The 57,671-nt window shown below is 56.2% G+C and carries 54 protein-coding genes; 25 read left to right on the forward strand and 29 right to left on the reverse strand.

The window, feature by feature from the left end; genetic code table 11:
- Positions 1-106: 106 nt before the first annotated feature.
- The 13 genes from ENN40_03780 to mce all read right to left on the reverse strand — a co-directional run bounded on the left by ENN40_03780 (position 107) and on the right by mce (position 13,186).
- The gene (locus ENN40_03780; GenBank protein HDP94464.1) at positions 107-520 is read right to left on the reverse strand and encodes an ExbD/TolR family protein; all 414 of its coding nucleotides are present in this window, start codon (positions 518-520) and stop codon (positions 107-109) included.
- Positions 520-1,206 carry a hypothetical protein gene (locus ENN40_03785; protein HDP94465.1) on the reverse strand — a complete coding sequence of 229 codons (687 nt, stop codon included), beginning with the start codon at positions 1,204-1,206 and terminating at the stop codon, positions 520-522. Before ENN40_03785 ends, ENN40_03780 begins: the two co-directional genes overlap by 1 nt.
- Positions 1,207-1,249: 43 nt before the next feature.
- The gene (locus tag ENN40_03790) at positions 1,250-1,594 is read right to left on the reverse strand and encodes an anti-sigma factor antagonist (protein HDP94466.1); all 345 of its coding nucleotides are present in this window, start codon (positions 1,592-1,594) and stop codon (positions 1,250-1,252) included.
- Positions 1,591-3,090 carry a UDP-N-acetylmuramate:L-alanyl-gamma-D-glutamyl-meso-diaminopimelate ligase gene (locus ENN40_03795; GenBank protein ID HDP94467.1) on the reverse strand — a complete coding sequence of 500 codons (1,500 nt, stop codon included), beginning with the start codon at positions 3,088-3,090 and terminating at the stop codon, positions 1,591-1,593. The genes ENN40_03790 and ENN40_03795 overlap by 4 nt, the downstream gene beginning before the upstream one ends.
- Before the next feature lie 74 nt (positions 3,091-3,164).
- Entirely contained in the window at positions 3,165-4,100 is a 936-nt protein-coding gene (locus tag ENN40_03800; protein ID HDP94468.1) for an LD-carboxypeptidase, read from the reverse strand.
- Positions 4,101-4,104: 4 nt separating this feature from the next.
- Positions 4,105-7,626 carry a HAMP domain-containing histidine kinase gene (locus ENN40_03805; protein HDP94469.1) on the reverse strand — a complete coding sequence of 1,174 codons (3,522 nt, stop codon included), beginning with the start codon at positions 7,624-7,626 and terminating at the stop codon, positions 4,105-4,107.
- Positions 7,590-7,976 (reverse strand): hypothetical protein, encoded by a 387-nt coding sequence (locus tag ENN40_03810; GenBank protein ID HDP94470.1) that lies wholly within the window; start codon positions 7,974-7,976, stop codon positions 7,590-7,592. The genes ENN40_03805 and ENN40_03810 overlap by 37 nt, the downstream gene beginning before the upstream one ends.
- A gap of 20 nt (positions 7,977-7,996) precedes the next feature.
- On the reverse strand, positions 7,997-8,509 hold the full coding sequence (locus tag ENN40_03815; protein ID HDP94471.1) for an adenine phosphoribosyltransferase: 513 nt from the start codon (positions 8,507-8,509) through the stop codon (positions 7,997-7,999).
- Between the two features lie 77 nt (positions 8,510-8,586).
- Positions 8,587-9,345 carry an ABC transporter ATP-binding protein gene (locus ENN40_03820; protein HDP94472.1) on the reverse strand — a complete coding sequence of 253 codons (759 nt, stop codon included), beginning with the start codon at positions 9,343-9,345 and terminating at the stop codon, positions 8,587-8,589.
- A complete protein-coding gene (locus ENN40_03825; GenBank protein ID HDP94473.1) occupies positions 9,342-10,046 on the reverse strand; it encodes a hypothetical protein in 705 nt (234 codons plus the stop codon). The genes ENN40_03820 and ENN40_03825 overlap by 4 nt, the downstream gene beginning before the upstream one ends.
- A 7-nt stretch (positions 10,047-10,053) precedes the next feature.
- Positions 10,054-10,611, reverse strand: coding sequence for an ECF transporter S component (locus ENN40_03830; GenBank protein HDP94474.1), 558 nt, complete (start codon positions 10,609-10,611; stop codon positions 10,054-10,056).
- A 75-nt stretch (positions 10,612-10,686) separates the two neighbouring features.
- The gene (locus ENN40_03835) at positions 10,687-12,858 is read right to left on the reverse strand and encodes a hypothetical protein (protein HDP94475.1); all 2,172 of its coding nucleotides are present in this window, start codon (positions 12,856-12,858) and stop codon (positions 10,687-10,689) included.
- Entirely contained in the window at positions 12,782-13,186 is a 405-nt protein-coding gene (gene mce, locus ENN40_03840) for a methylmalonyl-CoA epimerase (protein HDP94476.1), read from the reverse strand. Before mce ends, ENN40_03835 begins: the two co-directional genes overlap by 77 nt.
- 152 nt (positions 13,187-13,338) lie before the next feature.
- On the opposite strand from mce, the gene ENN40_03845 reads away from it, so the two are divergent.
- Positions 13,339-13,854 (forward strand): CAP domain-containing protein, encoded by a 516-nt coding sequence (locus ENN40_03845; GenBank protein HDP94477.1) that lies wholly within the window; start codon positions 13,339-13,341, stop codon positions 13,852-13,854.
- An 11-nt stretch (positions 13,855-13,865) separates the two neighbouring features.
- Here the strand turns inward: ENN40_03845 and ENN40_03850 are convergent, their stop codons facing one another.
- Positions 13,866-14,138, reverse strand: coding sequence for an exodeoxyribonuclease VII small subunit (locus tag ENN40_03850; protein ID HDP94478.1), 273 nt, complete (start codon positions 14,136-14,138; stop codon positions 13,866-13,868).
- Positions 14,138-15,952: a hypothetical protein gene (locus ENN40_03855; protein ID HDP94479.1), complete on the reverse strand. Its 1,815-nt coding sequence runs from the start codon at positions 15,950-15,952 to the stop codon at positions 14,138-14,140. The genes ENN40_03850 and ENN40_03855 overlap by 1 nt, the downstream gene beginning before the upstream one ends.
- A gap of 458 nt (positions 15,953-16,410) precedes the next feature.
- Here ENN40_03855 and rimO point away from each other — a divergent pair, with 458 nt between their 5' ends.
- The 11 genes from rimO to ENN40_03910 all read left to right on the forward strand — a co-directional run bounded on the left by rimO (position 16,411) and on the right by ENN40_03910 (position 25,675).
- Entirely contained in the window at positions 16,411-17,745 is a 1,335-nt protein-coding gene (rimO, locus tag ENN40_03860; GenBank protein ID HDP94480.1) for a 30S ribosomal protein S12 methylthiotransferase RimO, read from the forward strand.
- Positions 17,742-18,215 carry a phosphatidylglycerophosphatase A gene (locus ENN40_03865; protein HDP94481.1) on the forward strand — a complete coding sequence of 158 codons (474 nt, stop codon included), beginning with the start codon at positions 17,742-17,744 and terminating at the stop codon, positions 18,213-18,215. Before rimO ends, ENN40_03865 begins: the two co-directional genes overlap by 4 nt.
- 75 nt (positions 18,216-18,290) lie before the next feature.
- Complete coding sequence (locus ENN40_03870; GenBank protein HDP94482.1) at positions 18,291-19,574, forward strand: peptidase C1; 1,284 nt, start codon at positions 18,291-18,293, stop codon at positions 19,572-19,574.
- 117 nt (positions 19,575-19,691) lie between these two features.
- Entirely contained in the window at positions 19,692-19,883 is a 192-nt protein-coding gene (gene rpmB, locus ENN40_03875; GenBank protein HDP94483.1) for a 50S ribosomal protein L28, read from the forward strand.
- A 35-nt stretch (positions 19,884-19,918) separates the two neighbouring features.
- Entirely contained in the window at positions 19,919-20,425 is a 507-nt protein-coding gene (locus tag ENN40_03880) for a TIGR00725 family protein (protein HDP94484.1), read from the forward strand.
- Positions 20,415-21,155: a tRNA pseudouridine(38-40) synthase TruA gene (gene truA / locus ENN40_03885; GenBank protein HDP94485.1), complete on the forward strand. Its 741-nt coding sequence runs from the start codon at positions 20,415-20,417 to the stop codon at positions 21,153-21,155. The genes ENN40_03880 and truA overlap by 11 nt, the downstream gene beginning before the upstream one ends.
- A gap of 41 nt (positions 21,156-21,196) precedes the next feature.
- Positions 21,197-21,754 carry an RNA 2',3'-cyclic phosphodiesterase gene (gene thpR, locus ENN40_03890; protein ID HDP94486.1) on the forward strand — a complete coding sequence of 186 codons (558 nt, stop codon included), beginning with the start codon at positions 21,197-21,199 and terminating at the stop codon, positions 21,752-21,754.
- Positions 21,741-22,346, forward strand: coding sequence for a glycerol-3-phosphate 1-O-acyltransferase (gene plsY, locus ENN40_03895; GenBank protein HDP94487.1), 606 nt, complete (start codon positions 21,741-21,743; stop codon positions 22,344-22,346). The genes thpR and plsY overlap by 14 nt, the downstream gene beginning before the upstream one ends.
- Positions 22,288-23,334 carry an NAD(P)-dependent glycerol-3-phosphate dehydrogenase gene (locus ENN40_03900; GenBank protein ID HDP94488.1) on the forward strand — a complete coding sequence of 349 codons (1,047 nt, stop codon included), beginning with the start codon at positions 22,288-22,290 and terminating at the stop codon, positions 23,332-23,334. The genes plsY and ENN40_03900 overlap by 59 nt, the downstream gene beginning before the upstream one ends.
- A complete protein-coding gene (locus tag ENN40_03905) occupies positions 23,331-24,887 on the forward strand; it encodes an FHA domain-containing protein (GenBank protein HDP94489.1) in 1,557 nt (518 codons plus the stop codon). The genes ENN40_03900 and ENN40_03905 overlap by 4 nt, the downstream gene beginning before the upstream one ends.
- Positions 24,884-25,675, forward strand: coding sequence for a tetratricopeptide repeat protein (locus ENN40_03910; GenBank protein ID HDP94490.1), 792 nt, complete (start codon positions 24,884-24,886; stop codon positions 25,673-25,675). Before ENN40_03905 ends, ENN40_03910 begins: the two co-directional genes overlap by 4 nt.
- Here ENN40_03910 and ENN40_03915 read toward each other — a convergent pair.
- The 5 genes from ENN40_03915 to ENN40_03935 all read right to left on the reverse strand — a co-directional run bounded on the left by ENN40_03915 (position 25,672) and on the right by ENN40_03935 (position 32,545).
- Entirely contained in the window at positions 25,672-27,918 is a 2,247-nt protein-coding gene (locus tag ENN40_03915; protein ID HDP94491.1) for a hypothetical protein, read from the reverse strand. The two genes, ENN40_03910 and ENN40_03915, sit on opposite strands and share 4 nt — an antisense overlap.
- A 138-nt stretch (positions 27,919-28,056) precedes the next feature.
- Positions 28,057-30,021, reverse strand: a complete 1,965-nt coding sequence (locus ENN40_03920; protein HDP94492.1) for a (Fe-S)-binding protein — start codon at positions 30,019-30,021, stop codon at positions 28,057-28,059.
- A 34-nt stretch (positions 30,022-30,055) separates the two neighbouring features.
- Entirely contained in the window at positions 30,056-30,850 is a 795-nt protein-coding gene (locus tag ENN40_03925) for a glutamate racemase (protein ID HDP94493.1), read from the reverse strand.
- On the reverse strand, positions 30,843-31,421 hold the full coding sequence (locus ENN40_03930) for a hypothetical protein (GenBank protein ID HDP94494.1): 579 nt from the start codon (positions 31,419-31,421) through the stop codon (positions 30,843-30,845). The genes ENN40_03925 and ENN40_03930 overlap by 8 nt, the downstream gene beginning before the upstream one ends.
- The gene (locus ENN40_03935) at positions 31,418-32,545 is read right to left on the reverse strand and encodes an N-acetylmuramoyl-L-alanine amidase (protein ID HDP94495.1); all 1,128 of its coding nucleotides are present in this window, start codon (positions 32,543-32,545) and stop codon (positions 31,418-31,420) included. Before ENN40_03935 ends, ENN40_03930 begins: the two co-directional genes overlap by 4 nt.
- Before the next feature lie 282 nt (positions 32,546-32,827).
- On the opposite strand from ENN40_03935, the gene ENN40_03940 reads away from it, so the two are divergent.
- Positions 32,828-33,037, forward strand: coding sequence for a dodecin domain-containing protein (locus ENN40_03940; GenBank protein ID HDP94496.1), 210 nt, complete (start codon positions 32,828-32,830; stop codon positions 33,035-33,037).
- Between the two features lie 75 nt (positions 33,038-33,112).
- Here the strand turns inward: ENN40_03940 and ENN40_03945 are convergent, their stop codons facing one another.
- Together ENN40_03945 and ENN40_03950 are read right to left on the reverse strand one after the other, a co-directional pair.
- The gene (locus ENN40_03945) at positions 33,113-34,054 is read right to left on the reverse strand and encodes an RluA family pseudouridine synthase (GenBank protein HDP94497.1); all 942 of its coding nucleotides are present in this window, start codon (positions 34,052-34,054) and stop codon (positions 33,113-33,115) included.
- Between the two features lie 88 nt (positions 34,055-34,142).
- The gene (locus tag ENN40_03950) at positions 34,143-35,117 is read right to left on the reverse strand and encodes a calcium/sodium antiporter (protein HDP94498.1); all 975 of its coding nucleotides are present in this window, start codon (positions 35,115-35,117) and stop codon (positions 34,143-34,145) included.
- Between the two features lie 243 nt (positions 35,118-35,360).
- Between ENN40_03950 and ENN40_03955 the strand changes: the two genes are divergently transcribed.
- Positions 35,361-37,130 (forward strand): DEAD/DEAH box helicase, encoded by a 1,770-nt coding sequence (locus tag ENN40_03955; protein HDP94499.1) that lies wholly within the window; start codon positions 35,361-35,363, stop codon positions 37,128-37,130.
- Positions 37,131-37,199: 69 nt separating this feature from the next.
- Here the strand turns inward: ENN40_03955 and ENN40_03960 are convergent, their stop codons facing one another.
- The gene (locus ENN40_03960) at positions 37,200-37,862 is read right to left on the reverse strand and encodes a hypothetical protein (protein ID HDP94500.1); all 663 of its coding nucleotides are present in this window, start codon (positions 37,860-37,862) and stop codon (positions 37,200-37,202) included.
- Between the two features lie 109 nt (positions 37,863-37,971).
- Here ENN40_03960 and lysW point away from each other — a divergent pair, with 109 nt between their 5' ends.
- The 9 genes from lysW (at position 37,972) to ENN40_04005 (ending at position 47,107) form a co-directional block, all read left to right on the forward strand.
- The gene (gene lysW, locus ENN40_03965; protein HDP94501.1) at positions 37,972-38,145 is read left to right on the forward strand and encodes a lysine biosynthesis protein LysW; all 174 of its coding nucleotides are present in this window, start codon (positions 37,972-37,974) and stop codon (positions 38,143-38,145) included.
- Complete coding sequence (locus ENN40_03970) at positions 38,142-39,356, forward strand: 2-isopropylmalate synthase (GenBank protein ID HDP94502.1); 1,215 nt, start codon at positions 38,142-38,144, stop codon at positions 39,354-39,356. The genes lysW and ENN40_03970 overlap by 4 nt, the downstream gene beginning before the upstream one ends.
- Complete coding sequence (gene lysX, locus ENN40_03975; GenBank protein HDP94503.1) at positions 39,313-40,158, forward strand: lysine biosynthesis protein LysX; 846 nt, start codon at positions 39,313-39,315, stop codon at positions 40,156-40,158. Before ENN40_03970 ends, lysX begins: the two co-directional genes overlap by 44 nt.
- Complete coding sequence (locus ENN40_03980; GenBank protein ID HDP94504.1) at positions 40,159-41,193, forward strand: N-acetyl-gamma-glutamyl-phosphate reductase; 1,035 nt, start codon at positions 40,159-40,161, stop codon at positions 41,191-41,193. It begins immediately after the preceding gene.
- A 10-nt stretch (positions 41,194-41,203) separates the two neighbouring features.
- Positions 41,204-41,845: a hypothetical protein gene (locus ENN40_03985; GenBank protein ID HDP94505.1), complete on the forward strand. Its 642-nt coding sequence runs from the start codon at positions 41,204-41,206 to the stop codon at positions 41,843-41,845.
- The gene (locus ENN40_03990) at positions 41,842-42,636 is read left to right on the forward strand and encodes an acetylglutamate kinase (GenBank protein HDP94506.1); all 795 of its coding nucleotides are present in this window, start codon (positions 41,842-41,844) and stop codon (positions 42,634-42,636) included. Before ENN40_03985 ends, ENN40_03990 begins: the two co-directional genes overlap by 4 nt.
- A complete protein-coding gene (locus ENN40_03995; GenBank protein HDP94507.1) occupies positions 42,621-43,805 on the forward strand; it encodes an aspartate aminotransferase family protein in 1,185 nt (394 codons plus the stop codon). Before ENN40_03990 ends, ENN40_03995 begins: the two co-directional genes overlap by 16 nt.
- Positions 43,796-46,186 carry a hypothetical protein gene (locus ENN40_04000; GenBank protein HDP94508.1) on the forward strand — a complete coding sequence of 797 codons (2,391 nt, stop codon included), beginning with the start codon at positions 43,796-43,798 and terminating at the stop codon, positions 46,184-46,186. The genes ENN40_03995 and ENN40_04000 overlap by 10 nt, the downstream gene beginning before the upstream one ends.
- Before the next feature lie 318 nt (positions 46,187-46,504).
- Complete coding sequence (locus tag ENN40_04005) at positions 46,505-47,107, forward strand: hypothetical protein (protein HDP94509.1); 603 nt, start codon at positions 46,505-46,507, stop codon at positions 47,105-47,107.
- A gap of 197 nt (positions 47,108-47,304) precedes the next feature.
- Here the strand turns inward: ENN40_04005 and ENN40_04010 are convergent, their stop codons facing one another.
- From ENN40_04010 to ENN40_04020, 3 genes are all read right to left on the reverse strand, one after another.
- A complete protein-coding gene (locus ENN40_04010; protein HDP94510.1) occupies positions 47,305-48,156 on the reverse strand; it encodes a metalloprotease in 852 nt (283 codons plus the stop codon).
- 137 nt (positions 48,157-48,293) lie between these two features.
- Positions 48,294-48,911: a hypothetical protein gene (locus ENN40_04015; protein ID HDP94511.1), complete on the reverse strand. Its 618-nt coding sequence runs from the start codon at positions 48,909-48,911 to the stop codon at positions 48,294-48,296.
- Between the two features lie 65 nt (positions 48,912-48,976).
- Positions 48,977-50,563 carry a M28 family peptidase gene (locus ENN40_04020; GenBank protein ID HDP94512.1) on the reverse strand — a complete coding sequence of 529 codons (1,587 nt, stop codon included), beginning with the start codon at positions 50,561-50,563 and terminating at the stop codon, positions 48,977-48,979.
- A 323-nt stretch (positions 50,564-50,886) separates the two neighbouring features.
- Here ENN40_04020 and ENN40_04025 point away from each other — a divergent pair, with 323 nt between their 5' ends.
- Positions 50,887-51,495, forward strand: a complete 609-nt coding sequence (locus ENN40_04025; GenBank protein HDP94513.1) for a hypothetical protein — start codon at positions 50,887-50,889, stop codon at positions 51,493-51,495.
- A 15-nt stretch (positions 51,496-51,510) separates the two neighbouring features.
- On the opposite strand, the gene ENN40_04030 is transcribed toward ENN40_04025, so the two are convergent.
- Positions 51,511-53,922, reverse strand: coding sequence for a carboxypeptidase regulatory-like domain-containing protein (locus ENN40_04030; protein HDP94514.1), 2,412 nt, complete (start codon positions 53,920-53,922; stop codon positions 51,511-51,513).
- Between the two features lie 292 nt (positions 53,923-54,214).
- On the opposite strand from ENN40_04030, the gene ENN40_04035 reads away from it, so the two are divergent.
- Positions 54,215-54,994, forward strand: a complete 780-nt coding sequence (locus ENN40_04035; GenBank protein ID HDP94515.1) for a hypothetical protein — start codon at positions 54,215-54,217, stop codon at positions 54,992-54,994.
- 70 nt (positions 54,995-55,064) lie between these two features.
- On the opposite strand, the gene ENN40_04040 is transcribed toward ENN40_04035, so the two are convergent.
- Positions 55,065-57,224 carry an aldehyde:ferredoxin oxidoreductase gene (locus ENN40_04040; protein ID HDP94516.1) on the reverse strand — a complete coding sequence of 720 codons (2,160 nt, stop codon included), beginning with the start codon at positions 57,222-57,224 and terminating at the stop codon, positions 55,065-55,067.
- A gap of 1 nt (position 57,225) precedes the next feature.
- On the reverse strand, positions 57,226-57,615 hold the full coding sequence (locus ENN40_04045; protein HDP94517.1) for a 4Fe-4S dicluster domain-containing protein: 390 nt from the start codon (positions 57,613-57,615) through the stop codon (positions 57,226-57,228).
- Between the last annotated feature and the right edge of the window lie 56 nt (positions 57,616-57,671).

A 57,671-nucleotide genomic window follows, 5' to 3' on the forward strand; every position in this document is an offset into this window, starting at 1 on the left:
ACATAATACGTGGTTCCGTTGGATGCATCCATCTCGGGCACCACCATGATCATGGCAAACAAAGACAGGTGCAACACAACTGAAATGACCAAAGCCGCGCGAAACTTCATTTTTCGTCTTTTTGATCGACGATCATCCCGACGGTTTCCACTCCCGCGCGCTTGATTACGTCCAGTACGGAGATGACATATCCATAGGGTACATCCTTATCCGCACGGATAAACACGACCTTTTTTTCATTTGCGGCAAAGTAACTGCGGATCCGGGATTCCAGCAGGTAAAGGTTGACGTTACTATTCTCCATGTAGATATAACGTTCTTTGGTCACCGTGAGCACAAGTCCGCCGGAACTGGGGCTGGTGCGTGTCTCTACCGCGGGCAGGTTGACATTAATGCCGGAATTCATCATGGGCGCGGTTATCATGAAGATGATCAACAGCACCAGCATCACATCCACCAGGGGGGTCACATTGATTTCCGACAGGTTGGATCGCAGTTTTCCGTTGGTGCTCAGCTGCATTATTTGATTTTCCTGCTGGCGTTGAGAAACTCCATGCTGAACTCCTCCATGGTAGAGATCAGCACTTTAAGCCGGCTCAACAGCCAGTTATAAAAGATGACCGCCGGGATGGCGGCGAATAATCCCATGGCGGTGGCGATCAGCGCTTCGGCGATCCCCGGCGCCACGGTGGCCAGGTTGGCGTTCATCTGCAAGCCGATCTCATGGAACGCGGTCACGATTCCCCAAACTGTTCCCAGCAGGCCGATAAAGGGCGTGACCGCCGCCGTGGTGGCCAGAAAACCGTTCATGCGTTCCAGGCGGGTGATCTGAGCAGAGGATGAACGCAGCAGCGAACGTTGGATGCTTTCAATGTCGATTGCGTCGGAACTTTTCCCCGGAGAAAGCTGCAGCGAAAGTTCACGGTATCCACTGCGGAATATTTCCGACAAGGGATTTCTGGGGACCGCTCCGGCGTATTTGTGGATCTCCGAAAAGTTCTTGGTGCGGCGGAAATGCTCCATGAAACGCTCGGACAGGCGCCGCGCCTTGCCATATTCAAGCATTTTAAAGATGATCACGGCCCAGGAAATCACCGAGAACCCCACCAGAAGAATCAGAATGAACTTACCGAAAGGCGAAGCCTTGAACACCAGTCGCAACAGGTTGTTCTGCTGAGGAGCCGCCTGAAGTAGAAGGGCAAACATTGTCATGTGCATGGATTCACCTTATCACAAGCGGCCCGGTCTTTCAACCGCTCACATCCTTGTCTTTACTCTCCTGATCAAGGTTTTGCAGGATCCAGCACGGGGTTCCGCCCAGGCAACCCAGGGCCGATGCCAATGTGCCGGATACATTCAACAGCGTCATGCTCCCGCCGCGTTGCCGCAGCGACAAACACAACTCCTGCAGGGTCGCGATCGCTGACAAACCGATAAAGTCCACGGTTGCCAGGTCCAGTTCCAGGCGGGTGAAAGCGCGCTGATCCCGGTGCAACAGGAAACGGCTCAGTTTACGGGCTCCGTCGCGGTCCAGGGAAGCTTTGATGGCCATCACCAGGCGGGGCTCCTCACGTATACGCACATCGATCTTCATGTGGATAATGCCTCGTTTTGCGGATCCAGATCAGCCAGCCAGCTGGGAAGGCCGTCGAACGCGCCGTTGGATGCGGCAACCACCGCCACCGGCCTGGATAAATCCAGTGCGCGCACAGCGCAACGCACGGCTTCACCGTCCTGAGCAACCGTTGCCCTCCGTCCCATGTGTCGCAGGGCGGCCGCCACTTCCGATTCGTTTATTTCCGTGCCATCCGCCGCCCTTCGCGCTTGAGCAACGCGGCGAATTACCACCTCATCCGCCCCGGATAAGCTTTCAACCAAACGTTCCTGAAAATCTCTGCGCCTGAGGCTGCGGCTGCGGGGTTCAACCAGGCAAACCAGCTGGTGTTGCGGGTACATCTGTCTGAGGCTGTCCAACATCCGGGCCAGGGAAGTGGGGTGATGGGCGAAATCTTCGTAAAAATGGCTGTCGCCGATTGAACGCAGCAGCTTGAGGCGCCGCGCCACTCCCCGAAAGCAAGCCACAGCATCACGGATAACGGATACGGAAATCTCCAGGTAGAGTCCCACCGCGATCCCAGCCGCCAGGTTTCCCGCGTTGTAGATTCCCGAAAGGGGTGATTGCAGCCGCAGCTCCTGCTCTTTGGTTAACAGGGTAAAAGAGAACCCTGCACCGGGAGCACAAACAACGTCCTTTATCCTGATTTCATTGCGTTCGCCGGAGCCGTAACCGGTAACCGCGGTAAATGCCCCGGCCGCGACCTCCCGGTTCATGGGGTAATCCGTACAATTGATGATCCTTCCCGCGGACGGCACCTGGTTGACCAGATTTAGAAAAGCCGCGCGATAAGATGCCTCATCGGGGAAAAAGTCGATATGATCGTATTCCATGGGATTCAGGACCAGAATTTCCGGGTGGTACTTTAAAAACTTCGATGAGCGATCAAAGAAAGCGGTTTCATATTCATCTCCTTCACTGACGAAATCATTGCCACTGCCCGGACTGTATCCGCACGGCAGATCCAGCGGTTGCCCGCCGATAAAATAACCGGGTTTCCGCCCCGCACGGTTCAACAGAAAAGCAATGAAAGCCGAAGTCGTGGTTTTTCCGTGGGTACCCGCGACCACGATCGAACGATTGCCGTGGATAAAGTATTCGTACAACGCCTCGGGCATGGATGCGTATGGGATATGCCGGTTCAACACAAATTCGGCTTCCGGGTTGCCACGGGAAACGATGTTTCCCACTACACACAGATCGACTCCTCTCGGAATGTGGTTCTCTGAAAAACCCTTGTGCAGGCGGACGGGCAATGCGGCCAGCACTTCCCCCGCCGGAGGATAAAACCCCGTATCGGATCCGGAAACCCGGTCTCCCCGGGCAGAGAACAATCCGGCCAGCGAACTCATGCCCGCGCCGGCAATCCCCATCAGGTGGACCTTCATGGGGGGTCGCGTGTCCATGGATGCGCCTGCTGGTGGATTCCCCTGTTTTTCAAACAATGCTTCCGCTTTTCCGGGTGTTTTGATCATAACGGGTTACAATCAAGCCTCGGCTTCATTGCAAAAGACATTGTATCACCCTCGCCGGGATCGGGCAAGAAAGATCAATTCCGTGAACCCGGGGCGGTTCCGGGCTCCAGGGGTTGCATGCAGGCGGTTGTGTCTACCTCCATACCGACCTGGACCCCGAGTGGAATCATCCGCGCCCGCGCGGCATGCCCCAGGGGAAGGTCCGTCATCACGGGAATCCCCAGGGGGGCAAAAAGTTCAACCAGCCGCCGCCACAGGGCTTCACGTTCCGCGGGATTTTTAAAACACCCGGGAAATTCACCCAGCGCGATTCCGCGCACTCCCCGCAACCGATGGCTTTGGCACAGGTGCCAGAACAGGCGATGCAGGCTGTACGGCCGTTCCGCCACGTCCTCCAACAAAAGGATCCGGTCCCGCAATCGCGGAAACCAGGGAGTGCCGATCAGGGAAACCAGGTTGGTTAAGCAGCCCCCGGTCAGTCGCCCGCTTGCGCGTCCCTGGATCAGGGGCTCGCCGGAGTAAACCGGAGTGGGGCGGCTGCCGTCCAACATGGCTCGGCATTGATCCACGGCGGCCGCATTGTCCGCCATGGAGGCAAAAGCCATGGGGCCGAAAAAGACGACCATGTTGCGCTTCTCCATCAACCACCATAACAGGATGGACACGTCGGACGAACCAATCACCAACTTCGGTTCCGGAATTACCAGGGCGTCCAGGTAAGGCAACAGCAGGTTGGCCCCGTATCCCCCCCGGGCCGCCCACAAAGCGCGGATATCCTTTGCGTTGAACAGGGCTTGTAAATCCGCCACTACCGCCTGGGGCGGCTTGGCCACAAAATCACCGCGATCCATGATGTTTGGAACTTCAACGGGGATCCAATCCATGCGTTTCAATTCCGCCAACCCTTTGCCGCGATAGGGCTCACGCACGGGTGACGAAGGCACGAACAGGCCGACCCGGTCTCCTGGACGCAATGGCGGAGGCTTAAATAAAGCTTTGCGGGGATTCATGGCTTTACTCCCTTAAGCCCGCAACCAGGGGCAGGATCACCCGCACCCGGGTGCCTTCCCGGTGCCGCGATTCCACGCGTAGGTTCCCTCCGTGCAGGTCGACGATGCGATGAATGATAAACATGCCCAGCCCGGTTCCGCTGTCCTTGGTTGAGTAATCCATTTCAAACATACGTTCCACTTCGGCTGCATCCATCCCGGTCCCGTTGTCCTCAAAGATCAACTCCACGCTTGATTCCCGCTTTTGAAGAGCGATTTTGACTTCCCCCGGCCCTTCTCCCATGGCTTCAACGGCATTGGAAAGGATGTTTTTAACCATCTGGCGGATCTTTACGGTATCCATGCGCACCATGAGACTGCGAGGCTTCAGGTTTAACTGAAACGTGATACCCGGATAAACCTGGCGAAAGTGGTTCACTTCTTCTCTAAGCAGTTGCTCCAGTTGAAAATCCTCGGCTTCAATGGTGTCGAGGCGGGACAGGTCGAGAAAACCGTAAGAGACCTTTTTCAAGTGTTCGGTTTCATCCACAATAAAGTCGACCGATTTGCGAATTGTCTCCTCATAACCCACGCGCTTGTCCTCGAGTGATCGCCGGATCTGCTCCGCGGACAACTTGATGGGAGTCAAGGGATTCTTGACCTCATGGGCCACCCTGCGACCCAGATCAACCAGGGTTTTCATGCGTGAAATTTCAGAAATATTTCGTTTCTGTGCGGCAATGCCGCGGATCATTTTGTTGAAGCCGTTGTACAACGCCTCCAGCTCATGTTCCCTGGGCAAAGGCTTCAGTATGGGAAGCCCGCCTGTTTCCACCTTTGCCATGCCCTGGTTGAGTGTACGTATGGGATCAAGAATACGGTCACGGAAAAAAACGGCCACGGCCACCCCGATCAGGCCCATGAAAAAAATCATTACAATGATAAAGTCCGCGTAAGAATCTCCACCGCCGTACAGGCCGGGCCAAACGTCATTGAAATCTATGCGGAACACCAGGTCGCCGTTGCGAAAATAAATCGTTTGTCCCTCTTCACGGCTGCGAAATACATATTTCTGGTTGCGCTGGTTGAGCAATTCCAGGACCCGGGAATCCACATACCCGGGAATGCGCCCGCGCAGGATCTGCCGGATATCCGAGGTGAACTCGCGTTCTCCGCTACGGAAAACCGTTACATCCGCATTGATCATGCGCGACAGGAAAAAGACCTGATTGCGGGATAATCCCTCTCTAACACCCATCATGCTGTTGACGATGTTCTGGGCCGTGCGTCCCTGGTCAAACGTATGGCGCATGCGCTCCCGCTGCAGCGAATTGCGATGAAAGTTCAACGAGAACAGGGAGAAAATTACCCCGGTGAACAGGACGATCAGCACGAGAATGGCAAAAACCCGCACGGAAAAAGAATGGGTCAGCCGCTTCCAGGGAATCACCGGCAACGACTTTAAAGCCGGCAGCATGGACAGGGCCAGAAAAAACAGCAGCAGGCGAATCCACACCGCCAGGCGACCCAGCAGGGATGGCAGGCGATAGTAGATCATGATGGGGTCCGCCCCTCCGGTAAACACGTATCCGGCAAACAAGGCATTCTCATGCTTGAAACGCACCCAGCGCCCGTCATGGCGAAACAGATCACTGACGTCCTGAAGGTTGACCTGCCCGGGGTTTTCCAGCACCTCCCGGTCCCGATTCAACTTTATGTAGTTCATGGGCGTCGGTCCCAGGCGCGGATCCAGAGCGAAAATATTTCGTTCATCTTGCTGGCGCAGGATCAGTTCAGGTGAATTGAGTACCTGGATCACGATAAAACCCAAGTGGCGCCCCCGTTGAGATACGGAAATCGAGGCCCTTGCCATGGCGATCTCACGACCGTAGAGGCGCGCCCGCGCGTCTTCAACCGCCCAGACCGGGAAAAAACGTGGGGATTCATCCGGGACGTAGGGGATCTGGTGAGAGAACTGCCTGGCTACCTGCATATCGGGAGACAGGATGGTAATGCTGGAAGGAATGCTTTCCCTGGCCGCAAGCGTGTTGCGCCAGAGGTCACGCAGCGCGGTATCCCCCTCCATAGCGAAGAACAGGGAAAGGTCGGGTCCGGCCATATTCATTTCATGTACGATCTCACGGGCGATCAACTTGGCATAGTTCCCCTGGTTCAGAAAAATATGCCGCAGGTTGTTGGTGATAAACTCCCGCTTATTGGCTTCATCCCGGGTGGTGGTCAGCGAAAAGATCGACAATGCCAGCAAACCCATCACCAATACGCGCCGCAATATTCCCGGTCGTATAAGCAGCATGGCCGGAACCATGGCGGCGGTCAGGGCGAAAGGAACCAGCAGCGGAGGCCAAAGCCAGGACACTACCGCCACGACAGCCACCTGGAAAACCAACAGTCCCGCCCGGGCGGAAAACCGTGAAGGGAAACGCACCCGGTGGAGTCGCGGCAATGGAAAAACCTGCCACAAAAACAGGGTGATTACCAAGGCCAGAAACTCTGGTTGCAGGCTAAAGGTGCCAAGATAAAAAGAGACGCGCTGTACCAAAGCATATCCGCCCCACACCGCGGCGATCAACGCCCCGTCGGTCAGAATCACCGCCGGCTTGAACGGAATGGGTCGCCCCACCCGCGCAAAGGCCGGGAACAGCAGCCACAAACTCAGGGCCAGAACCTGGAACACCGACACCAGCGAAAGTCCGTCGACCTGGATCAGCACGGAGCCCCGGCTCCAGAAAGAAACCAGTAAAGCCGCGCCCAGCGTCAGCAACAGCGAGATCAAAGCGCTCAGCCAAAGGGTATACGAGCTCCTGCGGCGGGAAAGTCCCAGCAGCATCAGAATCAGGGCAAAAGCAGCGGGAAAGGCGGCCTTAAACAAATAGCGTTGCCGCAAATGCTGCAGCACCTGGTTGTGAACGACTTTGATATTCAGGACCAGGCGACCCTGCGCGGCACGCAGCGGCACACTGATAATATACACACCGGATAAGTCGTCGTAATCGTATTGATCCCGCGCTTGAGGAGGCGGGTTGCGCAGAATCAACAATTCGTACTGGGCCAGGGGCAAGTCAAAGCGACCCGGGATAAAATCGGGCGTCTCCTGGAGCAGCGGTGCAATGTAACGCAAATTGCCGCCGGCCTCCACCATCATGAAGATGCAATCGCCACGCCGTTCCAATCCCCAATCGCTTTTACCGCCGCTGAAAACCACTGGAGAGACAAAGACACTGCCGAAATACCATTGAATTCGTCCCTCCACCAGGCGGACCAGGGCCTCCCGGGGAAGCGGGTCCGGAAAATCCTTCCCGTCACGGAAAAGCGCGGCCAATTTGCGCGACCGCTCACGGATGGCCTGCATGCGCTCCTGCAGTAAGGCGTCACTTTCCGTTATCTGCGTGCGGATGCGGGCAACGACTTTTTCCTGAGATACGGAGGGAGCGAACGCAAAAACCCATACACCCGCCAGCAACAACAGGACCGCGGCCGGTAGCAGCCAGGCTACAAGCGGACGCCTTTTAGATAGTAGAGTTTCCATTCCGGATCGCGACGGATAAAAAAGATGAATTTGTACATCACCGTGCGTTGAATACGGCGGTGGGTCAAATTCACGTTAAGAGACTGGATGGCATAGTTTTCCTCAATGTAGTTGGACGACCATTCCAGTTGCTCTACTTCGTAATCGCTCAACCGTGCAGAGAACTCGCGCACGAAACGAGGTGAACGCAAAAAACCGTTCAGGGTGAAGGGTTCCTCCATCTTAACCGACACCCGGGCGGCACAGATGGAATGCAGGCGGGAAAAATCATGGGCGTCGAATGCTTCCTGGACGGGTTGGAGTAAGAGGAATTGCTGCACCGCCACCGCCAGTGCAATCCAGATGCGCATCGCTGCTTCTCCCTCCCCGGTCAATAATGAAGCTGGGAGTTAACGGGATACCGACTGATCCGTTCCCGCCCCTTTAGAAAATCCAGCTCGATCAGGAACTCCACCCCAACCACCTTTCCTTTCAAGCGTTCCACCAGACGGATGGACGCCAGCGCCGTACCGCCTGTGGCCAGAAGGTCGTCAACAATTACCACGTGATCGTTCTCGATGATGCTGTCGCTGTGGATCTCCAGGGCATTGGTTCCGTATTCGAGCGTGTACTCTTCGCGAATCGTATCCGCCGGCAGTTTATCGGCTTTGCGGGCCAGGACCAAACCGCAACCCAGGCGGCGGGCCATGGCTCCACCGAAAATGAAACCCCGGGATTCAATGGCCACTATTTTATCGACGGAACCGTTCGCATAGGGGCGGGTCATCTGTTCCAAGGTCAAGTCAAATGCCCCTGCATCCATCAGCAGGGGGGTGATGTCTTTAAAAATGATCCCCGGTTTGGGAAAATCTGGAATATCCCGGATAAATGATTCAAGTTGCATTTGCACCTCCTGAAAGCCGGATCGATCTCGATTCACTGCATTCGTGCGCATTCATCTTACTCTAAACCGGCCGGAAATCAAATATCAGTGTTTTTCGGATATGTGTGTTGATCAATGCAAAACGGCACTTCCAGGTCATTGGCTTCCAGCAGCTCCTTGCGGGCGAACAGCTCCCGGGGCGTTCCCGCGCTGATCACCATGCCGCGGTTCATCAGCACAACCCGGTTACAGATCCGCATCACCATCTCCAGGTCGTGGGTGGCGATAACCCGGGTGGCGTCAAGATCACCGATGCGTTGCAGAAGGCGCCTGCGGCTGCCCGGATCCAGACTGACCATGGGCTCATCCAGGACAACGATAGCGGGACGCATGACCAGAACCGTCGCCAACGCCGCTTTCTTTTTCTCGCCGAGGCTCAGGTGAAGCGGTGAGCGCTCCCGCAATTCCCACAGGCCCATCTCACGCAATACGGCTTCCGCCCGCTCCCCAGCCTCTGCTTCCGCCAATCCGAAATTCAGGGGACCGAACAGCACATCATCCATCAGCGTGGGCATGAAGAGTTGATGATCGGGATTCTGAAAAACCATCCCCACTTGGCGGCGCACGGCTTCCAGTCGGCCCCGCTCCACGACCATGCCGGCTACGCAAACCTCTCCCTGTCCGCGCAACACTCCATTGATGTGCCGCAGCAGGGTGGATTTGCCGGCACCGTTTGGCCCCACTATGCCCAGACAATCCCCTTCCTGAACCCGCAATGACACGGAATTCAGACCGGGGGTCCCGTCAGGGTAATTAAAGGAGATATCCCGGATATCAATAATCGCCTGGCTGTTCATAACGCGGCCACCACCACTATCGCCATTGCATATACGGGAAGAAACAGCCACGCCTGACCCGGTATACGGGAACGCGACATTCGCAGCGGTCCCCCGCTATAGCCCCGGGAGACCAGGGCGGCGTGCTGATGAAAATGGAACTCGATTACTCCCAGCAGGAAGTGCCGCGTCAAGGGCGCCACCAGCGCCACGCGGCGTCGTCGGGAAAGGCGTCTGCCACTACGGGAACGCACGGCGTCCAGTGTGTCCCGGGCTTCGCGGCCCAGGCGGATCACCGACTGCAATGCCAGGGTGACAACCGAAACCACGATCGCCGGGGCCCGCAACTGGCCCAATGCAGCCAGGAATTCCCGCATACCCGCACCGCCCCAAACCAGGGCGGCGGCGCTGATGGTGACCACCGTTCGCATCATCAAATCGGCAAACACCTTGCCGCGTGCGGCCCCGCCCAGGGTTCCGAACAACCAGATCATCAACCCGAGTGCCACCATGAACGGCAGGGCACAAAGCAACATGCGCCCTGCCCTTTTCCAGGCCCGCTTTCCATGCGGAACCAGGACGGCCGCCAGGACAAAAACAAAGAGAAAGCGCGGCCACTCATCGCGGGGGATCCACAACAGGGCCGCATACAGCATCAGGAACGAAAGCAAGCGCATGCCGGGCCCCGGATAATCACCCGTAGTTGATCCCTGCCGGCTCATCTTGAGGCTACTCCGGTTGGGGAATAAACTGCAGCCGGGACTCCACAATGCGGATCAGGGGCGGCAGGGTAACGATCATGATCACGATCCCCGGAGCGCCCCGCACCACGGACACCAACCCCAGCACGCCCCGGGGAAGGTCCAGCCAGGTGGCCACTGCCAGCACCGCTCCCAACAGCACCAGGCGGTCCGCCAGCAATACCAGGATCACCGTGGCCCGTATGCTGAAACGCGAAAGCAGGTAGAGTCGGCGGGCCAGCAGTACCATAACGGCCCCTTCCAGGGCCATGATCCAGGCCACGGGTGGAAAGAACGGCGGCATCCCGGTCAAAACCGCGGAAACCAGGGGAGAAAGTATGCCCACCGTCAGGCCCACGGGCCAGGCAGTCAGGCACCCGGCCATGATGATGGGTGGAAACATGGGCAGGAACTGGCTGCCCATACCCACGGCATGAAACACGATGGGAAGGACAAGGGCCACGGCCATAAAGAGCCCGCCCAGCAGCATGTCACGCCCCGAATAGCGGTATGTGTTGCGAACCGGATGATTCTGTAATGAGTCCATGATGCTCCTGATTATACACTTACGGAAAAAAAGTTGGAACCCAACTTTTCAGCTTTTCAACCTTTCAACTCTTATCTACGCCCGCCAATAGGTCGCGTAATCTTTGGGACCGGGCACATCAATGGCAAAAAAGCCGTCCTGGGGCAGGATTTGCAGCACACGACCGTCACGCCGCCACTCCAGGTTCAATTCAAACCGATCCCCCACAGCCAGGTTGAGCGCATCCAACGCCAGCTCACATTCGATAACGGAACCGACCGCACCATTTCCAAAGCCGGGCTCGGGCGGAAGCACCAATTTGCGTACGGCCCCTCCGGGCAGGCGCAATCCCAACCGCAACTGTTCTTTGCGATGCAAACGCTCCTTTGCCTGATCGCGGGTGTCCACGCGAAGAAAGAAACGCCCGTCACCAAATCCGTAATACACTGCAACCAGTACCGATTCACCGGTATTCATGACGCCTTGTCCGGCATGGATGTTCAAACGCCCGGCATCCCGCCACTCGAAAAAGTGGGTCACTTCCCCATCCAGAACCGGGTTCAACGGACGAATGGGGGGACGCGCCTTTATCAGGGACTCATCCATTGCCGACGAAATCGGCATAATCAACTCCGTGGGTGGTTCAGTGCCGGTCAACTCGTATACCCGGCGTAGGTTGAGGCGAAATAAGCGATCAAACACCTCCAGATCCCCGGTATGGTGCTCCGGACCAAACCACCAGAACCAGTCGCTGCCCTGGGCCACGTCCAGACAGTACTGCGCCTCTGCCGTTTCATGCTCGGAAAGTTGGTCTTTGTTGCGGATAAAATGATCCCTTGTGCGCTGGAGTTGTTTCCAGGCACGACGATCACTCTCGTCACCGATCCAGATATCAAAGTTCCCGTTGATCCACGAACCCGGGGACAGACTCCGCAGGCGTTCCGCCTTCATGGAAACCGCTTCACTCAGGGTCACGGCTTCCACCTGTTCATCCCGCTGAAGACGCGCCAGCAGATTGCGAAGGAAGGCCCGGCCGTTGTCGGGGTAGTGTTCCCAGGGATTCTCCCCGTCCAGGAACACACCCACCACCGCATCCTTGACCTGTTGACCAATTTCCCGCAAACGCAACATGAAATCCTCAACCGCTTCCTGAGGGTTCATTTTCTGGTAATGGAATCCAATCCGGTCGGAAAGATCGTGGTCGCGAAACAGGATGCGCAGTTCCCGTTTCCCCGCGATCCAGGGACGGTAGAGATGCTTATCACGCAAACCACTCCAATCCGCGTCTTTCCCGGGATTCAAAGACCGCGCCAGGTTGATTTCGTCACTGGCCGTCCAGGTCACGCCGAGATCCTGAAAAAGATCCAGTACTTTCTCACTGAGACTCCCCTCGGAAGGCCATATTCCACGGGGCCGAACCCCGAAATGATGCTGCATGAAATCCAGCGCGTCCTGCACATGACGGCGGGCGTCGCCCTCCCAGTTAAAATCCAGATCATAAAGCGGCAGTGTCGGATTGGCCACCCGGCCCACACGGGGATCCAGCAGCAGCGGCAGGATGGCATGGGTCATGGGCGAAGTCGACACCTCAACCAGGCCCTTTGACTCTAAATCGCGCCAGGCGGGGATCACGCCGGCCAGATGGTCGTGCTGCGCCTCGAAAAGCATGATCTTATCGGCCTCGGAAAAGCCGCGCCCCTTTTCGCGCAGACCCTGCACACGTTCGTCCGCCCGGGCGCGATCCGCATCAAACCAGGCCAGAGTCGACCAGACCTGCAGATCCCGCCAATCAGCGCTGGTTCCATTGCCTTGAGCCAATTCGCTTCGACGCGAATACAGCTCCTGGTAACGCGGAAATGGCTGGATCATGTGGACGGGATGCAATGAAAAAAAATGGCGCGCCATTAAAGTCTTTTCAACAGCATCCAGATCCGCCGCCGGTTTCTGCGCCACTTCCTGGAAGCGATCAATCTCTCCCGCCAGGTGTTTTTTTAACTGCAGCAACAGGCTGGGTACCAGGTTGACAGTGGAACGGACTCCGGGAAATTCGCCCAGCACCCCGGCCATACCACTGTAGTCTTTGATTCCGTGCAAACGCACCCAAGGCAGTTCCGCTCTTCCGGAGAAGGGATTTACATACACCGGCTGGTGCATGTGCCACAACAAGGCAACGCGGATCATAATAAAACAGTCAGCCGCTCTTCTGACAAAACTCCACCAGAACGCCGCCCAGACTCTTGGGATGGGCGAACGCAATGCGGGAACCATGCGCGCCCGGACGGGGTTCACTGTTCAGCATGCGCACGCCCTTTTGCTCCATTTCCTTAATCTGAGCGGCGGCGTCATCCACGCCAAAAGCGATGTGGTGGATGCCGCCGCCTTTTTTCTCCAGGAATTGGGAAATGGGTGATTCCGGATTGAGGGGCTCCAGCAACTCAATGTGCACACCATCGACACTGAACATGGCCACTTTTACTCTCTGGTCAGGGACTTCTTCCGTTCCCAGAAAGGTCAACCCCAGAACATCCCGGTAATGAGAAACAGCGCTTTCCAGGTCTTTAACGGCGATGGCGATATGATCGATTTTCTGAATCATCCGAACCTCCATAAAAACAGTTCCCCATCATATGCAAAACCCGTTTCGAAATCAACCTTAGCGGATCAACCAAACCTGCGCATCATTCAACCTGGATTTGTTAAATTGAACACGTATTGGACAAACATGCCCAAATTGGTTATAGTTACACCATGTCTCTTCCGCTTCAATCTCATAATCGGGTTCTTAAGTGGAAAGCGGTCATACCGGCTGCCCTCATGATTGCAATCGGCGCCCATGGCTGCCGATCCGTGGATACCTCCGGTTTTTCGATATCGGGAATGGAGCAGTTGGTGTTTCAAAAAGTCAACGAGCATCGCACCTCCCAGGGTCTTTCGGATTTGGAATGGAAATCGGATGTGGCTGACCTGGCCCGCAGCCACAGCCGGGACATGGCCGAAGGCACGGTTCCGTTCGGCCACGCCGGATTCAATGACCGCGTTTCACAACTGTCCAGGTTGTTCAGAGTCAGTGCCGCCGCCGAAAATGTGGGCCTGACATCCAACCTCGACTCACCGGCCCAGGTGGTGGTGGACGCCTGGATCGCCAATCCCACCCACAAGGAAAATATCGAAGACGATTTCAATACAACCGGGGTGGGCGTTGCCCGCAACGCCTCCAGTGATACCTGGTACTTCACCCAAATCTACGTCAAACTCCGGCCTTGAGGGCCACCGAGTCATTCTGCTTTATCTTCCCCATCTTCGTTTTTCGATGTTTGAGACTCAGAATCTTGAATCAACCGGGCGAATTCATTTTCCAGCTTGCGGAATTCCCCCCGCTGCCGGTTGAGGATCTCCATGCAGCGCCGGGCGGCTTCCAGGGCCTCCCGGGTCTTTTCCAGCAGGTCATCAATACCGATTTCGTCCTTGTTCAGTGCATCGGTAATGCGCTCCAGGACGGCAAAATTATGCTCGTAATTATCCACCTGATCCTTGCGGTTTGCCACCATTATTCCTCCTTGCGTTCCACTCGTTCCGTACCATCAAAAAAACGCAGACGGGCCCATGGCAGAGCACGAAAGGCTTTAGCCGTGGCGACCAATCTTTCATCCGGGCCGAATGTCATGGTAAACCCCTTTTCCAGAATGCGGTCCGGGTGGTTGGCCTGGGCGAGGTTTGCCCTGGCCTGCACGCCGTCTGTGGCTTTGCTCATGAAACGTTCCGCCCCGGATTCCGTTTCCTTGACCAGGTCCAGAAGTTTTGCGCCGGCATTATCCTGAAGGCGCTCAAGGCGACGGAAGTCCACCCGGGCCGCCGCCCTTTGAAGGCTCTCCCTTTCCCTCACCATAAAGGTGCCGACGCGCAATTGAAAAGAGCGCTGCAGCTCTTTCAAACGATACGCGTTTTCCCGGTTCATGCGCATGCCGCTGCGCATGAAATCATGCATTCGATTCCGCAGCGCAGAACTCTCCCATTGCAGGCGTTTGCTACCCTGACGCGGCAATAGTTGCGCCCGGGCGCCGACTCGCTCCTTTTGCAGGCGATGCGCTTCAGAAAACCGCTCCACCAGCTTGCGCACCGATTCCCCCAGTCGGTTCTGCAAATCCAGGAACCTCTCCCGCAGAAAGCGTCCCACTCCGGAGGGTGTGGAAGGAGTGGGTGTAAAATGGGAACATATCTCTGCAGCGGAAAGATCCTTTTCATGACCAATGGCGGTCAAAACCGGGATACGGCAACGACAGATCCGGGCGCACAAACGGTAATCGTTAAATACCCCCAGGGATTGTTCACTGCCCCCACCACGCGCTATCACCACCGCGTGCGCACGCCAGGTTGGGTTGGACTCCATGAAATCCAATGCCGCGATCAACCCGTCCACGGCCCCGCTTCCCTCCATGCGCGTATCCAGAAATCCGATCCGGTAGCGATTCTCCAGCGGGCTCAACCCCGCCATGATATCGCGCACCGAAGTTCCCAGGGCTGAAGTCAACAATCCCACGCGGTTGATCAGCATGGGAAGCCTCAACTCTTTCTGCAGCTCCAGCAAGCCCTCACGACGCAAACGCTCCACGGTGAGATCCCTCTGGCTGCGCAGCCTTTCCCGGGTGAACTCAGGCATGATGTCCAACGCCCGCAAGCGCACATTGATGGTGTACTTGTGCGACAAGCCCGCCTCCACCTGCAGAAAAACCGGCAGGTCCTTTTCCAGCCCGGCAGCCACACCCGTAACGGACAAACGCTGCTCAATTCGTTGCCTTTCAGCCTGGCGCATCTCACAGGAAAACACCATGTCCTGTGTATCATCCTCGTCGCGAAGATCAAAATAGGTTGCCCAACGGTAGGCCTTCGGTTCAGACGCGACTACGCCCCTGATCCAAAGGGCGGCCGGCAGAGCGGACCGTAGTATGGAATCGATGCGCTCCCGCAACTGGGAAACAGTGACCGACTCGGGAAGTCCATCCGCCGGGGGCTCCGCCACAGCGGGTGCGGGATCCGTGACGGCATCATCAGCCCCGAGCCGGGCCAACTCCACCTCCACGTTACCATCGTAAAAATCCCAGCTCTTCTCCAACGCATTCCAGCGGTAGCCCCTGGATTTAAGGCGATCCTTTACCGGAAAGGCGTTGAACACGTGGATGCTGTTCTCGTCAAACGCCACTGTGACGGGATGTCCGTCAATAAGCAGTTGCACCCGTTTCATGCTTTCCACTATACCGCTTCCCCAAATCAGTGGCAACCATATAACATATGTAGAAGGTAGAGGAATCGCCACAAGCGGCTCAACTCTCCACTTCAGACTTTTGACTTTCAACTTGGTGCTCATGCCACCTGATACCTGCCTGCCCGCCGTAGCCTTGGCAAAGGCGGGTCACCTTCTTTTGCTGTGATGGGAACTTGGGAGAATTTGTGATGAAGATCTTGAGGTCCTGGTGATGAGAACTCATGAGGGCTTGTGATGAAAACCCATCACAGTGCCTATTAGCGCTTCATCACAGTTCGGCCGGCGATTCAGGGCTGCCCGGCCGGTTTCTTCATCACTATGACTCCCTCGTGGTATCACCGTGCTTTAACTTTTCACTTTCAACTTTCGACTTCTTCCCCCCTCAACTCCCTCAACTGATTTTTCCGGGCTGGTATGAAATTCGCCCCATTGTCTTTCTACCTTCTACATTCTACCTTCTACGGATTTGAGCGCGGCAGAGCAGTGCCACGGGCTCATTGCGCCCTGTGCGGGATCATGATAGAATCCAGCGTGACCCATCCGGCCTCCTTAACAAAACAATGGCATCATCCATGAATCCCCCGCAGACCACCGTTTCTTTTATCAGCCTCGGATGTTTCAAGAACACTGTAGACACAGAGGTTCTGGGGGGCATGCTGACGGAAATGGGAGTCCGCATTGTTTCTTCATACGAAGCGGCGGATTGGATCGTCATCAATACCTGCGGTTTTATTCAACCCGCCAAAGAAGAGAGTATCAGTGAAATCCTTTCCGCCCTGGAAATGAAAACGAACGGCGAAGTCCAACATGTGGCGGTTATCGGCTGTTTGGCGGAACGCTACCTGGAAGAGCTGCGACAAAACTTTCCGGATGTAGACCTGATCTGGGGCGTCAACGATCCCCATAACCTGGCGACTGCTATCGCCCACGATCAACCGGCGCCGTACGGCAAAATTCCGGTATTTCTGTACGACCACACCCATTCCCGTATCCAGACCACACCACCCAATACCGGCTTTATCAAGATATCCGAAGGTTGTGACATGAAATGCAACTTCTGCGCCATTCCCGCTATCCGCGGCCCTTACCGTTCCCGGGACATTGAATCCGTGATCCGCGAAGCGGAAACCATGCGCAAACGCGGGGTCGCGGAACTCAACCTGATTTCACAGAATTCCACTTACTTCGGACTGGACCACGGCCCCTCCTCCCAACTGCCTGTACTGCTGAAATCACTCTCCAGCCTGGGCTTCGACTGGATACGCGTTCTATACCTGATGCCTGAAGCGGTTACGGAAGAGATCCTGGAAGGTTTTTCTTATCCCGGCATTCTGCCTTACTTCGACCTGCCTCTGCAGCACGTTGCGCCCCCCTTGTTGCGGCGCATGCGCCGCGGCGGTAGCGCAGACACATTCCAACGCCTGATCGAAAAAATCCGCCGCGATTTTTCCGCGGCAGTGATCCGATCCACCTTTATCACCGGGTTCCCGGGTGAAACGGAAGCACTATTCCAGGAACTCTGCGACTTCGCGCGGGAACTCCGGATCGAACGCATCGGCGCATTCGCTTTTTCTCCGGAAGAAGGCACGCCGGCCTTTGACCTGGATGGCCGGGTCCCCCCCGAAGATGCCGTGCTTCGCCGCGAAGAGTTGATGGACATATCCGATGCCAACCTCGAAGCGTACAACCAACGTATTACCGGTACGGTCCAGTCTTTTCTGCCGGGCGGACCCTCTCCCTGGGAACAGGAAACCACTCTGGGCCGCATATCCTCCCAGGCTCCGGAAGTGGACGGCCTTACAGAAATCCGCGCTGATCTTTCCATGACCTCCGCCCCGATATCCATTCGCATCACCGCTTCCCGTCAAAACATTCTGCAAGGAGAAAGCGCATGAAATCTCCCTGGCTTACCATCAGCACGTTCTTTAACATCGGATACCTTCCCCTGGCACCCGGCTCCTGGGCTTCCCTAATTGCCGCCGCTATCCTTTTCGCGGCGGCAAAACTGTTGAATCCCGCTTCATTTCTGTGGTTGCCCCTTGCCACCCTGCCGATCATCATTGTCGGCGTATACGCTTCTTCCCGCGCGGAAAAACTGTTGGACAGCAAAGACCCGCAACCCATTGTGATCGACGAAGTCGCCGGACAAATGGTATCTTTGTGGTGGCTCCCAGTAAACATTCCCGTTTATCTGGCGGCTTTCCTTTTGTTCCGGCTCTTCGATATCCTTAAACCCTTCCCCATCAATCGCGTAGATCGCAGTGTCCGCGGCGGCTGGGGTGTCATGTTTGACGATATCCTGGCGGGATTGTTTACCGCGGGAATCATCCACCTGTTGTTATTTATTTTCCACCAACCGGCCTGAAGCCGCGTCAACATTGTCATGTAAATCCGGAAAGGGTTATAATCAATCTTTCTACTCAACCAACAGGAGGTTTTCATGAAACGCACATTGATTCCAGCATTTACGGTTATCCTTTGCATGGGTATGATCCTTACAGCCATGCCGGACGAACCCAACAAAGTCCGTTATGTGCCTTATTCAACGGATCCCGTACTGGAACAGATCCGTGACCACTTCACGGCTTTAGAGAAACAGCGGCAGGAAGAAACCTGCAAAATCCAGCAGCGACATCGAAAAGAGAAGATGGAACAGCGAAAGCAACGCCGTAACATGAAATCCGATTTTTCCGGCGTTTATCCCCCCGCCTCACCGGAAGCGTTTACACGCATTTTCCATTTCCCCCCCCAGGCTCAATACATGACATCCACTTGCTGGAGTTTCTGTACCACCTCGTTTTACGAGAGCGAAATTTTCCGCTTGACCGGTAAAAAAATCAAACTGTCGGAAATGTGGACTCCCTACTGGGAACTTCTGGCCAAGTGCCGCGGCTATATCCGTGAACGGGGAAACTCATACGTGGCCGGAGGCGGCCAGGCCAACGCCTTTCAGCGCATCTGGAAAGAACACGGCGTGGTCCCGGCGGCAGCCTACACCGGGATCCTGAACGAGGGTGAGAAACACAATCACGGGCCCTTGATGAAGGAGTTGGCATCCTATCTGGATTACATCAAAAACAACGATTTGTGGGATGAGCAAGAGAACCTCCGCCATATCACGTTGATTCTGAACCGCCATATGGGCGCTCCTCCAGAGCAATTCACCTGGCAGGGCCGGAAAATAACGCCCCACCAATTCCTGAAAGTCACGGGACTCAACATGGACGATTACGTATCCACCATGTCCACCAGCTACTACCCCTTTCATACCTTCCAGGAATTCCGTGCCCCGGACAACTGGTGGCACAGCAAAGACTACCTGAACCTGCCCCTGGAGGAGTGGCTGGAAGTGATTCGTCGCGCCATGGAAAAGGGTTACACCATCAATATCGGTGGTGATACATCGGAGCCGGGAAAATGTGGCGAGCGGGACATCGCTTTCGTACCCAGCTTCGATATCCCCACCGATTCCATTAACCAGGATTCCCGCGAATTCCGCATCTACAACCGCACCACCGGCGACGACCACGGCATTCACATCGTTGGCCATACGAGCCACGACGGCTGGAACTGGTACCTTATCAAGGACTCCGGCCGTTCCGCCCGCAAAGGACAATTCGCCGGCTATTACATGTTCCGGGAAGATTACATTAAACTCAAAATGCTCACCTTTACCGTGCACAAAGATATGGTCAAGCATATTCTGTCCAAAATAAAAGATTGAAATGGGAATCAGCCTTTGGGGCCGCTTTCGGCGGCCCCGAAGGCTGAAATGTGGAGTGCTTGTCTTCCCCTGTCCGATGTTGTATAATATCGCTCTGATTTCCAGGAGGGACCCGAATTGTCGAAAGTATGCGAAATCTGTGGAAAACGCCCGGTTACAGGCAACAACGTAAGCCACTCCCATAAACTCACCAAACGCCGCTGGCTGCCGAACCTTCAGGCCGTTCGCGTGGACGTGGACGGCAAAACCCGGCGCATGCGCGTGTGCACCTCTTGCATCCGTTCGGGGCGAGTGCGCAAAGCCGTCTAATCGTATAGCGCCTTTCTCCGGGACACACCGATTTCATGAGCGAAATCACCCGTCCGACCCGGATTGCTCTCAAAACATCTCTCTTTCGCAATTCTTTTCGCGTGGCTGTAATCGGTGGCGGTACCGCCGGCGAAGAAATCCTGGCGTTGGCCGAAAAAATGGGCCGTCTGATCGCAACCAGTGGTTATTTGCTGGTGTGCGGAGGTCTGGGCGGAGTCATGGAAGCCGCATCCAGGGGGGCGAAGTCCTGCGGCGGCACCGTACTGGGGATCCTGCCGGGCTCGGTTCGATCCGAAGCCAACCCCTGGGTGGATATCGCGATCACCACGGGATTGGGTCATCTGCGCAACGCCCTGGTGGTTGGCAATGCCGATGTCGTGGTGGCAATAGACGGCCGGCACGGAACCCTGTCCGAGATCGCCCACGCCCGTATTCAGAAAATTCCAGTCTTTGGACTCCGCACCTGGAACCTTCCACAGGTTCAACTTCTGGATAACCCGGAACAGGTAATCACGCAAATTCGCAAGTACCTTGAAGCCTGAAAACTATCGCGTCACCCTGGAATTTGACGGCACCAGCTATTCCGGCTGGCAATACCAGAACCCGGAAACTCCTACCATTCAAAGAGAAATCATGCGCGTCCTGCAGGTGATCGCCAAGAAACGCGTGGTAGTCACCGGAAGCAGCCGCACCGACGCGGGTGTGCATTCACGGGGACTGGTGGCCAATTTTCACCTCCCGGTCCGTATCCAGCCGGACTCATTGCAATTGGCCATGAACGCCTTATTGCCCAGAGACATTCGCGTTTCCACCTGTGAACGTGCCCACCCCAAATTCAACGCCCGCTTCGGCGCGTGCAGCAAAACCTATGAATACCGCATCTTTCGCGGCCGCACGCTTTCGCCCTTTGATTGCCGCTGGGTGACCCACATTCCCCAACCCCTGGATATTCGGGCCATGAAACGAGCCCTGCGTCATTTCAAAGGTTCGAAAGACTACTCCTCTTTCACTTCGGACACAGAGAAAAAAAACCGGGTGCGAACCATCAACCGCATCAGCCTGAAAAAACGGGGTGATACCCTGATCCTCACCGTAACCGGCCCCGCATTCCTGCGATACATGGTTCGCAACATTGCCGGCACGCTGATCGACGTGGGCCGGGGAAAGATCGAAGCCGCGGACATCCCGGCAATTTTTGCCGCCAGAGACCGGCGGCGCTCCGGCCGGACTGCCCCCGCCCGGGGGCTGACCCTTCAGCGCGTAGACTACTGAAGCCGCTTTACTCATCCGGGGAAATTTCATATAATCGATCCATGCGCGTGTTTATCGGGATCAAGCCCGAAGGGGAGTTTTTAAACCAACTGGAAGCGGCTGTCGCCCCCCTGCGCCGAGAATTTCCCGGCTTGAATTGGGTCCCATCCCGGAACCGCCACTTGACCCTGCGCTTTCTCGGTGAGATAACCGACAAAGTGCTGAATGCGCTATGCGGACGCCTGGATGCCTTTCCGCCGCGGGTGGATCCATTCTCCATTCAAATCGACCGGTTGGGCGGATTTTCCGGCAGATCCGGCCTGCGTGTTGTCTGGGCGGGTATCCAGTCTTCTTTCCGCCTGGAAAAGCTGAAGAACTGGCTGGAGAAACAACTGGGCGATATGGGAATTGCCGCTGAGGATCGCCCATTTCATGCCCACATCACCCTGGCCCGCATCAGCAAACCCCTTACCGACCCGACTCTGCCACAAAAACTTCACCAAGCACGCCTGCCGGACTTGACTTTCCCGGTCGCTACCGTCCACCTGTTTCAAAGTCGCCTCTCCGCCAACGGACCACTCTACTCGATTCTAAAGGAGGTACCCCTTGAGCACGCATGAGTGGACTTTTCTTTTATCTTCTTTGCTGCTTGGATCCGTACCTTTCGGCTACCTCCTGTGTATTCTGATCACGCGGCGTGACATCCGCAAGGAAGGCAGCGGCAACATCGGCGCCACCAATGTGTTGCGCACACTCGGACCGCTGGGCGGCGCGGCCACATTGCTGTTGGACATTCTCAAAGGCGCCTTACCGGTTTTGTACGGCCTTCATCATTTCTACAGTCCCTACCTGGTGTTGGCAGGCGGAGCCGCCGCCATTCTCGGTCACATGTATTCTCCATTTCTGAAGTTTCGCGGTGGCAAGGGCGTATCGACATTCCTGGGTGTTTTTGCCGTGCTTCACCCGTGGTCGGCCGTACTGTTCTTGGCGGGATTCTTTGCTGTTTTTTACTTTACGCGCCTGGCATCCGCCGCCTCTCTGACCGGTGTCGGTGTCGTTTTCTTTAGCCATCTGGTTACTCGGGTACCGATGATTTCCATGATTGTACTCTCTCTGGTTGTCTTGATCTTTCTTCGCCACCGCCACAACATCAATGCCATTATCCGGGGAACGGAACGGCGGCTCCAATTGGGGAAATCCACACATGAATAAGATCCTGGTTGTCGGGGCCGGCTCCTGGGGCACGGCCTTTGCAGATTACCTCGCGCGTACACTCGGGCCCGTGCGGATTTGGGTACGCGAAGAAGAGGTGCTCCGCTCCATACGTGAAAACAAAGAGAACACACGCTTTCTTGCCGGTTTTCCCCTGTCGCGGAACCTGGTGGCCGTGGATGATTTGGAAACAGAGGCGGCAAATGCCGACATTCTGGTTCATGCGGTTCCATCCAAGTTCTCCCGCGGCATTTTTGAACGCCTGCGCGCCGTATTTGATCACCAGGTGATCGTCAACCTGAGCAAGGGTTTTGAAGCTTCTTCATTGATGACCCTTTCTCAATTGGCCCGGGACGTAATGGGCGACCGCATCATCAGTCAGTGGGTCACCATTTCCGGGCCCTCATTCGCGCGTGAGCTGGCCCAGCACCACCCCACCGCGGTAGTCGCCGTTTCCCACATCGACACCCTGCTGGAGGATATTCAGCAATCCTTCTCTTCTCCACACCTGCGCATCTACCGCAACACTGATCTGGCGGGCATTGAGGTGGCCGCATCCATGAAAAACGTCATGGCCATCGCTTCCGGGATCATCCATGGATCCGGATACGGGTACAATACCACTGCATCCCTCATCACCCGCGCCACCGTGGAAATCGCTCGCCTGGGGGGACGATTGGGCGGACGCAAAGAGACATTCTGGGGCCTGGCCGGTATCGGCGACCTCATGCTTACCTGTTTTGGACCCCTGTCACGCAATTTTCAACTCGGGGTGCAAGTGGCTTCCGGGCGTAGCCTGAACGAGATCGAAGACGAGATGGTCATGATCGCCGAGGGCGTGGAAACCACGCGTGCCGCATACAACCTGGCCAAGCGGCTCGAGATTGAAATGCCCATTACCGAAAAAGTATATGAAGTCCTGTTCCAGAATAAAAACCCACGCTCCGCCCTTCAGGAACTCATGCAACGGAGACTGAAACCCGAGTGAACCACAAATTGCGCTACTTTGTAAACGGTGACTCGCGGATTTTTAGCCTGGAAGGCGATGAAGTCCGAGTGGGCAAACTGAAAAACATGGATATCTGTTTGGAAGACGCCACGGTATCCCGCCAACATTGCCGCCTGGTTTTTTCACGCAAGGGATGGGAAATTTGCGACTCAGACAGCACCAATGGTACCTTTGTCAACGGCCGCAGAATCCAACGCAAACTTTTGAAACCGGGAGACGAGATATCCATCGGCCGGGCTCGCATGCGTTACCTGGTGGAATCCACTCCGCAGCAATTCCATGACAGCACGGATCAGAAAATCTCCATGGTTCTGCCTGTAAGCAAAACCTTCAAAGTTCACGAAAGAGACAACCTGAAGCGTGAATTAAGCCATCTGGCGGAACTTACGGAACTGGGTCGGCACTTGATCGCCGCCTCCAGCCTTCATGACTGTTTTGAGCATGTGGGCAGAGCCATTTTCAACATCTTAAAGCCCCAACGCCTGTTTATTTTCTTTCATGATGACAATCGGGGTGAACTGGACCTGCGCTACAGCCGCGATGCGGACGGGAATGCAGTTAAAACAGTGACCATTTCCCGCACCATTGCCATGAAAGCCATGGAAGAAAAGGTAGCCATTCTCTCTTCCGACACCAAGGAAGACAAACGTTTCGAAAAGGCCGAGAGCGTGATCCTTTACGGCATTGTTTCCGCGGTTTCCATTCCCATTTGGACCAAACGCTCTATCTACGGCCTGATTTACGTGGATACCACCCAGTTAACCGAGCTGTTTTCCCAACGGGACCTGGAAGTGCTATCCACAATCGCCAACTTTACGGGTCTCACCATCGAGAGCATTCAGAGTCAACAACGCCTGGACCAGGAAATGAAACTGCGCAGTCGCTTGGAGCGTTACCACTCACCTGCAGTGGTTTCCCGCATTATGCAGGACCAGGAATCGGGTACCCGCGAGATCATGGCATACCGGGAAACCGAAGCCACAGTGTTGTTCATGGACATGGTGGGATTTACCGCCCGTGCCGAAAACATGAAACCCGTTGATGTGGGGCTATTGTTGAACCATTTCTTTGCCGCCATGACAGAGATCATTTTCAAGCACAACGGTACTCTGGACAAATACATCGGAGACGGCATCATGGCGGTTTTCGGTGCCCCCCTGGCCGTGGAGGACCATCAGAAGCGGGCGGTGAGCGCGGCACTGGAGATGGTGAACCAGTTGCGGGAAATCAACCGCGACTTCGCGCCGGACGATCCCATCCAGGTTCGCATCGGCATCCACACCGGACGTTTGATTTCCGGCGATTTCGGATCACCCAAGCGTTACGACTACACCGTACTGGGGACCACAGTCAACATCGCATCGCGCCTGGAATCCGCCGTGGCCGGACCAAACCAAGTAGTGGTTTCGGAGTCCCTATACCTGAAACTGCGAAAACAATTCACATTTCAGAAGCTGGGGGAATTCAAACTCCAGGGAATCTCTTCACCCGTCACATCCTATAAAGTAAAACGACTCAAGGGGGAATCATGAAACGAGCCTGTATCTTGATCGTCATTCTGCCGCTGCTTGCGGCCTGCGCCAAACGCGGGCCGACATTGCCGGGTCAACTCAAACCCGGATCGGCCGAGTACATCCTCAACGAGGGGGTCTTTTACCTGAACCAGGGGCAAATTGACATGGCGCGGGAAAAGATCCAGGAGGCCTTAAAAAAGAAGCCCAACTCCAAAGCCGCCCACTATTCCATGGGTGTGGTCTATACCTACCTGCGGGACTTTCCCGCCGCCATAAAACACTTCAGAATCGTAATCAGCATGGACCCGGAATACTGGGACGCATATAACTCGCTGGGCCTTATCTACATTGAGACCGGTGAATTGGACCTCGCCCGGCAGAACCTGCTCAAAGCCGCCACCGCGGACAAGTACCGCAATCCGGAAAACGCTTACGTCAATCTGGCAATGCTGGAAATCAAACGTGAAGCCTATGACAACGCCTTGCGATATGTGGACAAAGGCATCACGCAAAACCGCAATTTCGCCCCGTTACACAACCTGAGGGGCATTATCCTGGAAAAGCAGGGAAACCTGGATGAAGCGCTATACCATTACAAAAAAGCCCTGAACTGCCTGACTGAAGAAGATGCGAACATCCTGCTCAACGTGGCCCGGGTCCACCATCTATTGGGACAGAAAAACAAAGCCCTGGACCTTCTGGATCAGGCGTTGGGACTGGCCAAGGACGAATTTACCACGCAGCGCATCCGCACGTTGATGCGCGAAGTGGAAGGCAAAAAAGAAGACACGGCCAACGACAACTAACTTTTGCGCAGTGGCCGGATTTCCAGGGTTCCACCCTGCCCCGCGGATCGGTTGGGAATCAGGTGAAGGCGATAGTAGCAGCGGCTTTGGTAGCGGCGATAAAGGGGACTTCGCAGACTCCAACCGTCATTGTTCCCGGGGGCGACGTCCGCGTCAAACAGTTTAAGTTGGAACGGCGGCGGCCCGTCTCCATCCCAGACAACCTTCATTGTCCCCACCGGCACTGATGTCGTCAAAGTAAAAGAATAGACGCTACCGGGTTCCAGGTCGAACTTGCGCTGTTCAACCCGGCGCGGGTGTTGCGACGCGCCCATCAAACGATGCAGCATCATGCCCTCTCCGTTTACCAGCGTGGGGTTGAAATCCGGTACCCGGGGAAGGATCACACCCAGCAGCAACACCATTGCAGACGCCATGGCGACAGCGAATGTGGCGTGGCGTTTTCGCAGGCGCAACGGGAGCAAAGCCAATACGCCAAGCCCCACCAGGAGAACCACCCAGATTGGATTGGGCCACCAACTCCAATTGCCGGGCATTTTGGCGAAGGACGGCAGCCATCCATCCAGATGAATTCCCAGGGGACTCAGGATCTGGAACATCAGCCCTGATCGAATGGGAACATTGTGGGTAGTGGGCTGGTAGAGGGTCCAGGGATGGATTACCTGGAAGACGGTGACGCCGGCCGCATAAAAAGGCAGCCAGTGCCATGCCCGGCGCATCCACTGGTTGGGTCCTTCACGTAGGTATATCCACACAAAAAGCATGAGCGCCCAGATCACCGGAATCAAAGGCCGCGCCTGGGGACATTGCCCTCCCCGATGGCTCAGGAAAGCGTAATTAAAGACAAACACCGCCGCCGGTAAGGCCAACAAAAGATGAACCCGGTAACGCTTCCAATTGCGCAATGCCAGCCACAATCCGGGAAACGCCAGGAAAAAGACCGGTGCATACGGCAGCAGCCCGTCCCGCTGGTCCAGGAAATAGTCCAGCAAGGTATCAATGCGCATCTGGAGGGGAATGCCGCGAAATACCACGTCACTGAAATGCATTTTCTGGGTATAGTTCAAATACACCGACATGGGCGAGAAATTGTGATAGGCGTAAAAGAGATAACCCAGGAACAGGGCTTGAAACAAGAGCGGGAACACCCATAGTCGCCACAAAGCGCCGAAATTCCGCTGCCTGAGAAAAAACACAGTGAAGCCGGCCCCGAATGCCCAGACAAAAATTGCGTACTTGACGCCCCAGAAAAACAATATCCCCAGCAAAAGCCCGGAGACCAGGATCGCCCGGGGGCGGTCGCGGTTATACAAAAGAAGATAGAGGGCCAACAAGAGAAAAAACAACACCTGGACTTCAGGGTAAGCGTGGATGGCGTGGAAAAACAACGGCGGGGTAAACAGGGCCACCAGGCACAATTGCAGGGCGAAGGTTCGCCGGAGTGACAGGCGCAGGCCGAACAGGTAAACCATCACCACCACGCCCGCACCGAACAGCCCCAACCAGGCCCGCATGAAAAAGGCCCACCAAACCGGCGGCAGCGGCAACAGTACTATGGGGACCATGGCCACGGCCACGCCCGGCAGATGAATGGAATAGATAAAAGCGCCCTCAGGCGGCGGCAGATCATCGCGGAAAAGACGCGCCTGGAAACGGGCATCTTTCCAGCCGAAATATCCGTGAATGCCCATGGTCACTTTGGGAAGAAAGCGCCGATATTGATGTTGGGCGTATTGATTGGCTACGTTCAGATCACCGTCCCGGACCAACGACTGAGCGATCACCAGGTAATGCGGCTCATCACCCATCAAGGGGATTCCTTTCAGCGTGATGACCGCCGCCCCCGCCGCCAGCAGCAGCCAGGCCATAACAAACAGGGCGACCAGGCGCCGCCGCATGGAAAGGCGGTCGAAAAGGATGCGGATGCGCCGCACAGCCTGATGTCGGCCCAGCACATTAAGCGCCAGGACAAGGGCCACGACCCACGTCAAAATACTGATGCGCAGGGAAAATTCCACCGCGTCCCAATACGTCAGCCGCGCCGGCCAGGCCAACAGCCCCAAGCACAGCCAACGATAAGCCGCAACCATTTTGCGCCTGGGGTGCCACAATACCGTAGCGGCCAGTGCCAGGATCAGCGCCAGGAGCGCCGGCAAAGAAACGACAGTCACCTCGAGGGCCAGGCCGGTCAGGCCCGCCGCGGTGATGAGCCACTGCAGGATAATGCGCTGCCGGGAATGCATGGGAAAGCCATTATCGCATAGCTCCCTTGGGGGCGCAATGAAAAAACCAGGGCATTCCGCGACGTCTAACCGTCCGCGTTGGGAACGCTCTCCAGCGAACGGGAGCCCGCTTCCCGGCAAGCGGCCACGAAAAAGCGGTTAGGTCATGTTTTTGTGGATAAAGTGGATCAGGTCACGGGTTTGAATATCATTGGACCCGGTTTCCTCAATGGCATCCTTGAACATGACGGAACAATAGGGACACGCAGTGACTAAAGTGTCCGCGCCGCGGGCGCAGGCATCCTGTATGCGAGCGTGACTCATGCGACCTTCGCCCTCTTCCTCTTTCCACATGCCGCCGCCACCGGCGCCGCAGCAAAACGACTTGTCGCGGTTATGGGTCATTTCCACCAGGCAACCGTCTTTAACAGCGGCCCGAAGCAAGCGACGCGGCGCATCGTACTCACCCTGGTAGCGGCCCAGGTAGCAGGGGTCATGAAAAGTGACACGATGCGACTTTGTTCCGGCATGCAACCGCAATGAACCGTTGTTGACCAGTTCTTCCAGCAGTTGGGTGTAATGCATCACCGCATATTCACCACCCATGCGCTGGTATTCATGCCGCAGCACATGCAATCCATGGGGACACATGGTAACAATGCGGCGGAATTTATAACTGTTCAGATTTTCAATGTTCTCCATGGCCAAAATCTGAAACAGGTATTCGTGCCCCGCCCTGCGTGCCGGGTCACCGCAGCATTTCTCACTGTCTCCCAGGATGGCAAAATCCACCCCGGCCTTTTTCAGTACTTCCACCAGCATGCGGGTGTGCTTCTGGGCATGGCTGTCATAAGCGCCTTCACAGCCCACCCACAACAACACATCGGTTTCACCCTTATCCGCGATCAAGGGTACATCCAGGCCTTCCATCCACTTGGAACGTTCCTGGGCGTTGATCCCCCAGGGATTGCCCTGGTTCTCCAGGCCGCGAAAAAGGGTCTGCAGCTCTTCGGGAAAACGGGATTCCATCATCACCCCGTACTGGCGCATTCCCGTGATTTTGGGGATGTGCTCGTTGAACATGGGGCAGACTTCCATGCAGGCGCCACAAGTGGTACATGCCCAGATTTCCTCTTCGCTCACCACTTCGCCCAACAGGGTTTTTAAATCATCCCGCGGTGTCTCACCGATTTCCAGCAAATGGAGTTGCATTTTGTGCAGCAACGCTTTGGGGGAAAGCGCCTTGCCTGTGCGCAAAGCCGGGCACACATCATCACAACGGCCGCACTCGGCACAGGAAAACAGGTCCAGCAGGTCTTTGCGGGTCAGGTCCACGATCTTGGGTGTTCCGAAATACTCCTGTTCTTCCAAATCAACCACGGGGATCTCGGCACGCACACCATGATTCTTGAAAAACAGGTTGACCGGACCGGCCACCAGGTGGAGATGCTTGGAAAAGGGGATCAGGACACCGAATGCCATTACCACCAGAATATGCAGCCACCACAAGACCCGCAACCACACTTCCTGGGTTGCTTTCGACATTATCGCAGGCAGCCAGTGGGCTTTGACCCATACCGCCAGAAAATTGCCGGAAACCATCGTTTCGGGACCGTAGAGTTTCAGGGCTTCATAAAAAACGAAACTCAGCATAAGCGTGGAGATAAAACCCAGAATCACTGCGGATTCCATTGAAGGGATATCCAGGGTTGACGGCCGGAACACATAGCGCCGCACCAGGAAGAAAACCGCCGCCAGCAGGATCATGCCCGCAAAGATATTGGCGCCGAACAGCACCACCGTACGAATCCCGCCTTGTCCCAGCAGGTTGAAGCCGGAAAAGAAACCTTCAACCACATGGTTGATGGTGACCAACAGGTAAACCAGGAATCCCCAGAATATCATTGAGTGGAAAAAACCCACCACGGGCCGGTTCTCATAAGCGCAAAGCTGCAGCACCACGCGACGCAGGGCGTACCAGAAGCGCACCAGCGGCCGGTCACTCCTTTGGAACGGCCGTCCCCGTTGAATCAACAGCGCCTTGCGCCGAAACTCCCGCATGGCCAGAAAGACCGCTGCCAACGCCAACAAAACGAAAACGGTTTTTTCAATCAGTGTCAACATTTGGCTTTTGCCTCCTTGGTGTTCCCCGGCCGATTCATGTGCCAGCCACTGATACCCTGGCTATTTTGCGGTTCAAAAAAACTTCCCCCACACGGCGGAACCGTTCCGGAAAATCGGTGACAAAAAAATCGTCCTCTTGATCGGGGGGTTCGTGGTTGAGCCAGCCCCGGTTACCCAGAATCAATTCCACCTGCCTGGCGGTCGTCAAACCCGAGTCGATGAGGCGGATCGCTTCGCCCATTACGGCCCCGACAACTTTACTGAGTACCGGATAATGCGTACAACCCAGCACCAGGCTGTCGATACCCGCCTTTTTCAAAGGCAGTAAGTACTCTTCCGCCACCATTCGCGTCACTGTGTGATCCACCCATCCCTCTTCCACCAGCGGAACAAACAGGGGACAATCCCGGGAGATAATTTCCAGATCGGGGTTACGCCTGCGAATGGCCTTTTCATAAGCTCCGGACATAATGGTGGCGGTGGTTCCAATCACACCTGCTTTTTTGCGGCTGAAGTCTACCGCGGCCTCGGCGCCGGGTTCAATCACGCCGATCACAGGCACCTCCAGGTTTGCCTGAAGGTGGGGAACCGCGTAAGAAGAAGAGGAGTTGCAAGCCACCACGATCAGTTTGACCTCGTGATTCACCAAAAAATGCGCGTTCTCCTCTGAAAAGCGAATGATGGTTGATTCCGACTTCGAGCCATACGGCAGGCGTGCCGTATCTCCCAGGTAGATCACTCGCTCCCGGGGCATTCGTTGCTTAATGGCGCGATATACAGTCAGGCCGCCGATACCGGAATCGAATACGCCGATGGGTTTTTTATTCATCCTGTTTCAGAAAGGCGAAGTTGGGGCGGAAAGGGCGAGACAGGTCGATATGTCCACTGAGCGTTTTGACTTCATTGCCCGCCACCATTATGCGTACGGAACGGATCTCTCTGAAATTAAAACATATGTTGTTTACGATAAACTGAATAAACTCCAACTCTGACCGGCTTCCCCCGGGGAACCCGGTCATCAGAGCCTGATTGAAATCCAATACCAGGACCCGATCCGCTTCAACGTAGTACAATGCGCGAATTTGTGTGCCTTCCGGCACCGGGGCCCGGTCCTCTTCCCGCGGTTGCAGCAACAGGCGCAGGAATTCCCGATAAAGCTCAGTGCGCGTGGCTGGACGTGGGATACGCTTGGATATGGGTATCATGCGCCAATCCGTCCGGTCCATGTAAAACAGTTTCAGATCTACGGTGTCGGCCGGCGAAACTTCCGCTGTTCCGTCCGCGGCATCCGCGGGGGTGGGCGCGACCTGATCTTTTCCAGAGGAAAGAAAGATCATCAGGGCGACGGCAAAAAAAACCACAGCCAGTAAGACCAGCGGAACAATCAGTTTCTTGTTCATTTATAACGCTGGTTATGATAAGTGACAAACTGGGCGATCCCCGTGTAGATACCCCCGGCCACACGGCTGAGGAATCCATCCCGGGCCAACAGTTTTTCTTCGTCAGAATTGGAAAGAAAAGCGATCTCCACCAGCACCGCGGGCATGGCCGCGCGCATGAGCACACGAAAGGGAGCCTGTTTCACACCGCGGTTACGGGTATTCATCACCTCGTTGAGCTGGTTCTGAATGTAGGTGGCCAACTTGGAAGATTCCTTGATGTACTCCGTCTGGGCCATGTTCCACAAAATGAGCCTCAAGTCATCGGCCGCAGCGGGATCAAAAGCGTCTCCTCCCATGGAAGTGTTTTCTTTCCGCGCCAGTTCGGAGGCCTCCTTGTCCGTGGCCTCCAGGCTGACATAGTATGTTTCCGTACCGCGAGCACCGCGCCGGTAAGAAGAATTGACGTGAATCGAAACAAATACCTGGGCTTTCTGGTTATTGGCCATGGCCGCCCGCGAATCCAGGGAAATCTCTGAGTCGCTGTCCCGCGTCATGACCACCCGCAAACCCAAACGTGACTCGATCAACTGCTTTACTTTCAGGCCCACTTTGAGCGTAATGTCCTTTTCCACCAGGTCGGTTGTTCCAGCCCTGGCGCCCAGGTCGGTACCGCCATGACCCGGATCGATGCAGATCGTATTGATGCTTGTTCCCTCGGGACGATCCGGCGCAGACACGGCTTCAACCTGGGGAGGTTGCGAGACCGCAGTTGGATTACCGGAGTCGGCCTCGAGATCAAATACCACGCGGAAAGGATTTTCCAGGACAAACTGCCGCTGGAAGCGAACCGGTATGTGGGTAACCACCCGGTAAACCGTGCCGTCATGGCGCGGCAAAACATCCACCCGCTGAACGCAACGGCTTTCCTTTAACTGGATATTTTCAGGATCCGTACGTGCCGCCTGCTGCAGCCGCAAGTCAAAACCGTTGTCTCGTGAAGAGACACTATAGGCAAAACTGCGGTCTGCTTCGAAAACGAGGCGGGTGTAATCCGAATAATCAAAAGAGCGTACGCTGACGTTTAAGCAGAAGGCCGTGACCGGCAGCAGCAGCAAGCCGATAATCATGGTAGTATGTTTCATTGAACCGTCTGTACTTTTACCCGCATTCCGCTTTGGATCCCAAGTCGGACAAATACGGGAAGATGGGGATTATAGCATACCCGGCAGCGCAAAGGAAACGGGGGCCAGTTGACATTCCGAGGCCTTTGAACCATCCTGTAATCAGAAACCCGCATTTTGCGCGGATTCCGCTGCAGGGAGTAGAGGGATCGCAAAAGCAAAAAATCTTTCTCCCCGGGTGTTGCAATTCCGCGACTGCACTGAATCAACGCAGTTGGAAAATGCGGGACTAAGGGGGATATCATGTCTACAGTCAAAGTTATTGAATTGATCGGTGCATCCGATAAGAGTTGGGAAGACGCGGCGGCCAACGCAGTCCGCGAAGCATCGGAAACCGTGTCCAACATCGTCGGCGTGGAAGTGACCGCCCAGACCGCCAAGGTGTCCAACAGCCGGATCACCGAGTATCGCTCTACCGTAAAAGTAGCCTTCCGGGTTAAAGCAGATCGATAGGTAAAGAAGGTGACAGGAGACATTAACCCCTTGCCTTCGCCATTCACCCGCCTCCTGCCACCTGTCCCCTGCTTTTTATTTGAATTCTCGGGCCCATGCGGGCGGCGGGCATTCCACCTCTGTCCGTGCCCCCGTATCCGGGTGGGGAAACCTCAATTTCCAGGCGTGCAGGCTGTAGCCCGGGTCTCCGGGCAACGCCCCGCCTTTTTTGGGAAGACCACCCGGACCGTACAGGGGATCGCCCGCCAGGGGATGACCGCAGGCCGCCAGGTGGATGCGGATCTGGTGGGGCCGCCCGGTTAAGATCGTGACTTTCGCCAGGCTTTCGTCTCTCTGCTCACTCCTGTATATGACTTCCACATGACTTTCGGCCGCGCGACCGGTCTCGGAAGCGGCGTGTAAGGTACCCAGTGGCGCATAGGCAACGGAGCCGATGGGAACACGGACAACGAAAGCCTCCGCCAGATTAGTGCCGGCCACCCGGGCCAGATAAATCTTAACGAAGCGTCCAGCCTGCAGCGCCGCTCCCAGGGTTTTCGCCGCATGGTGAGTCCGCGCAAACATTACGGATCCGGAAGTCCAGCGTCCCAGACGATGCATGGGCGAACAGGCATTGCCATAGAACTCCCTCACCCTGAACAGAAGCGTGTTTTCCAGGAAATTGGCTCCGGGCAATACGGGCAGGCCGGCCGGCTTGTTTGCCACAAGAAAGGAGTCCTCTGTGCGAATAACCTGAAAATCGTTCGGCGCTTCCGGTTCCCTCCAGGGCGGCCGGTGCCACTCCAGTTTATCTCCATTCTGCATTCGGGTCTCGGGGTCCACGGCGACACCATTGCGCAAAACCTGGCCGGCACGGATCCGCTCCCACCACTCTGCGGCTGTGGAATGGGGATAATGCCGGGTATAGAAATCCAGCAGGCGGGCGCCCGCATCCGCCGCCGATATCCGGTCTTGGTAGATATGGCCATGATTCAGTTTGTTCATTCCGATCCCTGCAACCTGCCTCCCAGTCCACATAAGGGCGACCGGCCGGTCGCCCCTACATTTTCAACTTCTTCCCTTTTATGCCCGAAAGGGTACTCCAACTTTTCAACTTTTTTATCTTCTACTTCGCCACGATCCCGCTGCCCAGCCAAGCGATATAGCAGATATAGACGGCCAGCAGAAAAGCGCCCTCCCAGCGGTTGATCATTCCGGGACGGCCGCGGAAACCGCGCCCGATCACGAACAGCGAAACCGTGAGCCCGAGCATGACCACGCCATCCCGCCATACCACTTCAGGAGCGGTACGAAAAGGGTGGATCACTCCGGCCAGGCCCACCACGGCTAAGGTGTTGAAAAGGTTCGAGCCCAGGACGTTGCCCAGGGCGATATCGTTCTCGCCTCGACGCACCGCGGCTACGGCGGATGCCAGCTCCGGCAGAGAAGTGCCCAATGCCACGATGGAAAGACCGATCACCAGCTCAGACACACCCAGCCCCCGGGCCAGGCGCACGGATCCCCATACCAGCATACGCGAACTGACCGCCAGGAGAACAAGTCCGGCCAGGGTCCAGGCAACGGCCCGCTGCTTGGGCATGGGGTGGGTTGATAGGTCCACCTCAATTTCCGAGCCAAAGGCATCCGCTCCGGATTGCCGGCCGCTGCGAATGGTCCAGGCCATCAGAGATGCAAAAAGCAATAGCAGCACAACCGATTCCCACCTTGCCAGGTTACCGTCCAGTACGAGGCCAATGGCCATAAGCGTGACGATCGTCAGGAGGGGAAGTTCGGCGGTTAACACTTTGGAGCGAACCATAACCGGCCGGGCCAGTGCGGCCAATCCCAGGATCAGGGCGATATTGGCGATGTTCGAACCCCAGCCGTTGCCCAATCCCAGGTCCGGGTTGCCGTCCAGGGCCGCCAGGGTGGACACAATCATTTCCGGCAGCGAAGTTCCGAATCCGACCACCACCATGCCGATCAAAAGCGGCGGAAGGCCGGCGTGCTGCGCAGTGGATGAAGCGCCCAGCACAAAACGATCCGCACTCCACGCCAGCAATGCCAATCCGGCCGCCACGGCCAAACCCGCGGTCCACATGCACCACCTCCAGCGCCCATTATCGCATGGATTTCAGGCAGGGGAAAGTCCCGGGAACAGCGCTTTGATGGCTGGAATTGCATATTTTCGCTTTCTCCGACCGCCGCTTGCTTTTTATCCGTATCCAGGATACAATATGGATCCATTCAAGAGAATCATCCGCAAATCTCTATAAACGGGCTTTCCTGATCAGTCTTTTGAAAAATCCAGTTGATCCCGATCGCTGCTGAACCGGACTTCTGCATGAAATGTGATTCGGTTTGCCCACGAACTCGGGACGGGAACGCAGACATGCAGACACAACTTTTTGAAAACCTGGGATTGAATGACAGCCTGACGGCGGGGATCAATGATTTGGGATTCACCACTCCAACCCCCATCCAGACGCAGGTGATCCCTCACATTCTGGAGGGAAAACGCGACCTGGTGGGCCTGGCCCAGACGGGAACAGGCAAGACCGCCGCTTTCGGACTGCCCCTGGTACAACAAGTCAACCTTCAGACGCCCCATATCCAGGCCCTGGTGTTGAGCCCCACCCGGGAGCTCTGTCTGCAGATCGCCCGGGACATCAAATCCTTTGCCCGCCACATCAAGGGCTTCAAGGCCCTTGCCATCTACGGAGGTGCCAGCATGGAGACCCAGGTCGCCGGCCTGAAGCGTTCTCCCCAGATCGTGGTGGCCACACCCGGCCGCCTGCTGGACCTGATGCGCCGCGGCAAAGTCGATCTTTCTTCTCTGGACTCTCTGGTGCTGGATGAAGCAGACGAGATGTTGAACATGGGTTTTGCGGAAGATCTTACCGCCATATTGGCGGGCACTCCCTCAGATAAGCGTACTTATCTCTTTTCCGCCACCATGCCCCGCGAAGTAGCCGCCATCGCCGCCGGCTACCTGACCGACCCGAACGAGATCACTTCGGGCCCGCGCAACTCCGGTGCCGAGAATGTCCATCACGTGTACTACACCGTTGCGGCCAGCAACCGCTACCAGGCCTTGAAACGCATCGTTGACATGTCCCCGGAAATCTACGGCATCGTATTCTGCCGTACCCGCCAGGAAACCCGGGAGGTGGCGGATAAACTGGCCCTGGACGGCTACAACGCAGACGCCCTCCACGGCGACCTGTCGCAGGCCCAGCGAGACCATGTGATGGACCGGTTCCGCAAAAAGAACCTGGCCCTGGTTGTGGCCACAGACATCGCCGCCCGTGGCCTGGATGTCACCGATCTGACCCACATTATCAACTACAACCTCCCCGACGAGCTGCAGAGCTATACCCACCGCAGCGGCCGTACCGGGCGTGCGGGGAAAAGCGGAACTTCCATCGTCATCATCAACCGCAAGGAAACCCACAAGATCCGCATGATTGAAAAACTGACCGGCAAGCAGTTCGAAGCGCGTCCCGTTCCGGACGGAAAGGCCGTATGCGCGCAGAAATTAGCCCACTTCATCCACCGGATCCAGAACGCCGAAGCCATTGACCCCGGCATGGAGCCCTTCATGGAGCCGATAGTACGCGAATTGACCGCCATGGATAAAGAAGACCTCATCCGCCGTTTAATTTCGCTTGAATTCAAGCGCGTATTGGAAGACTATCGCCGGGCTCCGGACCTGAACGCGCGCGAAAAACCGGACCCCCGGAACAAGACGAACAAACCCTCTTTCTCAGCCATGCCCATGACCCGTTTCCGTATCAACGTGGGCCGTCGTCACGAAATCTCGCCCCCGGCAGTGATCGGCATGGTCAATGACCTCTCGGGAAAACGCGACATCCAGATCGGGCGCATCGAAATCAAGCAGTCATTTTCCATTTTTGAAATCGACCGCTCCTTCGAGCACCTGATCCTGAAGTCTTTTCACAATGCCCGCTTCTCTGGAACCCCATTGATGATCGAGGTGGCGCCGGCAGCACCCCCCGCTTCGCGGACCATCCGCAACATCCGCAGCAACGGCTCCCGGCAGCACCGCAAGGGCCCGGCTTTGGGCGCAGGAATCGGAAGCCGAACCTGTTAAATTGCGATTCAACAATAATTGTCTGTGAAACGGGGGTTCGTAGCAGAAGCACGTTCTCTTTTTCAGCGGTTATCTGGATGGAGCCAACAGATTCATAAGAATGGAAAAGGAACGATCCACCACGGCGGCTTCCAGGATAATGGTGAACTCACTGTAGGTTGAGACCACTTCAACCACGTTGATTCCCGACCATGCCAGGGGCTTGAGCAGGCCGTAGTGGATCCCCGGAGTAAAGATGACGGATTCGTCCAGGCGCACGGAAACGGCGGCCAGGTTTTCAAGAGATTGGATCAATGTTTCCCTTACAAAAAAACGTACCGCCTTGTCCATAACGTCTTCACCGAGTACCAGCGTTATCTCGTTTACTCCCTGCGTAAGAGTAATAAACGCGTCGCCGTCCTCCTCAACTGATTCCAGCAAACGTTTCAGGCAATAATAAACTGATGGAGAGTGTCGATACGTCAATTCGCCCAGGCCGGACCGGACCGCAATTTTCCCCACGCCACGCAACGCTTTTTCAAGGTATGAACGCTTCCCGGATACCGACTCCTTCATGCGATTCAAGGCCATCATCACGGCAGAGTCCGAAAGGTCGCGCATCAACTGTTTTTCCAGACCCGGCCTCAGTTCACGGGCCAGGGCCGAGAGATTGAGAATATCCCTGGACATGGCTTCTTCGATAAAAGGGCTCTTGATCAACCACTCTGTTAACGCGTCGCTGATTGTTCGCATGTTAAATTTATAACATTGTGTTGTATTTTTGTCAATATTAACTAATTTTTTGACTCACTCCCTCGCAGCAGCGTAGACTTCGGGCGTATTGAAATCAAAGGAGGCTAACATGAACAATCCGGTTGAATGCCCTGTCTGCGGGGGGGGGCTGGATCTGCCTGAAGATGCCGTTCAGGGAGAACTGATCACCTGCCCGGAGTGCAACAGTGAGTTGGAGTTGGTAACAGTATCTCCTCTCAAGTTAGAGGAAGCTCCCGGCGAAGCAGAGGACTGGGGCGAGTGAATCCGAAAACCGTCCGTGTCCTGGACACCACGTTGCGTGAAGGGGAACAGACTCCCGGAATCTGCTTCCCTCCACACGCCAAAGCGGCGATTGCCGACATTCTGGAAACCATGGGCATCGATATCATTGAAGCCGGCCATCCGCTCGTCAGTTCAAGGACCTGGGCGGGGGTGCTGGCCGTGCGCCGCCGGATCCGCCGGGCCCTGGTTGCCGCCCACGCGCGCACAAAGCCCGGAGACCTGGTTGCAGCCCTGGACTGCGGGGTGGATCTTGTGGGAATCTTTTTCTGCGTTTCCGACCAGCGCTTGGCCCACCACGACATCACCCTGAACGCCGCCATTGATCGCATCTGCTCTATCATCCGTCAGAGCAAGGAACAGGCACCTGAAGTCCTGGTTCGATACACCCCAGAGGACACGGTGCGCTCCGCCTGGAAGAACGTCCGACAGGCGGCGTGTGCCGCGGTTGATGCCGGAGCGGACATTATCAGTGTAGCGGACACCACCGGCGCCATGATTCCCGGGGGGGAACACTCCCTGAAGCCCTATGTGGCCCGCATGCAAGACGAATTTTCCCGCCGTGGATTGAATGCGGAAATCGCCGTCCATTGTCATAATGACCGTGGTCTGGCATTGGCGAACGCCCTTGACGGCATCCGCGGGGGGGCGACAATCGTGGACGCATCGGTATTGGGACTGGGGGAACGTGCCGGCATCGTTGATCTGGCCACCTTGCTGTCTGCTCTGTGCAACGATATGGGACTTGACCACCATTGGGATCTTACCCGGCTTCCGCATCTCTACAACACAGTCAGTCGCTTTTCCGGTATCCAGCCCGGCGTAAACGCTCCAATCATCGGCCGCCACGCGTTTACCCACTGCGCCGGGGTTCACACCCAGGCCGCGCTCAACAATCCGGTACATTACGAAAGCCTGCACCCGGAAATGTTCGGGCGCTCCCGCAAAGTCGCGCTGGACCACATGTCAGGCATGTCTTCCCTGCGCTACTCCCTGGAGCAAATCGGATGCGACGAATTGGACCCGGAATTGACGACACGGCTGTTGGATGAGGTTAAACATATCGGTCACTCAGGTAGATGCATTGATCTGGTTGAACTGCGCTGGCTGGTGGATTCAATTAGATCCGAATTTTCCTCTGGAGAAAATCATGATTCATATCACCCTTGTTCATTCGCTGATCCGGCGGGATGAAAAACTCATTATGCAGGCTTTTGATCGCCACCCGCGCGTTCGCTGGACCGCCCTGGATGACCGTAGACATTGCCTGTCACCCAACCTCTCTTTGCCACACACGGATCTGTATTTTTGCCGCAGCCTTTCCCAGGGCAATACCCTGGCCTGGCTGGAGTACCTGGGGAATCAAGACCAGCGCTGTGTGAACTCTTTCGAGGTGGTACGGACCTGTGGAGACAAATTCTCCACTTCACTTGCCCTGCAGCGTGCGGGTGTACCCCAACCTTTGTTCTGCCTGGCATTGACGGCTGAGCAGGCCTTGTGTGCAATGGAAGAAATGGGATTCCCCGTGGTCGTCAAGCCCCTGGTCGGTTCCTGGGGACGCCTCATTGCGCTGATCAAAGACAGGGACGCGGCCGAAGCCGTACTCGAGCATAAAACCCGCTTGGGCGGTGTCGCGCATCAGCACATCTACATCCAGGAACATATATCGAAACCCGGCCGGGACATCCGTGCGTTTGTGGTCAATGATGAATGCATCGCCGCCATTTACCGCGAGTCTTCGCACTGGATCACCAACACCGCCCGGGGAGGAAAGGCTTTTAATTGCCCGATCACGGATGAAATCCACGAAATCGCGCTGAAAGCATCCTTGGCCGTTGGTGGAGGCATTCTTGCCGTTGATTTGCTGGAAAGTGATCACGGCCTGCTGGTCAACGAAATCAATCATAACATGGAGTTCAAAAACTCCATTGACGTTACCGGTGTAAACATCCCGGAGCGAACCTTGGAAGGGCTTTTGAGCCTTGTGGAGAATTGAATGTCGAAAATCACCGTTACTGTTGCCGGCGCTTCCGGATTCACCGGTGGAGAATTGCTGCGTTTACTCTTATTCCATCCACGCGTAGAGGTTATCGCCGCCACTTCAGAACGCAATCGCGGCAAACCTGTTGCGTTGATTCACCCCAACCTGTATAGACACACCCGCCTGCGTTTCTCTTCGATGGAAGAGTTGCCGAGCAGTGACTTTCTCTTTCTGGCCCTTCCCCATGGAGAAAGCAGCCGGCGTATCCACCTTTTGAGTGACAAGGCGTCAAAAATCATCGACTTGAGCGCGGATTTCCGCATTGCGGATCCAACCGTTTATCGTCAATGCTACGGCAAAGAGCACCCCGCTCCAGAATGGCTCAGTCAATTTATTTACGGCATCGTGGAAGTAAACCGCGAGCGTATCCGTACCGCAACCCGCGTCAGCGGGGCCGGGTGCAATGCCACTGCCGCCATTCTGGCATTATGGCCCCTGGCCCACGCCGGACTGCTCGACGACAGCTGGATCATCTGTGATATCAAGACCGGCACCAGCCAGGCGGGAGCCGCCCATTCCGCGGCCGGCCATCATCCCGTCCGCAGCGGGTCAGTGCGCAGTTACAAGCCTACCGGACATCGGCACGGCACCGAGATTCGAAATTGCTTGAACCATGAACAGATCAGAATCAGCACCACCGGCCTCGACATTGTTCGCGGCATTCTGGCTACCTGTCACCTTTCTCTTCCCGCGGGTCTGGATGACCGCAAACTGCGGGGGGTTTTCAGAGCCGCCTATGCGGAAGAGCCGTTTATCCGTATCGTCAAAAAGTCATCTGGAGTTTTTCGCTATCCGGACCCTCGCCTGCTGGCGGGAAGCAACATCTGTGATATCGGTTTTGAAATCAATCGCGATGAGAACAGTCTGGTCGTTCTTTCCGCCCTGGACAATCTGATGAAGGGAGCGGCCGGGCAAGCAATCCACTGCATGAACCTGATGGCCGGGTTTCCCGAGACCTGCGGCCTTCAATTTCAAGGGCTATATCCCTGAGGAGGAAGAGATGTGTCGCATGTTGTTGATTCAGGACGACACCCCGTTTAACCCGGAACCGGACCTGATTGCCTTTCAGGATCTTTGCCGCGCCAGCCACGTTTACCAGGGGCACGGCTGGGGCATCGCCTACATGGATAACCGGGGCGAATGGCGCCATTATCGCAGTATCATTCCGATCTGGAAAGCAGACATGGGCCGGATCCCCCCCACCCGCTGGCTTCTGGCTCATGCCCGCAGCGCTTTCAACAACGAAGGAATCCGTGTGGAAAACAACATGCCGTTTTTTCAGAACGAGCGCAACTTCATTTTCAACGGTGAAATCCGCGGTGTACGCTTTCGGGCCCCGGGACGGATCGGCGCGGAAAAACTGTTCAATGTGATCAACCATTTCTGCGGCGACGATCTGCACACTAACCTTGAGAGAGCGGTCCATGCCGTCACGAGCCGCAGCCGCCATGTCCGGGCCATGAACATGATGCTGACGGAAAACGACCGCACCATCGTGTTTTCCTACTTCACCCAGGAAGCAGATTATTTCACCCTTTACAAGCGCAAAACCGGCAATCGCACCACAATTTGTTCAGGCCGTTTCGGCCTCATCGAGGATTGGAGCTCCCTGGACAACCCCTGCCTGGAGATGGTCTCGTGAACATCATAAAAATCGGCGGTGGTTCATCCGTAAATGTCGGCGGCATTCTCGATGACCTAAAGAAACTGGAAAGACCGGCCGTCATCGTTCATGGCGCCAATGCCTGGCGCGACGAGCTGGCCGGACACCTGAACCGGCCGATTCGCCGGTTGGTCTCTGAAAGCGGCCGTTCCAGTGTCTATTCCGACGACTCACTCCTGGACCTGCAGCTCATGGCCTACGCGGGCCTGCGCAATAAGCGTATCGTAGAGATGTGCCAGCAGCGGGGATTTAATGCCGTGGGACTCACCGGCCTGGACGGCGGCCTGGTACGGGCTCGGCGCAACCCGGGGATCCGAATCGTGGAGAATAACCGGAAACGGCTTGTTCGCGATCTATCGGGCAAACCTGAAGCGCTGAACTTTCCCCTGCTGGACTACCTGTTGAAGTCAAATTATCTTCCAGTAATCACCGTACCCTTTCTCGACGAGAGAGGAAACGCGGTCAACAGCGAAAACGACGACCTGGTCAGCCTCCTTCACCGGGAATTGCAGGCGCAGCGCATCTTTTTTTTCATTGAAGCCCCTGGACTGCTGCGGGATCCCCTGAACAACTCATCCATAATCCACCGCCTGACACCACCCGAGCTTGAAACGGAAATCACGCGCTCCGATGGCAGAATGGGGCGTAAATTGCATGCGTTGAAAGCGATTCTGGCCATACCTCCTGTTACGGTTTTTATCTGTGACGGTCGGTTGGAGCACCCCGTTCAGCATGCCCTAAACGGAAGCGGAACATGCATCAGCGCGTAATGTCGCGGTCGGAGCCGCGGCAAATGAACTTTTCCGCCAATCGCGGCATACGCCTGATCAAGGGCGAAAACGCCACTATTTATGATGACTGCGGTCGCACCTACATCGATCTGGCCTCCGCACACGGAGTCGCCGCGGTCGGGCATGCCCACCCGGCCGTTGCCCGGGCCGTGGCTTTTCAAAGCCAACATCTGCTCAGTTGCCCGGGCAGTTTTTCCAATGATGCCCGCGACAGATTGATCTCAGCCCTTTCCCGGGTAACGCCTCCCGCCCTTAACCGCTTCTTTTTCTGCAACTCCGGCACGGAAGCGGTTGAAGCCGCCCTGAAACTGGCCGCTATCAGTAACGGCAGATCACGATTTGTCGCGTTTAAAAGGAGCTTTCACGGACGCACCATCGGCGCCCTGGGCGTAACCTGGCCTCCCGGGTACCGCGAACCATTTCATTCCCTATTGCCGCAAGTGACGTTCCTGCCTTTCAACCAGGTGGAAGGCTTGATCAAAGCGATTGATCATACCGTGGCGGCCGTAATCGTGGAAGGAGTTCAGGGCGAAGGGGGTGTGTACCCGGCCCGGGCGGATTTTCTTTGCGAAATCCAGTCAGCCTGCAACGAGAGCGATGCATGCCTGATTCTGGATGAAATCCAGACTGGAGGCGGTCGGACCGGAAAATTCTGGGCGCACAGCCACTTCGGGGTTACGCCGGACATCATCTGTTTCGCCAAGGCCCTGGGGGGAGGCTTCCCTTTCGGTGGCATCGCCTGCGGACCGCGGATAATGGAAAAACCCGGAATTCATGGCTCTACGTTCGGCGGCAACCCCGTGGCCTGCGCCGCAGCCGCCGCAGCCCTGTCTATTATTGAGTCCCAGGACCTGTGCGTTATGGCCGCTGAGAAAGGCGAGATCATCATCGAGCAATTGCAGCGGGAGCCCTTGCCCGGGGTTCGAGATATCCGCGGCCTCGGATGCATGGTGGGAATCGAACTGGAATACGCCGTTACGCCATTGCTCAAACGGCTGCAGGCACGGGGCGTCATCGCCCTGGCGGCCGGGCCTCACGTCATGCGTCTGCTACCGCCGCTGACAATCCCGGAAGAACAATTGCTCCGTGCCCTGGATACATTGATCACACTATTGAAAAACCCCCATCCCAAAAAACCATGTTCATGAAAAATGTTTCGTATTGGCAGGCTCTCCCATATGTCTATCGTGCGTTTCTCTGGTGTGTTCACAATACCCTGGAACATTGTGAACTAACCATCGACTGGCCGAAACGAGCGGAAAAGCTGGTGGGCATGGAGGTTCCGTTTTGTCCGACCCGACTCCTGCTCCAGGACGCCTCGGGTTTGAATTTAGTCCAGGACCTGATCTCCAGTACAGTGAACGGGTCGCGACTCCCGCCCATGGACCTGGTGGTGGATCACGGCATCATTACCGAGGACTTCGGCAATAAACAGTCTGCCGCGCGCAATCGCCGCACGGAAATGAATGCCAATCACCACCGTTACCGTTTTTTTAAAGATGCCTCCAGGATAATCCCTTCATTGACCATTCATCCCCCGGGATCGGGGGTGATTCATCAACTCAACCTGGAACGCCTGGCACCGCAAAAAGCGTCATTCAGCCTCGATACCCCCCAGGATTGCGTTCTGGGCACCGACTCTCATACCCCGATCATCAATGCCCTCGGCGTTCCGGGTTGGGGAGTCGGCGCCCTGGAAGCGCTCTACGCCGCCTGTTTCGGCCCCGTATCTCTGGCCATCCCTCCGGTCACCCAGGTTGTATTGCGTGGGAAACTTCGCGCAAATTGCACACCCACCGACCTGGCCCTCCACCTGGCCCACCGACTCAGGAGGATCGGCATCAATGGGACCTGGGCGGAATTCAGCGGTCCCGCCCTGGATTATCTGCCTATCGCGGATCGGGCCGTTCTTGCCGGCATGGCCCCTGAATACGGCTGCCAGATGGCGTTTTTTCCCGTGGATCATTGCGGGATCGCTTTCATGGAACGAATCGTGGGATCCGTGCGGACGCAACGCTGGCGGAAGGTCGCCCAAATAAGGGGGCTATGGCGCGAAAACCGTCCAACGCGACCGGTCGCGTGTGAAATCATTGTTGACCTGGATCAACTGAAGCCCTGCGCTTCAGGGCCTGAATACCCCTGGCAGCGGGTAACCGCAATATCTACAAAACCCGTGCGCCTGGCGGCCATCACTTCATGCACAAACGGCGCCCACCCGAGAATGTTGATCCGCGCGGCACTGCTCGCCCGCAACGCCTTGCGAGCCGGGATAAGTCCGGCTCCACGAATCAAAACGGTTCTCGCTTTATCCTCAACCCGGGTTATGGCTTTTTTGCGCGAAAGCGGCCTGGCTTCGTACCTTGAACAAACCGGCTTCTTTGATTGCGGCATCGGCTGCGGACCGTGCTTAGGCCATTGCGGTTCACTCCCGCCAGAGACCACGCAAGGCAACGATCAAGGCTGCGCCGTCATTTCCGGCAACCGTAATTTCCCCGGACGCATCCACCCGGAACTCGACGCGGTTTTTTTGGCATCGCCGGAACAAGTGGTAGCCGCGACCTTGATGGGTCGGTGGGGTGGAGTCATCGACCCATGCTCGTCCCATCCATTCGCCCGCCTGTGGGCCGAACAAGCGGAGGTTGAACACTACCAGGCCCAGTGGAACAATGCCCACATTCCCCTGCAAACTGAAAAGTTGTTGCGCCGGGAAGCCCAAGAGCATTGGCATCATTTCAGGGCCGAACCTTCTGGTGAAATACAGGGGCTCCGGAAAATCACCGCATCTCCCCTTGCCGATATTGGAACACCTTCCTGGATAAAAAGCGGCAGCCTGAACAACGCCGGGGTATTGGTTAAACTCGGTGACGGGATAACCACCGACCATATTTCACCCGTCGGCCCGATCCCCCGGGAAAGCGAGTCGGGGCGATTCATTCTCATGAAATCCGGCCTGTCAACAACTCCGCAAAGTTATGCTGCCTGGCGCGCCAATGCCGAAGTCATGATCAGGGGAGGATTCACGTCACCACGCCTGCACAACCTGCTGCTGACGGAGCAACCTTCAGGGGGATATACGGCAATCCGGGGAAACAATCACACCTTGCCGATCTGGAAGGCGGCGCGAATCTATCGCTTCCGGCGCGTACCGCTGATTGTTCTGGCGGGCAAAGAATACGGAGCCGGTTCGGCGCGCGACTGGGCAGCTAGGGTGACCCGCCTGCTGGGCGTTGAAGCAGTAATTGCGCTTTCTTTTGAGGAAATCCATCGCCGCAACCTGATCACCATGGGCGTTATTCCCTTGCTTTATAATCAAGACAACCGCCACGACATCTACGCCATCGGGGCCGAGCACCGCTTGACCATCCGCCAACTCAAAGATCTGGCACCGGAAAGCCGGCAGGATTGCATTGTTCGCGATCCCATGGGGCGGACTGCAACGATTCCACTTACTTCCGCCATCAGGACGGAATGGGAAGCCAACCTGCTTATGCGAGGTGGTATTCCAAGCCGCATGGAAAAACACGTGTAGCATCGGCCGCACCCCCCACTTCGCGGACCACACGCAGCAACGGCTCCCGGCAGCACCGCAAAGGCCCGGCTCCCGTCCGCGCCACCGCATCGTCATAATCTTTAACGGCGGGCATCGCAATCGTGTCTGTTTTCCACCCTTCAGGTTGTCCACGATCACTCCCTAATTTCCCGAAGTGATTGGATGGGCACACGGGCGAAGGAGCCTTCATTGGGGAAAGAAAAACATTTGCTTTAAAAACACTTGATTGGCGTGCGCATTCAGCGTATGCTGCGGTTGCGGCTGAACCCAACCCGCAAAAATTTCGTGAGGCGAAAAATGAAACTTCACTTTTTTCTCTGCATTCCCCTGTTGGTAGTGGCCATTCCGGACTTGGCGGGCGCGGATATTCCCCGAAAAATCAGTGACATCCCCACCTACGCGGATGCAAAGAGAGACACCGCGGCCGAGGCCGAATACAAGGCTCAGATGGAAGGAGAAGAAGACAGCGAAAGCGGTCGCAGCGAGATCATCCGCATCTATTCCGTTGCCTCCGCGCCGGAACCGGTGGCCCGCTTCTACATCAAACAGCTCAAAGCAAGCGCGGGCATGCCGGAAATCACGGAAGAGCCCGCTCCCGGAACCGTGATTGCCCCATGGTATGAATTGGAATTCTATAGGCCGCAGGATTTTGAAAACCAGTACGAATACGACACCCTGATCTACGACGGCAAATGGGTGAAATCCTGCCTGGAAAACCGCGAACCCTGGTCGCCGGGTCAATGGCTGGGCCAGGCCAACCTCATGTGGGAAGTCTACACCGCGGACAGTGAGCGGAAGGAATACCTGGTCGGAATTGAAGATATGAGCGTGGATAACCAGAACCACACGTTTATCCCGCGAACCCGCATCTTTATCCAGGTGGTAAGGGAAGAAGAATAAAAAGTTGTTGAGATAGTTGAAGGCGGAGAAACAGAACAGGCGACCAGCCGGTCGCCCCTACACCTTCCCTCAATAACTTTTGTCTTTCCTTTGCGCCGGTTTTATGCCTTCTACTTTCGCGACCACCAGCCCCCTGCCACCTGATACCTGTCACCTGCCACATTCTTTCCAACTTCCCCAACTCTCCAACTTTTTTTCTATAACTCCCCGGCCGCAAATGTATCACCGCGGCTGACATCACCCGTCTTGAACCCCAGCGTAAACCAGCGCACCCGTTGCGCGGATGTGCCGTGGGTAAAGGCATCGGGCACCACGAAGCCCCGGGTACGCTTCATCACGTTGTCATCCCCCACGGATGAAGCTGCGTTCATGCCTTCTTCGATATCGCCCTCTTCGAGGATGTTTTTCATGCGCTGGGCATGGTGGGCCCAGATGCCGGCCAGGAAATCGGCCTGGAGTTCCAGGCGGACATCCAGGCGATTGGCCTCGCGTCGACTCAGCCGTTGTTTTTCAGCATGCACTTTTTCGAGGATGCCCAACTGGTTCTGCACGTGGTGCCCGATCTCGTGGGAAACCACGTACGCCCAGGCGAAATCACCGCGGGCTCCCAACTTCTCTGTCATGGCCTGCAGAAAGGCCAGGTCGATGTAGACCGTTTCATCACCCGGGCAGTAGAAAGGTCCCACCGCGGCCTGGGCGAATCCGCATGCCGACTCCGTGGCGCCGCTGAAGATCACCAGCCTGGCTTCCCGGTATTGCTGCCCCTGGCCGCGAAAAATTTCATGCCAGACATCCTCGGTATCGGCCAGGACAACGGCCACGAACTCCGCCAGTTCTTTTTCCGCCTCGCTCATAGGGCGGGCACTTTCCTGTTGGGCGGCCTGGGGAATCTGCAGGTTCTGCACCACCTCGCCGGGATCTCCGCCCAACAACAGGATAACCACCGCGGCCACAATCCCCAGTAATCCGCCGGCGGCGGCCACGCGCCGGCCGGTCGAACCACCGCGAATCTCTACATTGTCACTTTGTCTTCTGCCTTTCCAGCGCATGTTACCTCGCCTTGAATCCCCGGTTCAGCACCGGTCCTGTTTTCTGTAATCTACTGCCAATTAAAAAATTATTCAACAAAGCGTCACGGCCTCAAATGCATCAGCCCGCAAAACAGCGCCAGCGGCTGGATTGCCCGCTACTCGCGGACACAACGAATCGACAATCCTTCACCCTTATGCCCGCTGCGGGAACGACGAACCACCGTATTGTGGGAGTACACATAGCGGCTCCAGCCATACCGGGCGCTGACCTCGGACGCCGACCAGAAGCAGCCCATAAAGCCCAGGGCGTGAAAACCGCCTTTGTGACCGCGATAGCCGCCTGGGAGTACAGATAAGCCGCTCTCATTGGTGGCACCGGCATTGGGAACCTGCCAGAGATCATGGGCCTTCATCTTACCGCCGGCGTCCGCATCGCCCCCCAGGCCGGTGATCAACATATCCCACTCCTCATCACTGGGAATATGCCACCCTTGCGGCGCCAGCCCGCGCGGATCGTTCAAGGCATACCAGTTATACAGTTTGCCGAAAACGGCATCGTTTTCAGAATTGTTGTCCACATGACACCAGGCCGGTTGCTCTTCTTTGGCCGCGTTATTCCATTCCTCAGGCGATCCGGCTTCAGGAATGGGGTCACCATTACGAAATGTGCATGCATCCAGGTTCCGTACCATCCACTCCTGGTCACCGATCTTTACACTATTCATGCCGACCTCCTGCTGAATCATTATCGAAAGTATTGCAGCCAAAATCAATGCATTCTCCCCAACTTTCGGGCGACCGGCCGGTCGCCCCTACTTTTCTCTTTTATCTTTTCACTTCATTTTTCCATCGGAAAAGTAAGGTTGTTTTTCCACGTCGGCGGGGTGCGGGAATCGTTGATGCGGCGCACCAGCCACAATGCCGCCTGGATGGTCTGGCGCAGGCCGCCCAGGTCCCAGTTCGGGTTGTATTCATCCCGCACAGTGTGATAATCCCCAAGCCAGAAGCGGGTATAATGCCGCTCGCCATCCACCTCTTCTTCCCCGGCTGAGATCCACACCGCCGGGATTCCCCGGCGCGCGAAGGCGAACTGGTCGGAACGGTAAAACAGCCCCTGGTTGGCCAGGGAAAATTGGGAATACCCCAGGCCGGCGGCGGCGGCCGTTTCACGTATCAAATCCTCGAAAGTGGAAAAGCGCGCGCCGATCCCCATCAGGGTGGTGGACGGCTTCCATACCGGGGTGGATTCAAAATTGATGTTGGCCACGATTGTAGAACGGTCTGTGTTATCCACGAAGTATTTTGACCCCAACAAACCCGCCTCCTCGCTGTTGCAGGCCAGCAAGGTGACAGAGTAGTGAAGCGTGGATTGAAATTTCTTGAGGATTTTTGCCGCCACCACCATGGCGGCAACCGCCGTGCCGTTGTCAATCGCCCCGTTATAGACGTTGTCCCCACCGGCATCCGTTTTCCCCAGGTGGTCGATGTGGGCGCTGAGAACGATCCGTTGGCTAACCTTTCCGGGGATCGTGGCCACCACGTTGCGGTTCATGATCGTTTCACATTTGTTGTTGCCGCTGATCGTGACCGGCAGGCCCAGATCTGCAGGCCGGAAATCCCGGGAAAGGGAATCCATGTACAGTGCCTCCAGCTCAATCCCCTTTCTCGCCAGTAACGTGCGCAAACTCTCTTCCCGGATCCAGCCCCGGAACACGAGGTCATTCTCGATCTGGGAGGGGATAAAAAGCTCACCGTTGGTCCAGGAGTTTTTCACCACGTTCCAATCGTAGCCCGCGGATTCAGCCGTATGGATCAACAGGATGCCCATGGCCCCGCGGCGCACGGCCTCCTCGATGTGGTAGGTCCAGCGGCCGAAATAGGTCAACGTTTTGCCCTCGAAAATTTCCGGATGGTACAGACCGGGGTCGTTGACACGACTGACCAGGATCTTGCCCGAGATATCCACATCCTTGAAATCGTCCCAGTTCCATTGCTCCGCCTGGATGCCGAACCCCGTAAATACCAGTGGCGCGGTCAGGTTAAACCGCTTTTTCTCTTGTGTGCAGGTGCCCACCAGGTCGCGGATGTATTCCAGTCTTGCCTCGCCCGCTGAAAGCTGAATGGCTGAAGTGGTGAACTTCTTCAATGTAAACGGCTGCATGTACCCCTGCGCTCCCGCGGGCTCCAGATCCATGAATTTGAACAGGCTGCGCAGGTAGATCTCCGCCAGGTCGCCCCCGCGAGTGCCCGGGGCGCGGCCTTCCAGCAGGTCGTGTCCCAGGAATTCCACCACGGCCTGCATCTCCGCCCGTGAAATGCCCTGTAACCGCTTTTCAAAAGCGTCGTCCGCGGCTACGCCCCACACCGTCGTTCCCGCCAGAGCCAGCAAAAATACCATGATTCCCAACCGTTTTATCATGACCATCTCCTCTCTCCTATTCTAGGCCAAAGAAAGAAAATGTGGAATAAAAAGTTGAAGAGTTGGAGCGTGAAAAACCGGCAAGGGGCCAGGGGAAATTGGCGAGGGGGACAGGAGGAAGGCACTGCCCCCTCATTCTTTCTCGTTATTCGATATTCAGAACATGCCTTGGCTTTTTCATCACAAAGCCCGAAATTTTGCTCATCCACAAGGGGGCCCTTGCGTTCACATCACTAGTACGACGAGTTCCCATCACAATAATGAATTAAACGGCGGTGTTATATTTCTTGCCGATTTGCTAGAATTTGGCCACGACAGGAGGAAACACGATGAAGAAATTCAAAAGTACACTGGTATTTTGCATCTCATTGCTCTTTTTCACCATGCTGTTCTTTGCCTGCAATGATAACGCCCCCACAGAAGACCCGATGAATGCAGCGCAGAAAGCGGAAACCGATGTGGATTCGCCGCCGGCCGCTGATGCCGCGCAAACAGCGCCGGCAAGTGAGGGAAAAGCCGTCAGTGGTTGGAAACAGGTTAATTATGAAGACTTTACTTTCATGATTCCCGCCGATTGGAAGCGGGAAAGCAACACCGACATCTGGTTCCCAAAAACAGAGAGCTTCGACATGGGATTACCCTTGATTTCCCTGCAATGCGGGCTGATGCCGATTATGGCCGGCCAGACCGTTGACGAACAGATCAAGGAAATGATTCACGGGTCCGCGCCCAAAAGCAAAACCGCAGTGGACAAATGCAACATGAGCGGTCATACCTGGGAGGCTCACGACGACTTGAGCCACATGACCCTTACCCTGGAAGATCCACGGGGTGAAATGATAGCGGTCTATTTCTTTAACTGCCGGGTTCCGCGCAACCAGTTCACCAACTACAAAGAGATCTACCGCAAAATCCTGGATTCCGTGCAGTGCAACTGAAACCCGGCTGCTGAATCAGTTCCGGCCCCCGCCGGCAAGATCGATACGGATTTCATTGCGATAGCGATTGCGGGCGCTTCCCTGGGTACCGATCACACCCTGGGGCATGGTGTCGCTGCGCTCCCGCTTCCTGACAAAGGGAAATTCATCCACGTTCGCGCCTTTGCGCACGGTAAAACTCAGCGGATCAAGTATTTGATCAGCGGGCGCCGGCACCCCGGAAAAATCCGTGCTCATAATCGGACTCATACTGGATCCCGTGTCGACGACCACATTGATCTCTTTTGTGTCATGATGAATGGCCTCGCCCGAAAACACGTATCCCGCAACGCCATTACTTTTTTCATGCTTTTCCACCCGCCAACGGATCCGGGTATCGAGGGTGTAGTTGGAAGGAGAGATCGAAACAATTCGATTCGGCGTATCGGCTCCGGTGGACTCCAGCACACACTTCACCGCATAGGTCACCTCAACTTCGGCCTCACTTTCCCCCTTGGGCAGAAACAGGGTGAATTCAGCGTTTGTTGCTGCCGTATAGTTGTACGTGTACCCCTGCGAATCCAGGTTGCCGCTGTTGCGAATGCGAAAAGTCATGCCGCTTTCACAATCCAGCACGAAATCGGTATCAGGGGCCGTGCTGTCCGGCGCCTTGCAGTTAATCTCTATTTTTTTGCTCTCCCGGCCATTGCCGTCAGGGCAGCTGGCGGTGACCACGGCTTCACCCACGGGAATGTTTTTGATGTGGTAGGTACCGGACACTTCGCGAGTGATGGTTTCGCCGCGGGAGGGCTTGACCCGGATGGTGGCTCCCTTTAGATCGACTCCGTCTTTGTCGCGCACGTGGCCACGGACCTCACCGCAACAATCCAGTTCGAAATCGATGTCACCGTCCTTGCTCCCGGGGGCATCACAGCTGATGTCAACCGTTTGCGTCTGTTGATGCACGCCCGTTGCACAGGCCGCCGTAATCGTGGCTTCCCCCACCGGGATGTCGCTGATTTCAAAGGGGCTGTCGACTCGACGGGTAATGGTTTCATTCTGGGACGGCCTGACCTTGATGTTGACCTGCTTTAGTTCATTGCCGAACCTGTCGCGCACGTGGCCGCGGATCGTCCCGGCGCAATCCAGCTCAAAATTAGTAAAATCCTCCGAGATTCCGGGGATCTGGCAGGCGATGTCAACCGTTTTTGCTTGCTGGTGCACTCCCGCGGCGCAGGTAACGGTGACCGTGGCTTCACCGACCGGAATGTATTCGATGCGGTAGGGGCTGGAGACTTCACGGGTAATGGTTTGTCCCCCGGAAGGCTTGACCTCGATGGTCGCCCCCTCCAGTTCATTCCGCCACTTGTCACGGATGTAGCCGCGGATTTCCCCCTGGGGATGGTAGACGAGGTCCTCCCGGTACGTTTTTCCGGCGGTCAGCTTCAATGTCATTTTCACCGGTTGGCACTCCTTGTCCTCGGGATTGGTCAGGGTGCAAGGCATGCTCTCGGTCATGGAGATGCGCGGATCGGTCATACCGATATAGTCTTTGAAATAGCGACCGCCCTCGCGGGAGCGTGTCCGGTATGTGACGTTGTAGGGACCGGAGAGTTCGATCCGCACACCCTCCAGGGGATTGCCGTCGCGGTCCACCACCCGGCCTTCCATGCGCGTGGTGACGGGAATGACATTCAGAGAGACACCGACGGATGATTTACTACCGTCAATGATCACTGGGGGGCTGACCAGCGGGTCACCCGCGAAGATAAAATTATAGCTGAAACCGACGATGCGGTGAAACACGTAGGAGCCGAAAAGGGTGGACGGAAACAGCTGCTTGAAGTAGAACTTTTCCAGGCCGTCGGTTTCATACACGAAATTGGCGGATTCGCCCGAGCTGGTTTCCCTGCTGGTCATGTCGAAGTATATGCCGGCGGGCTCTTCTTCCGCCTCTTCGGTCATAATGACAACGCCCTCTATGACGATCTGCTGGTATCTGCTTTCCATGGTACCGACAACAATCGTGGAAAAGGAGCGCAAAAGCAGCGTGGCGCGCGCGTTTTCCTTATCAATTGCAGAAGGAAACAGCAGTTCTTCTTTGCCGCCGGACAACTTAATAAAAACGATGCGGTCAACATCCGCCAGCGCGGCCGCGGGCAACGGGAAAGAGATCAACAGGGGATACCGCGGCGCCTTCTCTTCCATGGTGATTTCGTAAGCGATTCCGAAGGTCTTTACCCCTTTGGCGCGGATGGGGGGCACGGTGGTCTTTTTGACCAGGGGTGGCTTCAAATCGGGACTGTTCCGGCCCGGGCTCCACTGCAAGCCATGAACCAGTTTTTTCAACTCAGGCACATCCCCGGCATTGGTTGGGGAAACGAAAAACAATGCGCATAAAATAAGAAAAAGACCAGAGAGCACAATTCTGTCGCGGCGAAGTGTCATCTGATTATACCTCTGCCCGGAATAATCTCAAAAAAAAACAAAACTATCAACCCCCGCAAACGAAACCCAAGCGTTCCATCACTTTCCGATCAGGATGTTCTGCCTTCTGCCACCTGTCTGTCCTTGTAGAAGGTAGAAAGTAGAAAAACGCATTGGGGCTGCTTTCGGCTTTATGCTTTCGACTGAATTGTCCCCCTCGCCACTTGCCTATGGCCCCTTGCCGGTTTTTCACTCTCCAACTTTCCAACTTTATTTTTATTGCGCTATAATATCCCTATTCGGAGGTCATCACATGCCGGACAAAGGAACCAAGAAAAAAGTCGTTCGTGTGGAAAGCCCGGAATCATCCGGGAAAGAAGTCAGTAAAGGCCGGGCGTTTACTCCCGCCCCGGAAGCCAAAAAGCGCGCGGGCAAAAAACGCCTGCTAGCGATCCTCTCCTGGATCGTGGCCATCGCCTGCGAAGCCGGAGCCATTTACCTGCTCCTGAAACCGCCCATCAACACCACCTGGCTGATCGTGCTGATCGCCGTGGACCTGGTATTTGTCGTGATCGGCTCGTTGCTGTGGAAAAAAGCCAACCGCCTGGATCCCGCCTCGGAGAAAGAGAAAGTCAGGTTCTTTGTGCAGAACCAGTTGGGCGTCATCATCGCCGTCATCGCTTTCCTGCCCCTGGTCATCCTCATTTTTACCAACAAGGACTTGACCGGTAAACAAAAGGGCCTGGTGGGAACCATCGCGATCATCGCCCTGGTCATTGCCGGCGTCATGGGCGTGGACCTCAACCCGCCCTCCCAGGAACAGTACGCCGCGCAAACGGCCGAAGTTGAGTCTCTGACGGGGGGCCGCGACTTTGTTTACTGGACCAAGTCCGGCACCAAGTACCACATCTATTCCGATTGCCACGCCATCAACCGCAAGGTGACGGACCAGATCTTTGAGGGCACGGTGGCGCAGGCGCGGGAACTCAAGAACATCACCGAGTTGTGCAGCTTCTGCAGGAGCCGGGCGGAAAAAGAAAAGCAACTGCAACCCGCCCAGACCCCGGACAGCACCGAGGTGCAACAGGAATAGCGGACCGGTTCTCAAAAAAGCCTATTTTACGACCGGCACTGAACCGGGAACCTGATTCTTTGCCCTTTGCTTACTGGTGATCCTTGACTACCGCGATCAGTTCCGGCAGGTCCATGCCGATCGCCTTCAGGTGTTCGATGCGGGGTACGCCGTCCGCGGTCCAGCCACGGCGCTTGTACACCGCGTCCAATAGTTGTTCATAGCGATCTTCGCGCCAGCGCCGGTGGAGGGCCAGTTTCTCTTCCACGCTCTTGCCCTCGGGATCCACTTGGATCAGTTCACGCAACTGCTTGTCGTACCGTTCGCTGCGGGATTCGTATTCCTCCGCCGTCAGCGGCCCCATGGCCCGGTAAGGCGGGTAATCGTCGACCCGCCGGCCGTGCCCCATGCGCAGGTTGAACACGCGCTGGAAATTGTAGACCCGTTCGGACTGGCGGATCATCTCTGTTTTATCAATCGATTTCCCGGTTACGGCGTTGTACAGGTCCACGTAGTTCTGGACATGCTCGGGCACCTTGGCCGGCTCATCGGTCTCGGCGTTGTTTGCCGGTTCCACGTCGTTCCAGGGCAGCTTGCACAACCCCTGCAACCCGAACCAGGTCCGGAACATGGGGAAATAGTGCAGGGCTTCGGCTTTGTCCTCAAAGGTAGGAATCTGGTTGTTGACCATGTCCATGAAGATCAGCCAGGCCTCGTCATGTTGAGGGCCCTTGTTGGTCATGTAGTAGCCGCCCTGCTGGGCCAGGGATTCCTTGGATTGATACTGGGACTGCTCCAAACCCTTGCCTTCGAATCCGATATCGTTGAGGAACTCAGGATCCGCGCCGTAGGTGTCGACAAAGTGCTTTTTCATGTAACGGATGCCCTTGCCCGCGAGAACACCGAAACCCTCGCCCCGGGCCATCTGGTGAAGCATCTCCAGGGTGGCCTCCCAGTTGCCCCACTCCAGTTCCAGGCCGCCGGTGCGCTCTTTGTTCAGCACGCCGATCTCGTAGCACTCCATGACAAAAGCCGTGAGGGTGCCGAAAGAGATGGTGTCGATGCCGTAGGTATCACAGTAGAAATTGATCTCCAGGATGGCGTGGGGATCGAAAATGGCCGGGTTGGCGCCGCAGCCGGCGGCGGTCTCGTACTCAGGACCGTCCACGATCACCTTCTCTCCCTTGTAGGGGCCGGTGCGGGGCACAAAGTCATCCACGGCGTGGGCGCAGGACATGGTGCAACCGTACCAGCAGCCGTCGGGGACATTCTGGGTCATCAACTTCGTCCATACGGAGGAGTCGATCTTGTACGCATCTTCGTGGTTGCCGAACTTGAAGTTCTTGACGGGCAGCAGGTCGTACTCGTCCATAATCTCCATCAAGTGTGCCGTGCCCACCTTGCGCATGCGGCACTGCTCGTCATCCAGGGTCATGATCTCGCGGTGGAATTTCATGCCGGTTTTCTGAATCGTCTTCTGGTCCACCGGGTGGTTGGAATCACCGCGCAAATTGGAATACTTGACCACGATGGCTTTTATTTTCTTGTTGCGAAAAACCGTGCCGATGCCGCCGCGACCCGCCTGTTTCAGGCGCAGCCCCTTGCGGCGCTTGTCGTAGTAGGAAAAGTTCAGGCAGCCGATCCAGGCGTGTTCCGCCCCCCGGCCCGCGGACACGGTGGAGATGTGCTGGCGTTCGGTTTCGTTGTCCGCGAACATGTCGGTCATCTGCTCCGCCAGGATGTGGGAGTTGACCTCCTCGTCCGGGGCTTCAAAAATCTGGATGCGGCCCTCGTTGCCGTTGATAAAGATGATCACGTCCCGTTCCGCTTTGCCCTGGATCTCCAGGGCGTCAAAGCCGGAAAACTTGAAATAGGGGCCGAAGTGGCCGCCCACATTGCTGTCGATCGGGATACCCGTAGTGGGCGAAATGGAAGTTACCAGTGATTTTCCCGCACCGGCATAGCTGGTGATGCCACCGATGGGACCCACGGCGATGTTGATTTCATTTTCCTCGGAGTCCCACTTGGTCTCCGGGTTCACGGCATCCCACAGCAGGCGCAAGCCGTAGCCTTTGCCCCCGATGAACTTCTCTTTCATTTCCGCGGGCACGGGTTTTTCGCGCACCTCGTTGAGAGACAGGTTGATGTACAGGGAGCGGTCCGAATAACCCTTTTCCAGGGGCCGCAACTCGTAGGTGAACTCTTTGAGCATCTTGTGCCGCGATTTCAGTTTTTCTATATTTTCTTTCATATCAGTCCTCCGTAACGATTTCGATGGCGGCGGTGGGGCACTCCTTGGCGCAGGCGCCGCAGGCAATGCACTTGAAAGGCACGATGCCTTCGTGGTAGGTTTGCATTGTCCCGGTCGGGCAGATGGCCACGCAAGCATAGCAACCGATGCACAAATTCTTGTTGAGCATGACAACACCCGCTTTGTTTACCGTCAACGCCATGGTGGGACATTCAGCCACACAGGTGCGGCACTGATTGCAAACGCTGAGGTCAAATTCGCCTCCAGCCTGATCCAGCACTTGAATACACGATTTTTCCGCCGACACCTCCTTAAAGTAAAGCTGGGAGCATACATCTTCGCAGGTGCGGCACCCGATACACTTTTCGGGATGGGTTTGCAAATACTTCATCGGCCTTCTTCTCCTTTCAATGACTCGATTTTTCGCTACCCATATACGGGCACACA

The organism is Candidatus Aminicenantes bacterium, from assembly GCA_011049425.1.
In the GTDB taxonomy this organism is placed as follows: Bacteria; Acidobacteriota; Aminicenantia; order UBA2199; family UBA2199; genus UBA876.

Excerpts from the sequence above, each read along its gene's own strand:
- ENN40_03930 (HDP94494.1), bottom strand. The coding sequence starts at position 31,421 with ATGAACAAGAAACTGATTGTTCCGCTGGTCTTACTGGCTGTGGTTTTT.
- ENN40_03845 (HDP94477.1), top strand. The coding sequence starts at position 13,339 with ATGTCTCTTCCGCTTCAATCTCATAATCGGGTTCTTAAGTGGAAAGCG.
- ENN40_03830 (HDP94474.1), bottom strand. The coding sequence starts at position 10,611 with ATGGACTCATTACAGAATCATCCGGTTCGCAACACATACCGCTATTCG.
- ENN40_04000 (HDP94508.1), top strand. The coding sequence starts at position 43,796 with ATGTTCATGAAAAATGTTTCGTATTGGCAGGCTCTCCCATATGTCTAT.
- ENN40_03935 (HDP94495.1), bottom strand. The coding sequence starts at position 32,545 with ATGAAACATACTACCATGATTATCGGCTTGCTGCTGCTGCCGGTCACG.
- ENN40_03865 (HDP94481.1), top strand. The coding sequence starts at position 17,742 with ATGAAATCTCCCTGGCTTACCATCAGCACGTTCTTTAACATCGGATAC.
- ENN40_04025 (HDP94513.1), top strand. The coding sequence starts at position 50,887 with ATGAAGAAATTCAAAAGTACACTGGTATTTTGCATCTCATTGCTCTTT.
- ENN40_03910 (HDP94490.1), top strand. The coding sequence starts at position 24,884 with ATGAAACGAGCCTGTATCTTGATCGTCATTCTGCCGCTGCTTGCGGCC.
- ENN40_03790 (HDP94466.1), bottom strand. The coding sequence starts at position 1,594 with ATGAAGATCGATGTGCGTATACGTGAGGAGCCCCGCCTGGTGATGGCC.
- ENN40_04005 (HDP94509.1), top strand. The coding sequence starts at position 46,505 with ATGAAACTTCACTTTTTTCTCTGCATTCCCCTGTTGGTAGTGGCCATT.
- ENN40_03835 (HDP94475.1), bottom strand. The coding sequence starts at position 12,858 with ATGGTTCCCGCATTGCGTTCGCCCATCCCAAGAGTCTGGGCGGCGTTC.
- ENN40_03810 (HDP94470.1), bottom strand. The coding sequence starts at position 7,976 with ATGCGCATCTGGATTGCACTGGCGGTGGCGGTGCAGCAATTCCTCTTA.
- ENN40_03850 (HDP94478.1), bottom strand. The coding sequence starts at position 14,138 with ATGGTGGCAAACCGCAAGGATCAGGTGGATAATTACGAGCATAATTTT.
- ENN40_03805 (HDP94469.1), bottom strand. The coding sequence starts at position 7,626 with ATGGAAACTCTACTATCTAAAAGGCGTCCGCTTGTAGCCTGGCTGCTA.
- thpR (HDP94486.1), top strand. The coding sequence starts at position 21,197 with ATGCGCGTGTTTATCGGGATCAAGCCCGAAGGGGAGTTTTTAAACCAA.
- ENN40_03870 (HDP94482.1), top strand. The coding sequence starts at position 18,291 with ATGAAACGCACATTGATTCCAGCATTTACGGTTATCCTTTGCATGGGT.
- ENN40_03825 (HDP94473.1), bottom strand. The coding sequence starts at position 10,046 with ATGAGCCGGCAGGGATCAACTACGGGTGATTATCCGGGGCCCGGCATG.
- ENN40_03985 (HDP94505.1), top strand. The coding sequence starts at position 41,204 with ATGTGTCGCATGTTGTTGATTCAGGACGACACCCCGTTTAACCCGGAA.
- ENN40_03795 (HDP94467.1), bottom strand. The coding sequence starts at position 3,090 with ATGATCAAAACACCCGGAAAAGCGGAAGCATTGTTTGAAAAACAGGGG.
- ENN40_04030 (HDP94514.1), bottom strand. The coding sequence starts at position 53,922 with ATGACACTTCGCCGCGACAGAATTGTGCTCTCTGGTCTTTTTCTTATT.
- ENN40_03980 (HDP94504.1), top strand. The coding sequence starts at position 40,159 with ATGTCGAAAATCACCGTTACTGTTGCCGGCGCTTCCGGATTCACCGGT.
- ENN40_03995 (HDP94507.1), top strand. The coding sequence starts at position 42,621 with ATGCATCAGCGCGTAATGTCGCGGTCGGAGCCGCGGCAAATGAACTTT.
- ENN40_03960 (HDP94500.1), bottom strand. The coding sequence starts at position 37,862 with ATGCGAACAATCAGCGACGCGTTAACAGAGTGGTTGATCAAGAGCCCT.
- ENN40_04035 (HDP94515.1), top strand. The coding sequence starts at position 54,215 with ATGCCGGACAAAGGAACCAAGAAAAAAGTCGTTCGTGTGGAAAGCCCG.
- mce (HDP94476.1), bottom strand. The coding sequence starts at position 13,186 with ATGATTCAGAAAATCGATCATATCGCCATCGCCGTTAAAGACCTGGAA.
- ENN40_03950 (HDP94498.1), bottom strand. The coding sequence starts at position 35,117 with ATGTGGACCGCGGGTTTGGCCGTGGCGGCCGGATTGGCATTGCTGGCG.
- ENN40_03945 (HDP94497.1), bottom strand. The coding sequence starts at position 34,054 with ATGTGGACTGGGAGGCAGGTTGCAGGGATCGGAATGAACAAACTGAAT.
- ENN40_04010 (HDP94510.1), bottom strand. The coding sequence starts at position 48,156 with ATGCGCTGGAAAGGCAGAAGACAAAGTGACAATGTAGAGATTCGCGGT.
- ENN40_03855 (HDP94479.1), bottom strand. The coding sequence starts at position 15,952 with ATGAGCACCAAGTTGAAAGTCAAAAGTCTGAAGTGGAGAGTTGAGCCG.
- ENN40_04020 (HDP94512.1), bottom strand. The coding sequence starts at position 50,563 with ATGGTCATGATAAAACGGTTGGGAATCATGGTATTTTTGCTGGCTCTG.
- ENN40_03940 (HDP94496.1), top strand. The coding sequence starts at position 32,828 with ATGTCTACAGTCAAAGTTATTGAATTGATCGGTGCATCCGATAAGAGT.
- ENN40_03785 (HDP94465.1), bottom strand. The coding sequence starts at position 1,206 with ATGTTTGCCCTTCTACTTCAGGCGGCTCCTCAGCAGAACAACCTGTTG.
- ENN40_03820 (HDP94472.1), bottom strand. The coding sequence starts at position 9,345 with ATGAACAGCCAGGCGATTATTGATATCCGGGATATCTCCTTTAATTAC.
- rimO (HDP94480.1), top strand. The coding sequence starts at position 16,411 with ATGGCATCATCCATGAATCCCCCGCAGACCACCGTTTCTTTTATCAGC.
- ENN40_03900 (HDP94488.1), top strand. The coding sequence starts at position 22,288 with ATGCCATTATCCGGGGAACGGAACGGCGGCTCCAATTGGGGAAATCCA.
- ENN40_03780 (HDP94464.1), bottom strand. The coding sequence starts at position 520 with ATGCAGCTGAGCACCAACGGAAAACTGCGATCCAACCTGTCGGAAATC.
- ENN40_03925 (HDP94493.1), bottom strand. The coding sequence starts at position 30,850 with ATGAATAAAAAACCCATCGGCGTATTCGATTCCGGTATCGGCGGCCTG.
- lysX (HDP94503.1), top strand. The coding sequence starts at position 39,313 with ATGATTCATATCACCCTTGTTCATTCGCTGATCCGGCGGGATGAAAAA.
- ENN40_03955 (HDP94499.1), top strand. The coding sequence starts at position 35,361 with ATGAAATGTGATTCGGTTTGCCCACGAACTCGGGACGGGAACGCAGAC.
- lysW (HDP94501.1), top strand. The coding sequence starts at position 37,972 with ATGAACAATCCGGTTGAATGCCCTGTCTGCGGGGGGGGGCTGGATCTG.
- ENN40_04045 (HDP94517.1), bottom strand. The coding sequence starts at position 57,615 with ATGAAGTATTTGCAAACCCATCCCGAAAAGTGTATCGGGTGCCGCACC.
- ENN40_03920 (HDP94492.1), bottom strand. The coding sequence starts at position 30,021 with ATGTTGACACTGATTGAAAAAACCGTTTTCGTTTTGTTGGCGTTGGCA.
- ENN40_03915 (HDP94491.1), bottom strand. The coding sequence starts at position 27,918 with ATGCATTCCCGGCAGCGCATTATCCTGCAGTGGCTCATCACCGCGGCG.
- ENN40_04040 (HDP94516.1), bottom strand. The coding sequence starts at position 57,224 with ATGAAAGAAAATATAGAAAAACTGAAATCGCGGCACAAGATGCTCAAA.
- ENN40_03800 (HDP94468.1), bottom strand. The coding sequence starts at position 4,100 with ATGAATCCCCGCAAAGCTTTATTTAAGCCTCCGCCATTGCGTCCAGGA.
- ENN40_03880 (HDP94484.1), top strand. The coding sequence starts at position 19,919 with ATGAGCGAAATCACCCGTCCGACCCGGATTGCTCTCAAAACATCTCTC.
- ENN40_03815 (HDP94471.1), bottom strand. The coding sequence starts at position 8,509 with ATGCAACTTGAATCATTTATCCGGGATATTCCAGATTTTCCCAAACCG.